The sequence below is a fragment of the Enterococcus sp. C53 genome (genome assembly GCF_040887425.1).
Lineage (GTDB): Bacteria > Bacillota > Bacilli > Lactobacillales > Enterococcaceae > Enterococcus_B > Enterococcus_B hirae.
On record NZ_JBFOFT010000010.1, the window covers coordinates 57,672 to 115,342 of the forward strand.

Sequence of the window (57,671 nt, forward strand, 5' to 3'; positions counted from 1 at the left end):
TTGTGTAAAAGTTAGTCGGTAATTTTTGATAAAATGCCACGTTTTCAGCATTAGCATTTTCAAAACTCTTCTTTAGAGCTGCAATTCGCTCATCTATAGTTGGTTTGGGAACATTCTCATTTTCTTTTGCTTTATCCACTTTTTCTTTATACGCTTTATTGATCGAATCATTTGTTTTATTGATCAATTCAAAAAGCTGCTTGATGCGACTACTTTGTTCACTCGCCAAATCTTGTTGATACGTATATTCTGGCGTAACAGCTTCCGCTGCTAGTTTTCTTTTTTGTTCCGTTTCTTCTGTATTTTCGATCGTTTTATTCGCACGGATACTTTCTTCTGCCACTTGTCCTTCTTTGAAATCATTGGCTTTTTGCTTGACGCTACTGAACGTAACGCCACAAACGATCACAAAAAACAAAAGCAATAAGAAAGGCATTGCCGCCTTTCCTAATTTTGCTTGCAGTTGTTGGAGTATTTTATTCAACATTCGCTTATCCCCCTAAGCCTTACTCTTGATGAAGATCTGCCTTTTCATAAGCTTTGATGATTTCGGCTACAACAGGATGACGAACGACGTCACTTGCTTCAAAATTGACAAAAGCAATTTTTTTGATTTGTTTCAATGTACGTTCTGCATGGATCAAACCACTCATCGTCCCTTTAGGTAAGTCAATCTGACTTGTATCGCCGTTTACGATCATTTTTGATTGATACCCCAAACGAGTCAAGAACATTTTCATCTGTGCCACTGTTGTATTTTGAGCTTCATCTAGTATTACAAAAGCATCGTCAAGTGTTCGCCCACGCATATAAGCTAATGGCGCAATTTCGATGATCCCACGCTCCATCAAACGATTGGTATGATCTAAACCAAATATTTGATACAGTGCATCATACACTGGACGTAAATAAGGATCAACCTTTTCTTTCAGATCACCCGGTAAGAAACCAAGATTTTCTCCTGCTTCCACCGCTGGACGAGTCAAAATGATTTTTTGGACTTCGCCTTTTTTCAACGCAGCAATTGCTAAAACGACAGCTAGAAATGTTTTACCTGTTCCAGCAGGACCGACACCAAATACGATGTCATGTTTAGCAACGGCCTCGACATATTGTTTTTGTCCACTATTTTTCACTCGAATCGGTTTACCATTGCGGTCTTTGACGATTTCTTCTTCATACATTTCAATGAAGTAATCCAATGTCCCTTTTTGCCCCATTTTTAAGGCAGTAACAACATCAGGTGTACTGACATGTATCCCCCGCTTGATCAATTCTTGTAAGGTACGTATCACCGATTGTGCTAACGAAAGCCCCGGCTCTTCTCCAATAATCTGGATCATTTCGCCTCTCGTATGAATCGTTGTTTCAGTCATTTCTTCAATTAATTTTACATGTTTGTCATGCGAGCCTAACAACATACTGATATCGTCAGCAGCTGTTAATCTAATTTCTAAAGAACTGGATGCTTCTGTCAAAAATAGACATCTCCTTTACTTCAATTCATTCCTTCCTATTTTACCATATTCGTAAAAAACTATATAGCAAATAAAAAAGGTTGTCTCACTCCTTATTCGTTTCATTCATTTTAACCTAAAATTACTTTGCTGAACTTCCATGATTTACTTTATGTTATTCCATGATTGAGAGATTCCTGCCTATCAATAAACAGCTTTTACTTAATAGATAAGGCAAAGAACCAATCTAACCAAGCCTAGATCTATCGAGTGAGGAAGAGAGATAAAAGAAGGATATGTATGATTGCATGGGGAACAAGGCGTACCGATTGATGTTGCCTTGGCGCTCACCTTGAGGAAATTGGGACATGCATGAAAAAAAATCTAAAAAAAATAAGTCTGATTTTGACGTTGTGGATCAAAATCAGGCTTATTTTCTTTTTAAGAGAGGGCGGTTGTCCCAAACTCTTTAAATGATAAGTTTAAGATTGTAATAGCTCTTTCACAATCGCATTCACTTGGTTCCCATCTGCTTTTCCTTTGACTTTCGGCATGATCGCACCCATGACTTTGCCAAATTCTTTGACAGAAGAAGCTCCAGTTTGTGTAATCGCTTCTTGAACAAGTTGACGAATATCATCCTCAGAAAGTTGTTCTGGCATGTATTTTTCAACAATTACTATTTCACTTTTCACTTTTTCAGCTAAATCGTCACGTCCAGCTTCTTCGAACTCATGTAAAGAATCACGCCGTTGTTTCATTTCACGAGACAACACTGTTAATTCTTCATCTTCAGTCAAGTCGTGACCTTCTTTGATTTGCTCGTTTTGAATGGATGACTTAATCATACGTATGACTTGTAAAGATTCTTTATCTTTTGCTTTCATCGCTGTTTTCATGTCATCGTTCAATCTACTTAGTAGTGACACACTACCAACTCCAATTCATAAAGGAACTAGTTTTTTTGCGTTTTTTTGCGTTTTTTCGCTGCTTTTCTAGCTGCTTCAGATTTTTTCTTACGTTTTACGCTTGGTTTTTCGTAGAATTCACGTTTACGAGATTCTTGTAAAGTACCCGCTTTTGACACGGAACGTTTGAAGCGACGAAGAGCATCGTCAATTGATTCGTTTTTACGAATGACTGTTTTTGACATGTTAATTCCCTCCCTCCGAGCTTAAAAAGTAACCGTAATTGTTATTGAAATTATAATCCAAAAAACAAGACTGTTCTATAAAACATTATATCTAATGCTGATTTGACCGTCAAGGGAATCTTTGGATTTTTTAAAATAATGATATGTTATTTTATTATAAAACAACTACTGACAGTTTTCACATCGACCGAAAATTTCAAACCGATGCCCTTCGATCGTACAACCTGATAATTGATTTTCAAAATAGTCCATTGGACACATATGGATTTCTTTTGTCATCCCACAAACGGTACAAATAAAATGATGATGGTGACCGATCTCTCCCTGGCAACAATGAAAGCGAAACTTCATTTCGCCATTCAAATCGGTTTCTTCTAATAAGTCTAACTCAGAGAAATCATGGAGATTACGATAAATGGTATCATAACTCACTCCTTTAAATTCCTCATTCATAAAATCAAATACTTCTTTTGCTGACACATAACGATTTCTTTTGACCAAATAAGTCAATAATGCTTCTCGCTTTTTCGTGTATTTAAATCCGTTATTTTTCAAAATTTCTAACGATTGTTCGATTAATGTTTGGTTTTTCAAGTCTTTCCCTCCAAATCAAAATGATTACGAAGTACATATTCCACAGTATGGTATACTAAAGATAAAAAAAATGCAAGTGAGGTTTTTTATTTATGGCTTTTGATTCTACTGAGATCGTTACTTTTTTTGTCATTTCTGATTCAGCTGGTGAAACAGCAACAAAACTCGCACAGGCAACCATGGCACAATATCCTACAGTTGAATTTAATTTATTTCGTCGAACGTTTGTCACTGACCAAGACACCCTCGAACAAGCCTTACAAGATGCGTTAGCAGAAAAAGCGTTAGTACTTCATACCTTGATCAACCAAGAGCTGATTGATTATACCCGAAGTTTTTGCGAAGAAAACAACTTATTTAGTTTTGACGTGATGACTCCACCGATCGAAGAAATCCAACGATTAACAGGAATTCAACCCACTCGTCAACCTGGAGCCCTACATTTATTGAATGAAAATTATTTTAAACGAATCAAGGCAATGGAATTTGCTGTAAAATACGATGATGGGAAAGATCCAAGAGGTTTCTTAGAAGCAGACGTGGTATTGCTAGGAGTTTCCAGAACGTCAAAGACACCGTTAAGTCTTTTTTTAGCGAATAAAAACTTAAAAGTGGCGAATCTCCCACTCATTCCTCAAGCCCATATCCCAAAACAACTTTGGGAGATCGATCCTAAAAAAATTGTTGGTTTAACCAATAATCCCGATATTTTAAATAATATTCGAAAAGAACGGATGCGTTCCTATGGATTAAATCCTGATACGGCTTATTCTGATATCGAAAAAATACGAGCAGAATTAGATTTTGCTAATGATTTGTATGAAAAATTAGGTTGCGTTGTGATCAATGTTGCTTCTCTCTCAATTGAAGAAACGGCTTCGTTGATCCTAAATGCCTTAGATTTAGAGGACCACAGTTATTATGGCACGGATACTTCAGGAGAAAAATAAAGAACAAATAATTGTATCCAGTAAGCAGCTATAACAAACAACCAGAACCAAACGCATAACTAGTTGAAAAAAAAGCCAGCTGAAACGTGTCTGCTGGCTTTTTTTCAGTATAATCTATTTACATTCCCTTAGAAATGCCTCATTCTTATTTTACTGATGTTCCACATGTTTCAAGGTTTGTTCCAAGATATCCAACACGTGAAAATCATCTAAACTATACAATATTGCTTTGCCTTCACGATGCGATTTTACCACATGGTTTTCCCTTAATAAACGTAGTTGGTGGGAAACAGCGGATTGTTCCATTTCCACCGCTTGGCTGATGGCCGTCACATTTTGTTCTCCATCTTTTAAATACATCAATATTTTCAATCGGGTAGGATCACTTAAGACTTTAAATAATTGACTCACTTTTTCTATTTCGCTTTTTGGTGTGTCTGTCAACCGATTCACCTCCATAAAAAAGACTGACTTCTAAAGTTTACCACTTTTTCCATCAGTCTCAATTATTTTATTCTTCTGTCATTGATTTGATGATTGCTTCATAGGTATCGATCTTTTCTTGTGCCTCTTGTGCGGAATTGCCTTTTACACCAATATAGAATTTGATTTTTGGCTCTGTTCCTGAAGGACGGATCGCTACCCAACCATGTTCTTCTAATACATATTTTAATACGTCAGATGGAGGTGTCGTTAATTTTTCCACTCGTCCAGCTGAATCTGTTTTCGTTAATTCTTTGAAATCTTCTGTTTGAAGAACTTTTGCTCCAGCAAATTCTGATGGGGCATGGTCACGGAATTTCTTCATCAAAGCAGCGATTTTGGCTGAACCTTCTTGACCACTCATCGTGACTGAGATTGTTTTTTCAGCAAAATAACCATATTTTTCAAAAATCATTTGTAAGCCGTCATAAAGTGTCTTCCCTTGTTTTTTATAAAAAGCAGCCACTTCGGCTAACAATAAGAGTGCTTGGATTGCATCTTTATCACGTACAAATGGTTTGACCAAGTAACCATAGCTTTCTTCAAAACCAAACATAAATGTATGAGAATGATCTTTTTCAAATTGATGGATTTTTTCTGCAATAAATTTAAAGCCTGTTAAGACATTGATCATCGTAGCGCCATAGCTTTCAGCGATGGCTGCAGGAAGTTCACTTGATACGATTGACTTAAGTACGGCTGCATTTTCAGGTAAAGTCCCTCGTGATTGATGTGCTTCTAAAATATATTGAATCATTAACGCACCGATTTGATTACCGGTCAAAACTTTATAAGAGCCATCAGGTTGGCGAACTGCTGCTCCTAAGCGATCCGCATCAGGATCAGTTGCAATCAATAAATCAGCGCCTTCTTTTTCACCTAAACGAATCGCATACTCAAATGCTGAATGTTCTTCAGGGTTTGGTGATTGAACCGTTGTAAAGTCAGGATCAGCTACAGCTTGTTCAGGTACAAGCATAAATTGTTCGAAACCAGCTTGTTGTAATGCTCTTTCTCCTAGCATTTTTCCTGTACCATGAAGGGGTGTAAACACCAATTTTAAGTCTTTCCCCATTGTTTGGACTAATTCTTGATCAATCGTGACTGCTTTGATTTCTTCCAAATATGCTTTATCGACTTCTTCACCAATGATCGTAATCAATCCACTAGTTTCTACTTCGTCATCAGCTAAAACAGCGACTTTTAAAGGATTACTTACTTCACGTACATATTTTGTCAATGCATCCGCATCAGCGGGTGGCATTTGTCCGCCATCTTCTCCATAAACTTTATAGCCATTGTAAGCTGCTGGGTTATGAGAAGCTGTCACCATGATTCCCGCAAACGTATTCAAATGACGAACAGCGAAAGAAAGTTCAGGTGTTGGACGTAGACTCTCAAAGACAAAAGAAGGAATATCGTGTTGTGCCAAAGTCTTCGCTGCTTCCATCGCAAATTCAGGCGATTGATGGCGTGAATCATAAGCAATCGCTACGCCGCGACGTTTTGTTTCTTCTCCTTGTGTATCCATAAAACGTGCCAGCCCTTCTGTTGCTTGTCTGACCGTATAAATATTCATTCGATTGATCCCAGGACCTAAAATTCCCCGCATTCCTGCTGTTCCAAATTCTAAAGGAGCATAAAAAGCATCTTCCAGCTTTTCAGGGTCCTGACTAAGATCAGTTAATTGTTTTTTTAAATTTTCTTCTAAATTTTCTTCATTGGCCCATTGTTGGTATACTTGTTCCCAAGACATGAAGCGAACACCTCTTTCTAAAATATCTACCTCTTTCAGTATAGCATTCTCTTTTTAGATAGAAAAGTCAGAAGAAAAAATAAGCGCAGATAGGATCTTCTTTTCTTTCACCAAGATCAAGATTATTCCTACTGTTCTTACAATATCAAACAAGATTTTTCTTGTTTTTGAAATTGCACTGAACCGTTACGATTATCTGGTTGAGTTTTTTTATTTTTTAGAATATCAAATAATTTTCTTTTTTTATTTGTTTGCTCTTCTTTCTTTTGCAAAGTTCCAAGATTATTCCAACTCTTCGGCTGGTATGTTTGCCAAACTTCTGGTTCCTGTTCCCAAGGTGCTTTTACTTTTTTTCCTTGAGAGATAAAAGTAACTTTTCCACGTAATTTTTCCCAATTGCGGTAAATATAACGTAGTTCGCTAGAGGTCGTAGACTTTCTTCCCTTAATATCATCTAGATTTTTTTCGTCTAGGACAAGTTCAATATCTATTTCATCTAAGCAATAGTAAAGTTCCATATCTTGCTTTTCCATCGCTATATCCAAACCAATTTTACAGCCTCTATTCACGTGCAAAGAATGGTCATGATAAGCTTTATTCTTAAGTACATCTTGATAGATTGTTTTTAATTCATTTTTCTGATTCATTTGAGTACCACGAAAATAATTTCCCCATAATGGCCAGTGTTTCTTGCCTTCATCCACATAATTAAACCATTCTTTGGAAAATTTTGAAAAAGATTCTTCAGAACACCAGATACTATCCTCTTTCACATTTAATTTATCCTCTTCTCTATTTAATATACTCCTAATTTCGTTATTGTACTCATCAATAAAAATGGGAACATGATTTTTTTTTGCTTCCTTTTCTGCTTGTTCTAAATTGCCTGGTTTTTCTTCCGCTAGATCTATCGCCTGACTTAGATTAAATATAGAGTACCCCAGACTTTTCGCATATGCCTTCCGCGCTGTAGCTAAGCCATAAATAAAAATAGTTTCTTTTGTCACATTTTCCTCTCCTTTTCATTTATTTCTGATAACGATAGTCATTTTCTGGAAAGTCATTTACGTGTACAACGATCCATTTCTATCGTTTGAATATGTGTCTCTCTTCTTTGATTGGAAGTGGCTAGCTTTTTATGTAGTTTACGAGTAGCCTCTATTCCCATAGTCCTTGCATCACCGAGTACTCTTTTTTCATTGTCCTTCTTCTTTCCCTATTTCCATCAAAATGCCTGTTCATTGTATCACGTGTTAATTTCACTCGGATGGCAAAAAATCCTGTTTTCAAAAAAAAATAGTTCTCTCTTAATGATTGAAGTGCCAGTAACAAGCGATCGTGTCTAAAAATAACTCCTATTTTCCATGAATAAATTCTGTCCACAAAAAAGCTGAGGACAATGTTTGTCCTCAGCTCTTTAGTAGTATAAAAATGAATAATATTCAAACAGCCCTTCTAACGACCTCTTTTGATCACTTTACGCTTGTGTTGTTTCTTCTAATGCTTCTAAATATTTATAAACTTGTTGACCAGCAATGCCTCCATCGCCGACTGCTGTCGTGATTTGTCGTAAATCTTTTTCACGAACATCCCCAATAGCGAACACACCAGGCATAGTCGTACGCATGTCTTGATCTGTTGGAATCCAACCAGCTGCATTAGTTAAACCAGCTTTTTTAAATGGTTCAGTCAATGGATCTAAGCCCACATAAATAAACACGCCATCTGCTGCTAAATCAACGGTTTCATTCGTTTTCACATTATGCGCTTTAACCCCAGTGACCACCATGTCATTACCAACGATTTCATCTGTGACAGTGTCCCAGACAAATGAAATCTTTTCGTTAGCGAATGCGCGATCTTGGATGATTTTTTGCGCACGTAATTCGTCTCTTCGATGAACGATCACGACTTCAGAAGCAAATTGCGTTAGGTAGATGGCTTCTTCTACCGCAGAATCGCCACCGCCGATCACGACTAAGCGTTTGTTTCGGAAAAAAGCACCGTCACATACTGCACAATAGGAAACACCTCGTCCAGCGTATTCTTCTTCTCCAGGAACACCTAACTTACGATGGATACAACCCGTTGCGATAATCACTGTTTTGGCTTCATAAGATTGATCTTCACAGATCACTTCTTTGTAATTTCCATGGTCTTTGATGTCTTGCACAATTCCATAGACATTTTCTGTTCCAAATTTAGTGACACCTTCATACATTTTATATGCAAGGTCAGGTCCCATGATGGAATCAAATCCAGGGTAATTTTCAACTTCAGCGGTGTTATTCATTTGTCCACCCGGTGCGCCTTGTTCAATCATAGCAACTGAAAGATTTGAACGTGACGCATATAACGCAGCAGTCATTCCAGCAGGTCCAGCACCAATCACGATAACATCATACATATGTACATTCCTCCATTATAAAAATCAAGTAAGCTTACTTTACAGCCTATAGAAAAAAAAGTCTATTGTTCTGCTTACTCTTTCCTCGAATAGATTTATTATACTCGAAAAATTAGTTTAAAAACAATAGACTTTTATTTAATTCACTATTCGTTACTTAAATCTTCTCCATTTGTTGCAATGACTTTTTTATACCAGTTGAACGATTTTTTCTTCGAGCGTTCCAATGTCCCATTTCCTTCGTTGTCACGGTCAACGTAGATGAACCCATAGCGTTTCTTCATTTCGCCAGTCCCAGCAGAGACAAGATCGATACAGCCCCAAGTCGTGTAGCCTAGGAGATCCACACCATCGAGCTCAACCGCATCTTTCATTGCTTGGATATGTTGTTCTAAATAATCGATCCGATAGTCGTCTTCTACATAGCCATTTTCATCTGGTGTATCAATGGCACCTAACCCATTTTCGACGATGAACAATGGTTTTTGGTAACGATCATAAAGATCATTCATCGTGATACGTAACCCCAATGGATCAATTTGCCAGCCCCATTCACTGGCTGAAAGATAAGGATTTTTAGCCGATTCAAAAATATTACCGGCCGTTTGCTCTAATACTTTTGGATCAGTAGTAGCTACCCGGGAAGAGTAATAGGAGAATGAAATAAAATCAACGGTATGTTCTTTTAATATTTCTAAGTCAGTTGGTTCCATCTCGATTTTGATTCCATTACGTGCCATTTCTTTTAAGGCATAGGCTGGATAACTTCCCCTTGACTGGACATCAATAAAGAAATAGTTTTCCCGGTCCGCCTTTCTTGAAGCCCAGACATCTTCAGGTTTACAAGTGTAAGGATAAATTGCGCCGGCTGCTAACATACAGCCAACTTTATTTTCTGGATCCACTTCATGAGCGATCTTTGTAGCGATTGCACTAGCAACTAATTCATGATGGGCTGCCTGGTATTTGATTTGTTCCACATCGTCCCCTTCTTCAAAATACAATCCAGCGCCCATAAATGGAGCATGTAAAATCATATTCATTTCGTTGAAGGTCAACCAGTATTTCACTAATCCTTTGTAACGATTAAAAATGACATGGCAAAGTCTTTCATAAAACTCTATCAACTTTCGAGAACGCCAAGCACCATATTCTTTGACTAAATGCATCGGACAATCAAAATGAGTGATTGTCACTAACGGTTCGATTCCATATTTTTGACATTCTTTAAAGACATCTTCATAGAACTTCAACCCTTCTTCATTTGGTTCCTTTTCATCATCTTTTGGAAAAATACGACTCCACCCAATGGATAAGCGATAGGTTTTAAATCCCATTTCCGCAAAAAGTGCAATATCCTCTTTGTAACGATGGTACATATCAATGGCTGTTTTTGCTGGATAAAAATGTTCCTCATCAAAGTCAAACATTTTTTGTTTACCAGTGATCACTGAAAAACGATCTTTACCAATCGGAACAACATCAACATTAGCTAAACCACGTCCACCTTCAGCGTAGCCTCCTTCACATTGATTGGCAGCCGTTGCGCCACCCCATAAAAAGTCTTTCCTAAATGCCATCCTACTTCCTCCATTATTGTTTTTGATAAGTTTTTGTCAGGTTGTTTGCTATTTCATCTTGTACTTCGATCCCCTCTTCTTTTAAGCGGTGGATCGTTTCCTTAAATTGTGGCAAATACGCTTCGTGAGCAACAAACAATTCATCCATGATCCGTTTCGCTGTTTCACCCGAACGTACTAAGGGATTGATCGTAAATGCTTGAAGCGCTGTGCCATAATCACCCGTCACTGCCGCTTCGATCGTCAATAATTCCATATTTTTCATGACTTGAAGCCAGCCACGTTCAGCTGGTGGCAAAGAACCGAAAGCAACGTTACGTGCCCCTTGTGCCCCGACATACGCTGTGACCTCCACGACACAATCAGCAGGCAGATCAGGAACAGCGCCGTCATTTTTTGTTGAAACAACGATTTGGGTTTCTTTATTGGCATAGATCGAAGCGATCGTTTCACAGGCAGCATCTGAATAATAAGCACCCCCACGTTGTTGTAACTGTTCTGGTTTATGGTCTAGTTCTGGGTCCTGATACAACTCAAATAATTCTGCTTCCGTTTTTTTAACTTGTTCTGCTCTTGTACCAATTGTTTGATATTCTTCTAAAGCATGGTTCAACATTTCTTCTTCACGATAATAATAGCGATGGTAGCCACAAGGAATCATTTGCATTTGTTGTAATTGTTCCTTGAAAAACGGCACATCGAATATATTTTTTGGTAAGCCATTATTTTCAGCATAAAGTCGGTCGATTAGCTCATTCGTTCGATCGTTTCCATGTGAATCTGCTACTTTATGCCAATGAAAGTGATTGAGTCCAGCAAATTTATAAATCAAGTCTTCTTTTGTTTCTCCCAGCATTTCTGGCTCTGTCATCATTGCCATAACTGGTACATTACAAAGCCCAATTACCTTTTCCCATTTTCCGTAGCGAACGACAGCTTCTGTAACCATTCCACTAGGATTGGCAAAATTGATCAGCCAAGCATCGGGACATAGTCTTTTCATATCTTCTACGATTGAAAGAATGACCGGAATGGTACGAAACGCTTTGAACATCCCGCCAGCTCCATTGGTTTCTTGTCCAAGCATGCCATAATATGCAGGGATTCGTTCATCTTTCACTCTGGCATCTAATTGACCTACCCGAAACTGAGTTGTTACAAAATCAGCATCCCGCAGTGCTTCTTCTCGATCCAACGTCGCATAGATCTTAACATCATAAGGCGAAGCATCCCACATTCGTTGAGACATTTCACTGACGATTCTTAGTTTTTCTTGACCCTCTGCTACATCCACTAACCAGATTTCTTTAATCGGTAATTCTTCATATCGTTTAATAAACCCTTCCATCAATTCAGGGGTATAGCTACTTCCGCCACCAATTGTTGCAATCTTCACTTTTCGTTCCATGAGCTTCCTCCTTTTTTGTTTTTACAACTATATTATGTTTTTTGTAAACGAAAACAACAAGTTAACTTTATTCTTTTGCATTTCCATTTACAAAAATTCATTATATAGCCGATTATTTTGTGAAAATCTTGTATAAGAACAACGAACGATTGACGAATCAACAAATAGCGCTTACAATATTTTTACACAAAAAATTAAAAACATGTAAAAGAGGATCGTCATGCTATTAAAAGAAAAACTAAAAAAAATTGCTTTTTCTCCCGCAGAAACAGAAGTGATCCATTTTATTCAAAGCCATGAACATCAACTCAAAGAAGCAACAATTCAACAAATTGCGAAGGCATGTTATGTCCATCCTTCTACGTTGATTCGGATTGCCAAAAAGGCTGGGTTCAACGGTTGGGTCCACTTTAAGGAAGCTTTTTTGGCGGAAAACGAGTATTTGGAAGGAAATTTTCAAGAAGTTGATGCCAACCTCCCCTTTCTAGAAAACGATAGAATCATGTCTATTGCGAACAAAGTCGCTGCACTGGAACGAATGACGATTGAAGACACACTCTCATTGCTTCACCACAATGACTTACAACGAGCAAAACAGCTTTTATTGAAAGCAAAAAAAATCGTCCTTTTTTCTAGTAATTCGAATACTTTGATCTCGCAGGCTTTTATGTTGAAAATGAAGCGAATCAAACGAGACGTAACGATCGTGACAACTTCAGGCGAATCCTACTATGAAGCCTACAACTGTACGCCTGATACTTGTGCCATCTTAATTTCTTATACCGGCGAAAATAAAATGATGTTACGAACAGCCAAGATTTTGCAAGAAATCAATGTGCCGATTTTAACATTGACGAGTATTGGTGATTCCACTCTTTCTACTTTCAGCTCAGCAATCCTTCGTATCACTACCAGAGAACGATTGTATTCCAAAATCAGTAATTTTACGATCAATACTTCAATTTGTTACTTACTAGACGTACTATACAGCTGTATCTTTGCAGAGGAATATCAAAAAAACCTCAACCATTTAATCAAAATCGGACAAAAAGTAGACGATCGCCCAATCAGCTCCTCTATTATGGAAGAGCCTCCTGCAATTAAGGAATAAATTATCTTATCTCACACTTTTTAGCTTCTTATTCATTTCCTCTTTTCACCATCTAGCTTGTATAAGTTAGTCGGAAAAGAAAAAACCTAAAAAAGTTATCCACGACGACATGGATATTTTTTAGGTTTTATTTGCTTAAATTTCATGTTGTGTTTCGTGGCTTTTAGCAGTTTTATTGGTGTTAACTGGTAATTGCTTATCAGCGCCTTCTAGCCCACTTGCTCTTTTCTGATCAAATCTTGCTAACTGTTTTGATTCAGTTAGTGAGAGGTGTTTCATTTTGGCAATCACTGTTTTTTTAATTTCTTCTACGGATACAGTTGGAGAACCAATTTTGTCAGCCATTAAGCCTACCAAAACGGCTTTTTGTTTTTCATTAAGTTCTGGAAACTGATGAAATTTATCCGCTAAGTAATTGATTGCGCTTGTTTTGTGTAAACGGTCAGGCTCTTTTAAGATATCGCTAATTATCTTTCCCTCATTAGGATAGTTCTCACTGATCTCCATAAATACCTCTAGCTGATCATTTATTTTATGTTGATTCTCTTCACTCAATGATTGCACTAATTGATCTTTTTCATGTAACAGAATTGCTTTTTTTTTACTATTTGGAAGTGATAATTCATGCCAAACGACACTGAAATAAGTCATTATATGAATCGTTGAAGGGCTGTCAGATTGTTTCAATAAAAATTTATCTTGGAGCACTTTGAGCACGTTAGAGGTATTTTTTTCTGGACTTTCATCAGTAGTACGGGAACGAGCAATTGTTGTCATAAAATACATTTTTTTGTCTATTTGATGGATAACTTCTGAGTGCTTCAGTTCATCTAACTCCGGAAATATAGTTGTCACTATTTGTTGTTTTTGTTCTTGCGTAAATGCTTTCGTATCATTAAATAAGTGCGTCAAAAAATCGATGCGTTGTTTTTCATTTAATGAGTGAGATTCTTTAAAAAAATTCGCAATGTTCGCCTTCTGCTGTGGCTTTTTCTCACTAACCATCAAAAAATGTCGATTTTCTGGTCAACTTGATAGGATTCTTCCTTCGATAAAGGTTGTTTTATTCTATTTTTTTCATCATTTACTAATACTTGTTTGTCTTTTTCAGACAACGAAAGTTGATTATATGTATCGATTAAATAACCCACAACATCATTTGCTGTTAGTCTTTCTGCTATCGGCAAATGATCTTTTGCTTGGAGTTTAATAAATTTTTTATACAAACGATTTTTTTCCTCATCCTTAAATTTGATCTGCTGGACTAATTCATGTAACGTTGTTAACACATGTATCGAACTAGCAATATCAAAGCTTTCAGGATTTTTTTGTAACTTTTCATATACTCCTTTGTTTTTCCCATGGTTTATCTCCAGTACATTAAGTAAATTGACTAAGTTTTCCTCTTTCATCGGTCACAACCCCTAGCTAAAATTATTTTAGAATAATAAAAATTCTAATTTCTATCATTCTATGCTAATTTACTTTTGCGAATCGTCCCAATTTTTCTAAAAAAAGAAATAATTGGTCTCTAAATAGTTATTTTATATCTGTTTTGTTTATTTCAAACGCTATTGTTCAAGGTACTCTACTTCTGATACTCAATAAAAATGTCTTTATTAAAAAAACAGAGAAAAAGAAGATGATTTCCTCTTTTTCTCTGTCTGATTACTTCTATTTGGAACAACTATTCACTTTGGAGTTTATACATATCAGCATACAGTCCTTCTTTTACTAGCAACTCCTGGTGGGTTCCTTGTTCAACGATTTTTCCTTTATCCAAGACAAGAATGAGTTCTGCATCTTTGATCGTTGACAAGCGGTGCGCAATCGCAATAGTGGTTCTTCCTTGACGCATCTTTGCTAATCCTTCTTGGATCAACCCTTCTGTCTCGGTATCAATATTGGCAGTTGCTTCATCTAAAACCAAGATTTTAGGATCAGTAACAATGGTTCGTGCGAATGTGATCAATTGTCGTTGTCCACTAGAATAACTTGCGCCTCGCTCAATCACTTTTGAATGATACCCATTTGGTAATTCATTAATAAAGCGATCGGCTTGGACAAATTCAGCCGCTGCACGTATCTGTTCATCTGTGATCGCTGGGTCCATCATACGTATATTTCCTGCAATATCCCCATAGAATAGAAAAGCATCTTGGAGAACTAACCCCATTTTTTTACGAAGTTCAGCAATCGGATACTCCCGAATATCACACCCGTCAATTAAAATCTGCCCTTCATAAAATTCATAAAAACGCATCAATACATTGATGATCGAACTTTTCCCACTGCCAGTATGACCGACTAATGCGACAGTTTCACCAGGATTGGCAACAAAAGAAATGTTGTTCAACACCTTATTTTTCCCATCATAGGAAAAGCTGACATTACGAAATTCGATTTTCCCTTCAGTGATGGTTTTGTTTGCTCCTTCATGTTGCTGTGGTGCGTATTCTTCTGTGTCCATGATTTTTAAGATTCTGCTACCAGCGACGATTCCGTCAGTGAATATACTTAAGAAATCCATCATTTGAGACATCGGGTTGAAGAATCCTTGGACATATGTGGTGAAAGCATAGATCAGTCCAACTTCCACTGGTGATTTTAAGGCATCTAAACCAAAAAGCGTCAGTGCCCAAGCAATGGCTAATGCATATAAAAAGCTGATAATCGGGCTCAATAACAGCGAATTGGTTTTGATCATAGCGTATCGTGTATTGAGATAATCCGTATTGACCGCTTCAAATTCGTTTGCTAACCGTTTTTCCTGCCGGAATTGCTGGATGATCCGCATCCCTGAAATGGATTCATTTAATTTAGTATTCAACTGACTTAACTTTTCTCGCATATTACGATAAATCCGAGAACTAAATTTTTGATAATACCAGATCACGACTCCTAGAACAGGTAAAAAAAGCAACAGCCATAAAGCAATGCGTCCGTTGATTTGAAACATTGCAATAAAGGAGGAAACTACTGCGAAAATGCCTGTCAATACCATCAGAAAAACATACCAAAATTCAAAAAGCGTTTCGGTGTCATTCGTGACTCTTGAGACAGTCGAGCCGGCTGGTGTCTGGTCAAAATATCTCATTCCCAATGTATGCAATTTTTCAAATAATTTTATACGGATATATTGATAGGTTTTAAGCGAAGCATTGGAATACAAATACCATTGGAAAAACCAGATGATACTTTTGACGATGACCCCAAATAAATACAAGCCTGCAAAAAATAAAATCACTTGTGTCGTAGCAGATTGTTTGGCTAAATATTCATCCATAAAGGTTTGAATGATTCGAGGTAATAGGACATTGATTACTGACAATCCCAAAGCAAACAGGATGGCAATGATGAAAGTCGCTTTAAAGGGTTTAGCAAAATGCAACAAGCGTTTAATGATTTGCTTTTGCTCTCGCAATGGAATGGATTTTGACCATTCGGATTGATAGTTATCTTCCATCATTTTCTCCCCTTTCAATTTTGGCTTCTAACTGTTGTTTTTCCCACATTTGTTTGTACCAACCACCTAAAGCCAATAGCTCGGCGTGACGGCCACGTTCAACGATCTGTCCTTTGTCAATGACGATGATTTCATCAGCATGCATCACACTGCTTAGTCGATGAGCGGCAATGATCGTGGTTTTACTTTGACGAATTTCTTTTAAATTCCGCAAAATTCTTTCTTCTGTTTTAGCATCCACTGCCGACAACGCATCGTCAAGGATCAATAACTCTGGATTTTGGATCAATGCTCTGGCAATCGAGATCCGCTGTTTTTGTCCACCAGATAAGGAAACACCCCGCTCACCAACTAATGTTTCATACCCCTTCGGTAATTCTTTGATCTCTTGGTTGATTGATGCTAACGACGCAGCAGCTTCCACTTCTTCGTTAGATAACTTAGGATCAGAAAAACGGATATTCTCACGAATCGTCATTGAAAACAAAAAATGATCTTGTGGTACATAGCCAATAGAATGTAAAAGAGCATCTAAGGAATATTCTTTGATCGAACGACCACCAAATTTGATTTGTCCTTGATAGTCATCATATTCACGCATCAGCAACTTCATGATCGTGGTTTTTCCAGCACCAGTTTTACCAACAATTCCTAATGTATCCCCTTCTTTAATTGCAAACTTGATTTGTTCCAAGGCGGGTAATTCTTCTTTGGGATAATGGAATTGCGCGATCTCTACATTTAATTTTCCTTTTGCGGGTGTCTTCACTGCACCAAGTTGTTCGACGATATGGGTCTTCTCATGTAAGAGTTCATTCACTCGGTCATAAGAAGCATTTCCTCTTTCCAGAACATTGAACAACCGACCAATAGCAAACATCGGCCAAACCAACATTCCAATGTAACTGATGAAGGAAACCATTTGTCCAATCGTAATCGTGCCATCTAGCACATATTTACCACCCAAGATGATCGTTAAGACATAAGATAACCCAATGATCAGCGTGATAAACGGATCAAACAAAGCATCTAAAAAGTTGACACGTTTATTCTTGGTGATTGCTTGTTCGATTTTTTCTTGAAAATCTGCCAGATCTTCCTGCTCTTGCCCAAAGGTTTTGATTACTTTAATCCCAGTAATAGTTTCTTGCGTTTTGTCGTTGATACTGGAAAAAGCTTCTTGTGATTCTCGAAAAGCATCATGTAGTTTTGATCCTAATATCCTTGAAGTAACAGCTAATAGCGGCAAAGGGATCAAAGCAAGTAAAGTCAAGCGCCAGTCAATGAAAAGGATCATGGCAATGATTGTGGTTCCCCCAGTAATGACCGAATCAGCAAATGTCAAGATGCCTGCTCCTGCCACATTTTGAATCGCATTTAAATCATTGGTCGCATGTGCCATTAAGTCACCTGTACGATATTTTTGGTAAAACATACTATCCATACGAGTGAAATGGATAAACAAACGCTGACGTAATTCCTTCTCTAACCTCGCTGCACTTCCCCAAATATTCACCCGCCAAATGAAACGAAAGAGATACTGTAAAATGGCAGATCCGATTAATACAGCGATCCAAAAGACGATAAATCGCATGGAGAGATTCTTATCTGCAATCTCATCGATAATGATCCCGATTACTTTAGGCGGAACTAACTGAACCAAGGCAACACATAATAAAGAAAAAACGCCGATCACATAGTGCTTCTTTTCTTGTTTAAAAAACCAACCCAACTTCCTAAAAATATACATATTTTCCTCCTTTTTAACTCCCATCAACCTCTTTTTCTCTTGAAAATTTAGTCAGTGTTACTTATTTTTCTCACTAACTACACAACCTTGTTTTTAATCGCTTCCATAAATCCATCTAATAAAAAAAGCGAGCTGAAATCAATCAGCCCGCTATGATTTGTCCAATGAAAACCTTATTTTTTCCCTTGGTTTTTCATTTGTTGCATCATCTGACGAATTTTCTTTTCAGATGGTTTTTGCCCCATTGACATCATCATTGATCGTAACATGTCCTCATTAACGGGAGGATTTTTTTCTAAATAATCTTTCATATATTTACGCGCAAAAAAGAATCCACCGATTGCGCCGATTAATAAAGCAATAACTGCGATAAGTACGACTATTCCTGTTTTTACCATATAAATCTCTCCTTTCTATTTCCGAATTGCTCTCAATGACTTATTTTACTAAAGTTTTCCCAAAAAAGAAAGGCGTTTTCTTTAGTTTTGGCTAAAAAGTTTATTTTACTGATTTCCTATAACTTCGCCAAAAAGAAGCTTAACCATATATTTTTTTTAGGCAAACCGAATAAATTGCTTTCAATTTTTTTGATGCAGGTGTAGAATGGTGTCGTGAAGAAAATGAGAGGTGATTTTTTTGAGTAATCAATTCCATAAACAAAAATTGATTGAACACACCAACGGCTTATCTTTAGCTGAAGTGAACGGAACAGTCAAAGTTCCTAAAGGGAAAAGTTTTTTTAAAACATTATTAGCTTATTCAGGTCCTGGCGCACTCGTTGCGGTAGGTTATATGGACCCAGGAAACTGGTCGACTTCTATTACAGGAGGTCAAAACTTTCAATATTTACTGATGTCAGTCATTCTTTTATCCAGCTTAGTCGCTATGCTTTTGCAATATATGGCAGCAAAACTAGGCATCGTTAGTCAAATGGATTTAGCCCAAGCCATCCGAGCCCGTACAAGTAAAACACTTGGTGTGATTTTGTGGGTGTTAACTGAATTGGCAATCATGGCAACCGATATTGCAGAAGTAATTGGGGCCGCCATTGCCCTTTATTTACTTTTTGATATTCCATTAGTAATTGCCGTATTTATTACTGTTTTTGATGTTTTTGTTTTATTGATGTTAACTAAGATTGGCTTTCGTAAAATTGAAGCCATCGTCGTTTGTTTGATCTTTGTCATTTTATTCGTTTTTGTCTACCAAGTGGCTTTGTCAAATCCCGACTGGAAACATTTATTTGCTGGCTTTGTTCCTAATAGCAAAACGTTTGCTGATTCACCGATGATTGGTGGTGAAACACCATTGACAGGTGCATTAGGAATCATTGGCGCAACTGTCATGCCTCATAATTTGTATCTCCATTCTGCAGTCTCACAAACGAGAGAAATCGATCGGAAAGACCCAATCGATATCGCTCGAGCTGTTCGTTTTACAACTTGGGATTCTAATATTCAATTAACTATGGCTTTTTTAGTCAATGCTTTACTTTTGATCATGGGCGTTGCAGTATTTAAAAATGGTTCTGTGCAAGACCCATCATTTTTTGGGCTTTACGAAGCATTGTCTAATCCTTCTGTTATGAGCAATGATGTATTGACCACTGTAGCAAAATCTGGCATTTTATCTACATTATTTGCTGTTGCACTTTTAGCTTCTGGACAAAATTCTACGATTACTGGAACACTGACAGGACAAGTGATCATGGAAGGCTTTATCCACATGCGTATGCCGATTTGGTTACGTCGTTTGGTCACACGTCTCTTGTCTGTCATCCCTGTTTTACTCTGTGTCCTCTTTACCAGCACGAAAGGAACGATCGAAGAACATACTGCTTTGAATCATTTGATGAACGAATCTCAAGTATTTCTTGCATTTGCGCTTCCTTTTTCAATGATTCCATTATTGATGATGACAAATAGTGAAGTAGAGATGGGGAAACAATTTAAAAATAATCTATTCGTTAAATCTTTAGGCTGGATCTCCGTAATCAGTCTGACATTCTTGAATTTACGAGGATTACCCGGACAAATCGAAAGTTTCTTTGGTGATCAAGCAACTACCAATGAATTGATGTGGGCAGACAATGTGGCCTACTTGATTATCTTTGCTGTCTTAGCCTTATTGTGTTGGACGATCGTCGACTTGTATAAAGGGAACAAAAGATACGCAGAACGTTTGCAACAACTAACCGTTCAAGAAAATAACTAATAAAAAGATTAGATGATAAAAAAGTTGTTCCTTAAGTGTCCAACTTTAAAAAATAAGCCAAAGAATCCCGAAATAGTTACTCAGGGAAATTCTTCGGCTTATTTTAATTCGTATAACTACATTCAACAACTTTTATGTCCATTTGTTGAAATGTCTTCGTGAAGCAAACGAATCACGTTTTTTACTACTAATATCATGTAGTTTTTGCACAGATCCTACAATCAAAACTTTAAGGTTTCATTTGTTTATTCATTCACTGCTGCTAATAATTCTGGGAAAGCTTCTGGATCAAAGTGTTTTTCTTTTAACATAGCAATTTCTTTTCCATATGGTGCATAGGCCGTTTTTTTCTCTTTCCCTACATAAGGGGTTTCTAAGATTTTGGCAATATCTGAAAACATCGGTTCATGTACGATTTCTTTCAGTGCATCAAAACCGATCGTCCCGAAACCAATATTAGCATGACGATCCTTATGTGACCCTTGAGGATTCTTCGAGTCATTGATGTGTAACACTTTCAATCGATCCAAGCCGATTACTTTATCAAATTCTGTCATGACACCTGAAAAATCATGACACACGTCATAGCCTGCATCGTTCGTATGACAAGTATCAAATGTCACAGACAATTTTTCATTCAAAGTCACGCCATCAATGATCTGCGCTAATTCTTCAAATGTCCGACCGACTTCCGTCCCTTTACCAGCCATTGTCTCTAAAGCAATTTGTGCAGTCTGTTCTTTCGTCAAAACTTCATTCAATCCTTCAATGATTTTGGCGATACCAGCTTCGGCACCTGCACCGACATGGGCACCTGGATGCAAAGTGATCTGTGTTGCTCCTAAAGCCTCCGCTCGGACGATCTCTTCTCTTAAAAATTGAACCGCAAAAGGAAACATCTCCGGTTTAATCGTATTTCCCAAATTAATAATATAAGGTGCATGAACCACTATATCAGATAATCCATGTTCCTTCATATACGCTTTCCCCGCTTCGATATTCATGTCTTCAATTGCTTTACGTCTAGTATTTTGCGGTGCTCCAGTATAAATCATAAAGGTTGAAGCACCGTAACTTGCAGCTTCTTCTGCTGCCCCTAATAGCATTTTTTTCCCACTCATGCTTACGTGTGACCCTAATAACATAAAATTCTTCCTCTCCATAAAAAGTGAGTCAATGATCGAAATCCTTATCAAGCCATATTCCATTCATTGATAATCACTCTAAATAAGCTAATCTTTTTCTATTTTAACTGAACATATAGGGAAAGGAAAGTTTACGACTCGAAAACCGGTCTAGTGCTTTAAGTTTCTCGTTCACTCTATCATTCAGAAAAAGAAAGTTGAAATAATCCTTATAAAAATCACCATATCTGTTTTTTTGTTCCATTATTTGCTATAATTAGCGAAATAAAACTATTAGTTGAGGTGAACCCTTTTGCCACGTAAAGATACTCGGAAAAAGCAACATCGAAGGAAAAAGCAAAAATGGTTGGGATTAAACATCGCTTTTGGTGTCTTCCAATCACTGACTACTTTTATCGTCGTCCTTCTTCTGCTACTGGCAGCCCTTGGTGTTGGTATCGGAGCTGGTTATTTTGCCTATCTTGTTGAAGATACCGAAATACCATCCAAAGCAATCCTGCAATCAGAGCTTGGCAACATTACAGAAACATCTAAACTTGTTTATGCTGACAATTCTGAAATATCAAAGATCCAAACTGATTTAATGCGGACAGCCGTTCCTTCAGATCAAATTTCGCCTTTATTGAAAACTGCAATCATTAGTACTGAAGATGAGTATTTTGAGCGACATAACGGCTATGTACCAAAAGCTGTTTTGCGTGCTTTATTTTCTGAAGCAACTGGTATCGGTTCTTCCGGTGGTTCCACGTTGACTCAACAGTTAGTCAAACAACAAATCTTAACTGATGAAACAACATTCAAGCGAAAAGCAAATGAAATTTTATTAGCAGCACAAGTCGAGAAACACTTTTCCAAAAATGAAATTATTTCTATGTATCTAAATGTTTCTCCATTTGGTCGAAACAATAAAGGACAAAATATCGCTGGTGTACAAGAAGCAGCGAAAGGAATCTTTGGTGTTAATGCCAAAGATGTCAACTTACCACAAGCTGCCTTTATCGCAGGTTTGCCACAAAGTCCGATCACTTATAGTCCTTATACAAATACTGGGAGTTTAAAAGAAGACCTTTCAGCAGGATTGAATCGAAAAGATGTGGTTCTATTCAGCATGTATCGTGAAAATAAAATCACAAAACAACAATATGAAGAAGCGAAAGCTTATGATCTCACGAAAGATTTCTTACCACAACAGATTGCTGAACAAAGTGATCGTGAGTTTCTATATTATACCGTTATGGGTGAAGCCACAGAGATCATCACTAAACAATTAGCTGAAAAAGATGATGCAGATTTATCTGATAGTTCAGTCTATGATGCCTACTATCAAAAAGCACAACAAACGATCCAAAACAAAGGTTATACGATCCATTCAACGATCGATAAAAATGTTTATGCGGCAATGCAAGAAGCAGCAAAAAGTTATGGTCATCTATTAGACGATGGCAAAGCCACACAAGTTGAGACAGGAAATGTCTTGATGGATAATAAAACTGGTCGTATCTATGGTTTTGTTGGTGGTAGAAATTATCTACAAAACCAAAATAATCATGCTTTTGACACCCAAAGACAAGCTGGGTCTTCGATTAAACCAGTACTCGTGTATGGTCCAGCCATCGATATGGGGCTCGTAGGATCAGAATCACGTGTTTCTGATTACGCAACTACCTGGCAAGAAGGAAGTAACGCAGGAGAAAAAATCGTCAATGCAACGAATGAAGGTTCTAATACCTTCCAAACGATTCGAGAGTCTTTGGAATGGTCTAACAATATCCCTGCCTATCATTTATATCAGGATGTTTTAGAAAATGGTGGTTCTAAACAATATGCTTATGAAAATTACTTGGCAAAAATGAATTATCCAACCAACGATAATTGGAGCGTTGAGTCTGCACCTTTGGGAACCGTTGATGTAACGACTTTGGAACAAACCAATGGCTTCCAAGCTTTAGCTAATGGCGGGGTCTATCAAGAAGGTTATTTGATTGATTCAATTACTGATAACTCAGGAAAAGTCATCTACAAACATGAGGAAAAACCTGTAAGAGTGTATTCTGAAGCTACAGCATCAATTATGAATGATATGATGCGTAGTGTAATCACTGCGAAAATCACGACACCTTTTAAAGATGATATTACTGCTTTAAATCATGAACTGGGACAAGCGGATTGGATCGGCAAAACAGGTTCAACAAATGACTACCGTGATTCTTGGCTGATTGTTTCAACGCCATCTATTACGATCAGTAGTTGGGCAGGTCACGATGACAACACTGGAATGGACTCAAGAGCCCGATTACGTTCTTCTAGCTATTTAGCCAATCTCATTAATCAAGTATACCAAGCAAATCCAGCGATGTTCGGGACAAAGGATAAATTTGAATTATCTTCTGATGTCTCCAAGAAAAAAGTAGCATCCTTTACAGGACAACTTCCTGGTAAAGTTACTGTTGATAAGAAAACCATCGAAACACCAAGTCAGACAGTTGAATCGCTTTGGGCAAAAAATGGTCCAAAAAAATCAACATTCAAGTTTGGTGTCGGTGGAACGGATGAAAACTATAAAAACTATTGGGGAACTGCTTCAGCCTTTGCTCGAGAGCATCCAGCAAAAAAAGAAAATGATAAAGAAAAAGAATAACTCAGACTTTGTCAAATAATATTGATGAAACGCACCAACATTATTTGACAAAGGACCTAAAAAACAGTCGTCAATTATGGCGACTGTTTTTATCTTGTTAATTTTTCAGTAGCGCCCATACGCTTTTTTTCTTGCTGTTTGACTAAGTTCATTGCTTTATTCCTTTTTTGATCCACTGTTTGCTGTTGATGAGTATTTTTATCTGTAGTCGGTGAATATTTAGACTGATTTAGATCATTGGTAGCAGGTTTGCTTTTTTCTTTTTCATGTATGACTGGTTCCCATACCCCAATTTCAAACCACAGCGGGTTCGTTTCACTTGATTTCTTTAAGTTATCTGACTGTTGGTCATTTCCATTGATATTCATTGAGGGCTCAGCTTTTTCTAAATATAGGCTGGTTCCTTCTTTGAATTTAGGAGTAGTCAAGCTTTTAAAAGTGCTAGGGTTAAAACTATTTAGATCATTGGTAGCAAGGTTGCTTTTTTCTTTTTCATATATGACTGGTTCCCATACCCCAATTTCAAACCACAGCGGGTTCGTTTCACTTGATTTCTTTAGGTTATCTGACTGTTGGTCATTTCCATCGATATTCATCGAGGGCTCAGTTTTTTCTAAAGGTAGGCTTGCATCATCTTTGTCTTTTCCTTTAAAGTCACCTGATTGCCGGTTATCCCCTTCTTTGACAGTCATCGCTTGCTTACTTTCGATTTCCCTACAATAATCGCTATTGTTTTCTCTATTTGGCTCTTCAGGACTTTACATTTTACTTTCATCTTTATTCCAATTGGTTCTTTCGCTACTGTTCGTTTATACTTCTATCCATACTTGTGGGTCATGCTGTTTTTGTTTCTCTTCTTCCAAACGTATGCTGTCAACCCTTTTTTGATTACGTTCATTTGAAGCTTCACGTCTTTTTCTCCATTTGTTGACAGGATCTAATAACTCAATAGATTGATTGTTTTGAAATTGGATGACTGTATCATTTTCCATGCTTTTTTTCAAAATATCGTTAAAATTGTCTCTAAACCGTCCATATATTTGACTTACTTTCCTACTAATGCTAACTAAAATAGCATCGATTTTACTGTCAGACAATTCACTTTTTTTCAAAGTAGAAAGATATTCAAAAGAATAACTCTCCGTATGTAAACCTATATGTTTTGCTAAGATATAACCAATCGCTTCTGATTTAAAATATTCTAATTGGTCTGGATAATCGGTACTAGTCCCTCTTGTCTTATGTATGGCTGAACGCATAAAGTTACTCAATGTTTGTTTATCATTCATCCCTGACTGAATCTCGATTGGCATATTTTTAAATTGGTTAATACTTTGGAACAAAATTTGGTAGAGAAATGAATCAACTGTTTGATTCCCTACATAGTATGCTGGTCTGGGTATTTCTTGCTTTTCCGCTAATTCACTAACATCGAAAACCTGTACTAGAAAAGAGGCTGTTAGTTTACTTTTTGTTTCTTTGTCGAAACGTACTTCTGTATGGTCTCTATAAAGTGCCTCTGGACCCAGTTTTAATTTTTTTTCTAGTTTCTTCCATTCCTGAGCCTCGAGAGCCAATTGGACATCTGGTTTTTGGGCGATCAGGTTTTGGGTTATTTTTGAGTGTTGCCAAGGAAGATGCGCTGTAACAGATAAAAACTTAATAAAATTATCCTCTTCTAGAAAAGTTGAAAGTTGTTTTTTTCGATACGTTTCAATCCCTTCCCTATCCCCCGTTTGTTCAAGCTTTGTATACTTTTATCGTCTATTCCCTCATTAAACCTAAGATTTAGTATATATTCAACTCCTTCTGGAAATAAGTCAATTGAGCTATCCCACTTAACACGTGCATTAATATGATGTGCCACACTTACAAAATAATAAAATTTTTCTATGATCTTTTCTTTATTTTCTTCTATAAACGGACGATATAATTCCATTCCCGGATCCTTAGTTACTATTACCAGTGAAGAATCAAGATATAAGGAATGATTAAAAACAAAACCTGGAGTACAGCGACGATTGTTCTTGTACTTCTCTTCCATTACTGGTAATGGAAATACAAAATCTGTAATAGCATTCTCTGTAAAAGATTTAATAGGAATATACCAATTTCTCCTATTTCTTTCCAATGCAAGATATGTCCTATTTAAATTTTCTAATATTATGTCTTTATACTTTGAAGTTTTTAACTCATCGTAAACATCAGGAAGCAGTTTCACAAAATAAAAATCTGACATTTATAACTTCTCCTTACAATTTAAATTTTCTCTTCTGATAGAGATTCCATTTCATTATACGGAATAAAAAGCTAAAATTTGTCCAAATTTTTACAAAAAAAATAAATAGTTGTTCTTGTTAACTAGCTAAAAGCTTCAACGAATGTTTACTTATTTCAATCACTGAATCTTTTTAGAGGTTAAAAACACTCCACTAGCATCATCTAGTGGAGTGTTAATCACTTATTATTTCGTCGATCCTTTTTCTTCAATTCCATAAGGTAAGATAATTGTTTTTTCTTCAACTTCTTCTTTATTCATCATTTTTGTTAATAGACGCATTGAAACGGCACCTAAATCATACAATGGTTGTGTGATACTTGTTAGGCGTGGACGTGCAACTTCTGTTAACAATGAGTTATTACTTGTAATGATCTCAAATTCTTCCGGTACTTTCACACCCTTATCTAAAAGACCATCTAAAATACCGATAGCTAATTCATCATCTGAAACATAAACAGCTGTTGCGCCACTATTATGAATGCGATCAACTAGGGTTAATCCGTCTTTAAAGTTATACTCTGCTTCAAAGATCAAACCTTCGCTGTAAGGTAAATTATTTTCTTTAAGTGCTTCTTTATATCCTTTCAAGCGATTTTGACCATTGATTGGATCAATCAATGCCCCACTGACAAAGGCAATTTTTTTATTGCCATTCTTAGCTAATTTATTGACAGCATCCTTAGTTGCTGAAGTGTAATCGATATTCACACTTCCAACTTGTTCATCAGGGTCAATTGAGCCAGCCAATACTACAGGAGTCTTAGATCGAGAAAACTCACCACGGATTTCATCAGTGATATGATGTCCCATGAAGATCACGCCATCTACTTGTTTTGCTAACAAGTTATTTAATACATTCACTTCTTTTTGATCATTGCCGTCTGAATTTGCTAAAATGATGTTGTATTTGTACATTGTAGCAACATCATCGATCCCACGTGCTAAAGAAGCAAAAAACATATTGCTGACATCTGGAATGATTACCCCTACTGTCGTTGTCTTCTTACTTGCTAGCCCACGTGCAACAGCATTCGGACGATAGTCCAATCGATCAATGACTTCTAACACTTTTTTTCTAGTCGCAGGTTTGACATTCGGATTCCCGTTAACGACACGTGAAACAGTAGCCATCGAAACATTTGCCTCTCTCGCTACATCATAAATAGTAATTGTTTGCTTTTCCATTCTTGCTCTCCTGTTCATTTTTATATGTTTTCTGAAAATACGCTTTACATTTCTAAAACAGGATAACAAATAATACTCAAAATTGCAACCGTTTTACTACCGCTTTCATGAAAATAATTCATTTTTTCACTTTTATACGTTGGTCTTTGAAACATTAAGTGGTACAATTATCTAATAATTCAATAAATTAGAAAGAAGGATGCCAAAATGAATAACGTAAAAATCAACGAATTACGTAAATGGATGGCTCAAAATCAAGTGGATCTTGCCTATGTTAGTGATCCAGGACACATCGCTTATTTTTCAGGATACGAAAGTGAACCCCATGAACGTGTCTTAGCACTATTTATCCCACTTGAACAGGATCCTTTTTTATTCACTCCGGCTTTAGAAGTTGAAGATGCACAAAACAGTGCATGGTCTTTTGATGTTCGTGGCTATTTAGACAGCGAAAATCCTTGGGAAATCATTGGGAAAGAAATTCGTCACCGTTATGGTCAGCCTGGAAATATCGGAATCGAAAAAAATGCGTTAACCGTTGATCGTTTCGATGCCATTTCAGATGTTCTAACTGGTTCTGACAACTTTACTGATTTAACAGCAATCATTCAACGTCTCCAATTAATCAAAACGTTGGAAGAAAAAGACCAATTACTTGCTGCTGGTAAATGGGCAGATGTTGCCTTTGAAATCGGCTTTAAGGCAGTAAAAGAAGGTGTTACTGAGCAAGCAATCATTGCAGAAATCGAATATCAACTAAAAAAACAAGGTGTTTCGCAAATGTCGTTTGACACGCTCGTTTTAGCTGGTAAAAACGCAGCAAGCCCCCACGGTGCTCCAGGCAGCACAAAAATTTCGCCTAATGAACTTGTTTTGTTTGATTTAGGTGTTGTTTGGGATGGTTATTGCAGCGATGCTACTCGAACTGTAGCCTATAAAAAACCAACTGAATTTCAGGAAAAAATTTATCAAATCACACTTGAGGCACAATTAGCTGCCCAAGCAGCTGTACGTCCCGGCGTAACGGCTGCCGAACTAGATCAAATTGCAAGAAATGTAATCAATAGCTATGGCTATGGCGAATACTTCAATCATCGTCTAGGTCACGGAATCGGAACCACTGTCCATGAATTTCCTTCCCTTGTAGCAGGAAATGATTTAGTCATCGAAGAAGGCATGTGCTTCTCACTTGAACCAGGAATCTATATCCCTGATCAAGTAGGTGTTCGAATCGAAGACTGTGTCTATGTGACAAAAGACGGCTGTATTCCATTTACAACTACGCCAAAAGAATTATTGGTTATTGAGTAAGGTCGTGAAAGAAGCGGTTAACTCCGAACGAATAAGCGATGATTTTTTAAAATAGCTTCTCTTATTTTAGAAAATTATCGTTTATTGTTGAGGAGTTGCTTCTTGAACGCCGTTTATCACTTCTACATCTATTAATGAGTCTAGGGTGACTGTTAGTCCTAGACTCATTTTTTTCTTATCTTCAACCTCACTAATCGTTGTTGGCTCATTCATACCAAAGAGCTCTGGTTACCAATAGATTATACGAATTCTTCTGATCATTCTGGTTCTTTTATAGTGTCTTCACTCTCATGGTAATAAGCATGCTATCAAGTGATTACGCAAATTAGACCTTTACATTATGTATTATTCTAGCAATTATCAAACAAAAAAATATCAAAGCTAGGAAACTTTGCTAGCTTTGATATTCATCACTTGTTCCGTTCGATTAACTGAAATCGAAAAAGTATCTATTAATTACCTACTAAAAATAGAAATTGGCTATTTTCCATTGTCAGTAAATGTATCTTTTAAATCTTCTTTTTTAGCTTTGACATCTTCTTTAGCCATATCTGCCATTGCTTGCGCATCTTTTACGACTGGTTTTGCTTCAGCAATGCCTTCTTTGACTGTTTGTCCAGCTTCACCTGCAGCATCTTTCGCATTGATCATCATATCTTCAGATGCATCTTTAACTGTTTCATTCATTTGTCCGACTGGCTTTTTAAGCTCATCTGCTGATTTCTTGAAGCGATGAGAAAGATTTTCTGATTGTTCTTTTAATGTTAATAAAATGTCTTCAGACTCATCTTCGACATCATTTGCAGAATGATTGACTTTATTTTTCACGCTACCAGCTAAGTCACCAGCTTGTTGGGATAGATCTTGCGCTTTTTCTTTTGCGATGTCTGTTAATGTCGCTGATTTTTCTTTTGCCATATCCGTGTAGTCTGAAGCCATATCAAGTAAATCATCTGCTTGTGCAGCAAGTTCATCGCGTAGTTCTTTTCCTGACTTTGGTGCTAATAATAATGCTGCGACTGCCGCTGCTGTCCCACCAATAACTGCTCCTAGTAAAAATCCACCTTTTTTTGCCATAATTAAATTCCTCCAGTCTTTTCTGTATGTTTTTTATTTTTGAAAAACTTTAAAGCTGTGCCACCAACTTTTCCAGCCACGGTAGCTTTAGCTGTTGTACGCCCAATCCCACCAACTTTGGTTACGATATTTTTACTTGATGTATTCAATTCTGACACGCTTTCACTTAAATCTGCGATAGCTGTAAATAATGGATCAATCGTTTCTACTTTCCCATTGATGTCTAAAAGCAATTCATTACTTTTGACTAGTAAACCTTCCACCTGCCTTGACAAAAGATCGACATCTTTGGTGACGACTTCAATCGTCGTATTTGCTTCTGCCACTGTTTGATCCACTTTTTCTAATGTTTTTGATAATTGTAACAATACTCTTATGATAAAAACAACGAGGACTGCAAATGCGATGGCCGCAATCAGCCCAGCAATTTCTCCGCCTGTCATACTCGAACTCCCTTCTGATACTCTTTCTATAAGCATAGCATTTTCGCATTTTTTAAACAAATAAAAAATAGCAAAGCTTCAACTACTTTTTTTGGATAAGAGCAGTTGAAGCTTTCATTGCTAAAAAATTTATTTTTTCAGCTCATCTTTTGATTCAATTTTTTTGTTGTCTTTTTTTGGTACCATCGTTTGATCAGCTTCTAATTGTTTCCCTAGCTCTTTGATATATTCTTTTAATGGTTCGCCGACTTCTGGATGAGTCAAGCCGTATTCGATACTGGTTTTCATGAAACCAAACTTGTCACCAACATCATAGCGTTTGCCTGTAAAGTTACGAGCAAATACTCGTTGTGTTTTATTCAATGTATCAATCGCATCTGTCAGTTGGATTTCATTCCCAGCACCTGGTTGTTGTTCTGCCAAAACATCAAAGATTTCAGGAGTTAATAAATAGCGTCCAATAATAGCTAAATTACTTGGTGCTTTACTTGGGTCTGGTTTTTCAACGAAGTTTTTAACATTGAACAATCCTTCTTCTAATTCTTCACCAGGATTAATAATTCCGTATTTAGACGTATCTTTTTGTGGCACTTCCATCACTGCGATTGTTGATGCATGTGTCCGCTCATAGTCATCAATCAATTGTTGTGTCAAAGGTACTTCATCTTCCATGATATCATCACCTAACATCACAACAAAAGGTTCATTACCGATAAAAGCACGGGCTTGTAATACAGCATGTCCTAACCCTTTTGGATGAGATTGACGAATGAAGTGTAGATTTACATCAGTTGTTTCTTCAACCAACTTCAATAATTCTGTTTTCCCTTTTTCACTCAAATTCGTTTCTAACTCGATATTTGAATCAAAATGGTCTTCGATTGGTCGTTTTGCTTTCCCAGTGACGATCAAAATGTCTTCGATCCCTGATTTAAGTGCTTCTTCTACGATAAATTGAATCGTTGGTTTGTCAACGATTGGAAGCATTTCTTTTGCCATCGCTTTTGTTGCAGGTAAAAATCTTGTTCCTAAACCTGCTGCTGGAATAACTGCCTTTTTTACTTTCATTTGTCATCTCTCCTCTAAAAAATTAATCGTGAAAATTCATTTTCTTTTTTTCCATCTCGCAACATGATTTCTCTTGCCGCAATTTGTACATTTTTATTTTCATAAAGTACTTCATAAATTGTTTGAGTGATTGGCATGTCTACACCTACTTGCTGAGCAAGTTCTTTTGCGGCTTTTGTCGTATGGACACCTTCCACAACCATCCCCATATTTTCCAATACTTCTGACAGTTCATGCCCTTTACCTAACAAATTGCCCGCTCGCCAATTTCGCGAATGGATACTAGTACAAGTAACGATCAAATCGCCCACACCACTAAGACCAATAAAAGTCAATGGGTTGGCACCCATGGCAACACCTAAACGACTGATTTCAGCTAAACCTCTAGTCATAATAGCAGCTTTTGCATTATCCCCGAAACCTAATCCGTGGATTGCTCCTGCACCAAGAGCAATAATATTTTTCAATGCAGCCCCCATTTCAACCCCAATCACATCAGGGTTGGTATAAATCCTAAAATAATGATTCATGAATAACTTTTGGACAAAGGAAGCTGTTTTTTGATCTGTGCTAGCAGCTGTGATCGTAGTAATGTCATGATTTGCTACTTCTTCTGCGTGACTCGGACCAGATAAAACAGCAATGGATTGACGTTTGTCACTCGGGATCTCTTCTAAAAGAATTTCTGAGATCCGTCTGTGTGTTTCCTGTTCTAGACCCTTGCTTGCATGGATGATTACAGGCTTGGTATTCAATTTAGTGACCACCTCTTGTGCTACAGAGCGAATGGCTCGTGTCGGAATCACGAATAACAAGGCATCAATATCTTGAACTGCCTGTTCCAACTCACTAAAACCACGGATTGACATTGACAAATGATAGTCGGGTAAATATTTTTGATTGGTGTGTTGTTGGTTGATCTCGTCTATTTGCGATTGACGATGTCCCCATAGGCGAACATCATGTCCATTTTCAGCAAGAACTTGCGCAAGAGCTGTCCCCCATGAGCCAGCTCCTAAGACTGCCACCCTATATTTCATTTTACCACTCCTGCTATTTTTTTCATTTTTTTAGCTCTGTAAATTAGATAATCATTTGATTTTTACCAAAAGTGCGATCGTAATCTGGTAGATTTCCTTTTTTTCTACGCCAGATAAACAGAATAATTGTTCCAACGAATAAAAAGGCTGACAACAATTGGGAGATACGAATAACACCTAAGAAGTATAAACTATCTGTCCGTAATCCTTCGATAAAAAAGCGCCCGAAGCTGTACCACATCACATAAACAAGTAAAACTTCTCCTTTTTTCAGTAAATGCTTTTTGTTTCTTAAAAATAGGAGTAGGATAAAGCCAATCAAACTCCAAACGGATTCATATAAAAAGGTAGGTTGACGATAAAAACCTTCAATGTACATATTATCAATTATGAATCTTGGGATATGAAGATTTTCTAAAAAGATTCTCGTCGTGACAGGGCCATAAGCTTCATGATTCATAAAATTTCCCCAACGCCCAATTGCTTGAGCGAGTAGGACACTTGGTGCGGCAATATCTAAAAATGTCCACATGGAAATAAAGTGGTATTTGGTAAAGAAATATAAAGTAATGGCACCTGCGATCAATCCACCATAAATAGCTAACCCGCCAGAACGGATATTGAATATTTGAATAGGATCAGCTATATATTGTGGTAAATCAAATAAAATATAGTACAACCGTGCCCCAATAATTGAAAGTGGCAATCCCCACAACATAAAATCAGTGATATCCTCAGATTTTAAGCCAACACGTACGGCTTCACGGCTACTTAGCCACATGGCAATAATTATTCCCGATACAATGATCAAAGCATACCAATAGATTGGTATTCCTAAAAGATTGAACGCTACCCGATCGATTTGCGCTATCATGTTTCCACTCCTTGCTATTGTGCCCCTGAATTTTCTTCGATCAGACGACTTAATCTTTCTTCAAACGTTTTTGTTGCATCAAATCCCATCGTTTTTGCTCGGAAATTCATTGCTGCGACTTCGATGATGATGGCCACGTTTCGTCCAGTTTTGACAGGTATTTTTATTTGTGGAATCCCCACTTCTGCAATTTCCACAGAAGTATCTTCAGAACCTAGTCGATCATATTTTTTGTCCTTCGCCCAGGCTTCTAAATAAACGGCTAACTGCACTTGCATTGAACCACGGACAGCACTTGCTCCAAACAAGTTCATGACATCAATGATTCCGATCCCTCTGATCTCTATCAAGTGTTCTAAGATTTTTGGTGGTTCACCAATGACTGTCAGTTCATCTTGTTGATAAACATCTACTCGGTCATCAGCAATCAGGCGATGACCACGTTTGATTAATTCTAATGCGGTTTCACTCTTACCAATTCCGCTATCCCCTTGAATGAGTACACCTAACCCATAAACATCGACTAGCACACCATGAACGCTCGTTCTAGGAGCTAAACGACCATCTAAATAACTAGATAATTCTCCAAGCAAACGTGATGTGGAGATTGGTGAACGTAAGACAGCCATACCGTATTCGTTGGCTGCTTGAATCATTTCTTCAGAAGCTGGAAGCCCCCGAGAAATAATGAATGCTGGCATATCCTCACTGCACAATCTTCTCATGATCATCAGTCTTTCTTCCGGCATCATCCGTTCAGCAAAGCTAATCTCTTTGCTCCCAAATAATTGTAAACGATCATGTGAATAATAATTAAAATAACCGGTCAATTCTAAACCAGGTCTTGAGATGTCACCAGTTACGATAACACGCTCCAAACTCTTTTCATCACCAGTCACTATTTCTAATGATAATTTTTCTACTAATTGGCTTACTTTTACAACTTCTGCCATTCGTGCTACCTCATTTCTATTAGAGTGTTCCTTCCCATTTTATCATTGTCTGACAAAAAGTACTACCAAATAAAAAAAACGTTTTTATTTTAAATTCACTTTTTTTATAAAACAAAGCAAAAAGGTACAACCAAGGAATTTAAGACATTTCCCATGGATGTACCCTTTTAGTCATTATCGATTGTTCACGTTTACCTTCTACTATTGTGTTCACTGACAATCATATTCACCACTGACATGATCACAGCAATCAAAAAAGCTGAACCAAAGGAAGCAAAATTAAAATTAGATGCTCCAACAAAAAAGGAAGTCATCTTCAAGATTGCCGCATTGATGACAAATGTGAACAAGCCCAGTGTCACTAAAGTGAATGGTAGTGATAAAATTGTTAGAATAGGTTTAATGAACATATTCAAGATGGACAATACGAAACTTGCTAAAATAGCTGTCCAAATACTATCTACATAAATCATCGTCGGAAAAATCACTGCCAGAGAGATGAACGTCAACGTATTCACGATGAGGCGCTGAAGATAAGACATTAGAAGTCACTCCATTCGTCATCATTGACCTTTTCCGCCTCTTTACGTTTTTTTGTTTGTTCATGATGATAATTATTATTTTGATAATATTGGTTTTCATGCCCATAACGAGTCTGTTTGTTTCGTCCAGAAGGGATGAGCAAAGCCAATAAAATATATAAGATAACTGGACTTCCAAATGCCACTAAGCTTAGGAATACATAGATCACACGAACTACCGTTGGATCAATTCCAAGATATTCTGCAATCCCAGCTAATGTACCAGTCAAAACAATATTTTTATTTGATTTTGTCAATTTTCTTTTCATTTTACTTTCACCTCTGTTCTATTCATTTTAATGGAAGAAAAAGAGTGTGACAATAGATAAACTGTTCATTCTCACTACACTTTTTCTCCAAAGATTTTTGCTTTTCCTCGTTAAAGGAACGAATGACCAAGTATCATCGTTTAATAGTGAACGTACATCCCACTTATCAATCCTGCTTTCGATTGTTAGAATAAGCTAACTCACCGGTTGATTACTTTATTGATCCGTATCTTTTAAATAAATACTACCAGTCGTAGTCGATAATTGGATTCTAGCTACTTCATTTTCAGAGAGACGACGGAACTGTAGTAATTGATTGGTCCGTTCTTTTTTTTCACGGATTACTTCATAATCAGTCAGGCGGCTGTTGATGCTGCCTAAACTTGTTTTCGCATTACCTTCCATGCCAATTCCTGTTGGTAAAGCTACTTTGACATTGCCATTGACTGAACTTGCTTCAATTTTTTTCAAATGTTCTTCTTTCATTGTCAACCGTACATCCCCATTAACGAGAGAAACGGAAAGATTTTCAGGGGTTGTTCCTACAGTGACCGTACCATTCACTGTTTCGATGATCGAATCTAAGATTGCACCTGATTGAACATCGATATTCCCATTAACGCCTTCAATTTCAAGCATGGTTGCTTGTAATTTTTGAATGACGATATTTCCATTTGTCGATTTGGTGTACACATCTTTACCTTCTAAGTCGTTAATCGTAATATTCCCATTTAACAATTTGATTGCTGTATGGTCATATACTCGTTTTGGTAAATAAAAGACTAGATCCGCACGTACACGTTTATTTGGAATTTGGAATGAGACATGCTCATCATTGACTTCAATTTGACTACGTTCTAAGAATGCCTCGAATGGTTCTGCATTCATTTTACCGTATAATTTGATTTTAGCTTCAACTTTCACATCTTCACTTTCCCAAGTTTTCAATGTGACATTTCCGTTTGCAGCTTTGATATCAAGAATACTTGCTGCAGGTGCTTCATAATAAAATTCGTGTTCAAATTTTGTCGTTGCGATACCTGGTACACGGAGATTGACATCTTTCCATTCCATGTTTTCATTAACTGTTTCCGATACCGTTTGGAATGTCTTCCGCAAAAACTTGCCTAGCTGAGAACCAGCTTCAGACATTTTTTCTCCAACTTGGTTCAATGTATCGTTGGCTTGTTCTTTCCAGTCATCTGGTAACTCAAATTTATCAGCAATTGTTTCTTTCTTTTCTGTCCATTGGTTTTTGCGAATATCTTTTAATTCTGCTTCTAGTTTCAATTGTTCTTCTGTTAATTGTTCACTCGCAGCTTCTAATTCCTTGATCTCAGATTCAAGAGTCTTTCTTTGGAGAAGCTCATCTTCTGTTAGTTCATCCAATTCTTCTTTGGTATTCAGCTGCATCAATGTTTCCTGTTTGTCATTGCGTGCCGCTTTATTTTGTGCTAACTTTTCATTCACTTCGTCTAAATGAGCCGACGTTTGATTTGCTTGTGTTGCTAACTCATCTAAGATACGTTCCAAATTTTCTTGATCTTCTTTTTCATTTTGTTTTGGATCGGCATTAAAATGGATTTCTTCTGATGTGCCATTTTCCAATTCATCGATCAATTGAGTTGCTTGATCTTTTTCTTTATGACTAGCAGTTACTTTATCTGCTTCTTTTGCGATTTGCTTTTCATCTTTCTCAGTTGCCATGCTTTCTAATAAATCTAAGCCCTCTTCAGTGGAAAGGATCCCTTTTTTAACTAAGTCTAAAATACGTTCTCTTTCTTTCATGGAAATTGCCTCCTTAAGCAAATATAGTTTGCAAGCTTTTCCTTACATTCATATTATGCACGGAATGGAAGAAAAAGTCATAGGACTTAAGTTGTAACTTTTTCTCCAACTTGAGTTACTGAACGATTTACTTCCCATTGAACCAGCCAATAATGCTTTAAAAACAATATTTCTTTCCCTTTTTATGGCAAGAAATATTGTTTTCTATTTTTTTATGAATTATGTATGAATATTATGGATATTAAAAAAGCAATTGGATAAATGACCATAAATAGCGTATAACACGAAACAGGATAACTAGTAAAAATATATTTCCGACAATAAAACGTCCCATATTACCAATACTTTCTTTTAAATTACTAAATGTAAACCGACGCAAAAAACGTGGCATTGAATGATAGCCGTTTCGCTTCAAACGAAACTTTTCTTCATAGGTTAGTTCAAGCATATCATAATAAACAATTTGAAGTGGTTCACGCGGAAAAAAGGACTTGGAGAATCCAACCATCAATGTATACTGTTTATTCCTTGACGGCAAATTACGCATACCAGTTTTGTTAATCCTGACACTCTTGTCTTCAAGATCATTATAGCTATACTCTGCTTCTTGGATCTTAACGATTTTTGCTTCTGGTTGATTTATCTCTAGATATTTTTGATAGACCTCTGGAAATTTTTGTTTTTGCAGATAAAGATAAATACCTCCCCCAGCAATGATTATCATCAGTAAAACATTATAAAGCAAATGTTCCTGAAAGATGCCTGTATAAGCCAGAACAATCACGAGTACGAATGCTAAGATTAGAATTCGCTTTCAATAATAACTTTGATACATTCTTTTGATTGTCCGCTCATAATAAGCAAAATCTTGCTCAACAAATTTCATCTTCTTTCACTCCTTTTCATCTCTATGCTCTTATTATAATTGAACGAGTTGAAAAAACAAAGACTAGTCGCTGAATTTCGATTATACAAATGACAATTAGTCTTGACCTTTTTCTCTCAGAGAAGTCAGCAATATTCACTCTAAGTCTTCAAGTTACAAAAAAACCGAAGAATTCCTAGGATATTTCCTATTTTGGAATTTTTCGGCTTATTTCTTATAACTCACACGTTGATCGTTACTTTCCAATCTTCAAGAGTTAGAAAATTTCGTTATGATTTGAGTTTAATTCGGTGATTTTTCCTGTAGCTAGATACACGATCCATTCACAAATATTCGTTACATAATCGCCAATCCGTTCTAAGTAGCTGGCAACATTTAGATAATCTGTCCCACTGATGACTGTTTCTGGATCAGACTGCATATTTTTGATCGTTGCATTGTAGATGCGATTGAAATAATCATTGACCCGTTGATCCATATTTGCGATCGTTCGAGCATCTTTTTCATCCGTTTTGACGTAAGCAACCAACACATTGTCCACCATTTTTTTGACATAATCAGACATATCAGAGATTTCTTTTTCGATCTCTGGGATTCTGGTTTGACCTTTCACACGGATCGTTGATTTGGCAACTGAAACCGCATGATCTGCCATTCGTTCCAAATCAGAACTAGCTTTCATCACGGTAATAATCATCCGTAAGTCTGTAGTCACTGGTTGTTGCAAAGCAATCATTTCAAAACTTTTTTTCTCTAAACGTGTTTCCATGTCGTTGATTTTAATATCATTTTCGATCACTTCTTGAGCAAGTGCTTTATCATGTTTGATATAAGAACGAACTGATTTATGCACTGCACTACTTACCATCATCCCCATCTCATAAAATTGATTATGAAGGTTAAGTAGTTCTTCTTCAAACTGTGTACGTAACATTTCGTTTCCTCCTTATCCAAATCGCCCTGAGATATAGTCTTCCGTTTCTTGTTTTTCTGGAGTCATAAAGATTTTTTTCGTATCATTGAACTCAATTAAATTCCCATCTAAGAAAAAGGCTGTTTTATCAGAAATCCGTGAAGCTTGTGACATATTATGCGTAACTATAATCATAGTATATCTTTCCTTTAATTCCAAGAGCATGCTTTCGATTTTCCCAGTAGAAACAGGATCAAGCGCACTAGTTGGCTCATCTAACAAAATAATTTCTGGATTGACGGCTAACACTCTTGCAATGCATACCCGTTGTTGTTGACCACCTGATAAGGATAAGGCACTTTTATGCAGTTTGTCTTTGACATCATCCCACACAGATGCAGCCTTTAAACTTTCTTCGACTACTTGATCAAGGACTTTTTTATCTTTTTCGCCTTTTAGTTTTAACCCATAGATCACATTTTCGTAAATCGAAAAGGGAAAAGGATTTGGTTGTTGGAAGACCATTCCAATTTCTTTACGCAATTCAACAATGTCCGTTTTAGGGCCATAGATATCTTTTCCTTTATACAGGACACTTCCAGTGATCGTCACACTCGGTATCAAATCATTCATTCGATTCAATGAGCGTAGATAAGTTGATTTACCACAGCCAGAAGGACCAATCATCGCTGTGATTTCGCCTTGATTGAAGCTTAGATCGATTCCTTTTAACGCTTCTTTTTTTCCATAATATAAGTGAAGATCTTTTGATGAGATAATTTCTTTTGTCATAACGAATCCTCCGTCTTACCCAAAATGACCCGATACATAATCTTCGGTCGCTTTAATTTTTGGTCTAGTAAATATCTTATTCGTTTTATCGTATTCGATCGCTTTTCCTAAGTAGAAAAAGGCAGTATAGTCACTGATACGAGCTGCTTGTTGCATGTTATGGGTCACAATGATGATCGTGTAATCATCTTTTAGATTCACTAATGTTTCTTCCACTGTCCCAGTAGAAATCGGATCAAGTGCGCTGGCTGGTTCATCTAATAACAAGATATCCGGTTTCATCGCAATCGCACGTGCAATACATAAACGTTGTTGTTGACCACCTGACAAGGCTAAAGCACTTTTATCCAGGCTATCTTTTACTTGATCCCATAATGCGGCTTGTTTCAAGCTGGTCTCAACGATCTCATCTAATTTCTTCTTGTTCTTTTCGCCATGTTGCTTCAATGCAAACGTGATATTTTCATAGATTGATTTACTAAATGGATTTGGTCGTTGGAAAACCATTCCGATTCGCTTACGCATCTCATAGACATCAATTTGTGGTGCATTGATATCGACATCTTTGTACATGATTTTACCAGTCACCTTAGTATTTGCGATCCCATCATTCATCCGATTCAACGAACGTAAATAAGTTGACTTCCCACAGCCAGAAGGACCGATTAAAGCTGTGATCTTATTCTTTTCAAATTCCAGATCAACACCTTTGATCGCTTCGTTGTCACCGTACCAAACATGAAGATCATCTGTATAAAGGGCAATTTCTTTTTCTTGACCCATTGTGATAATATTTCTTTCATTCCAATTATATTCTTTCATCTTACTTCTTCTCCTTAAGCTGAAGTCATTTTCCGGTATAAACGTTTACCAATCGCACGAGCACCAAAATTGAATAGTAATACTGCGATAATTAAGACCGCTGATGCTCCAGCAGATACTGATACACCATCTGGCATCGTTCCTTCCGTATTGATTTTCCAAATATGAACAGCTAGTGTTTCAGCTTGACGGAAAATACTGATTGGACTAGAGACACTCAATGGATTCCAGTTTGAGAAATCAAGTGCAGGCGCGCTTTGCCCAGCTGTATAGATCAAAGCTGCTGCTTCCCCAAAAATTCTCCCTGAGCTTAAAATGACTCCTGTTAAAATCCCTGGAGTTGCCTCAGGTACAACTACACGAATTACTGTTTCCCAACGTGACAAACCTAATGCAAGCCCTGCCTCACGCTGTGTGTAATGCACCGCTTGTAAAGATTCTTCTACCGTTCTTGTCAATAGAGGTAAGTTAAAAACTGTTAAAGCTAGTGCCCCAGAGATAATGGAGAAGCCATACTGGAATTGGATAACAAAAACTAAAAAGCCAAACAAACCAACAACTACAGATGGTAATGAGCTTAATATTTCAATTGAAGTACGGATAACATCAGTCAACCAGTTTTTACCAGCATATTCAGAAAGGTAAATACCGGCTCCTAAAGAAAGCGGAAAACTAATGATCATCGTGATCAATAATAAATAAATCGAGTTAAATAATTGGATACCGATTCCGCCACCTACTTGATAGGCTTTTGATGGTTCAGTTAAAAATGACCAAGAGATATGAGGAATTCCTCGAACTAAAATATATAAAAGTAACGCAGCTAAGATCAATACAATAATTCCCGATATTGCATAAAGGACTCCTGTTGCGATTTTATCAGAGCGTTTTGCGTTCATTATTTCAATGCCCCTTTCTTACCAATCATTCGGATCACGATATTAAAGATTAATGACATCAATAGCAAGATCAAAGCTAATGACCATAACACGTTGTTTTCAATTGTTCCCATGATCGTATTTCCGATCCCCATTGTTAAAATCGACGTCAATGTTGAAGCAGGAGTTGTTAATCCTGTTGGCATCAAGGCAGCATTCCCGATGACCATTTGGATCGCTAATGCTTCACCAAATGCACGTGCCATACCAAATACAACGGCTGTCAAGATTCCCGGTACAGCAGCTCGTAAAACGACTTTATAGATCGTTTGCCAACGTGTAGCTCCTAAAGCTAATGATGCTTCACGATAATGACGCGGCACAGCTTTTAAGGCATCGACTGTCATAGTCGTCACAGTTGGTAAGATCATGACAAACAAAACAAATGTCCCAGCTAAAATACCAAAACCAGTTCCGCCAAAAATGTTTCGGATAAATGGTACGATGACTGATAATCCAATAAAACCATAAACAACAGATGGAATGCCAACTAATAGTTCAATGACTGGTTGCAAGATTTTTGTGCCATTTTTTGGAGATATCTCTGTCATGAAGACCGCTGCACCGATGGCAAAAGGTGTCGCGATGATCGCAGATAAAAAAGTAACGATAAACGAACCAGCGATCATTGGTAATGCCCCGACCATCGGTTTACCATCTGCACCAATTTGTCCAGGATTCCAATTCGTTCCAAACAAGAAATCAAATACGTTGATCTTATCAACGAAAAAGGTCGCTAATCCTTTACTTGCAACAAAATAAAAAATGGCTACTACTACTAGAACGATCAAGGCGATACATAAGAAGCTGATGAATTTACCACGCTGCTCCATTTTTGAACGTTTTGATTTTGTTAATAATACTTTTTTCACATCTTCCACAGATGATTCCCCCCCAGTAAGGTTTAACATACTTATACAGTGTACAAAGCGAACATCAATTTGAGTTTAATAACATGTAAAATTTATGCGAAGTTTGTAAAGATTGTGTAAAGATGATTATTTTACAATATTTCCTTCCCAATCACGTTCTACTTGCATACGTGAAACCGGAATATAACCTAATTCACCTACGATATTATTTTGAACTTCTTCTGATAGCATGTAGTTTAAAAACTCTTTCGTTAACTGTTTTGGTTGATTTTTTGTATACATATGTTCATAAGCCCAAATGATCCATTTATTGGTCGTAACGTTGTCATCGGTTGGCTCTACACCATCAATACTCAAAGTAGCCACATCGTTGGTTACATATGAGAAAGCGACATAACTAATTGCTCCTGGAGTATCTGCAACGATTTGTCGCACCATTCCGCTTGAATCTTGTTCTTGCGCACGAATCGCCGTTTCTCCATCAAGGACCCATTTTTCAAAAGTACTACGTGTCCCACTTCCTGATGCACGATTTAAAATAACCACTGGTTGGTCTTTCCCGCCAAGTTCTTTCCAGTTGGTGATTTCACCCGTAAATAACTTCCGTAAGTTTTCCATTGAGATGTCTTTAACGCCCACTTCCTTGTTAACGATCGGTGTGATCCCAACTACAGCCACTCGATGATCAACTAAAGCAGATGCATCGATTCCAGATTTTTCCTCCGCAAATAAATCAGAATTCCCGATATCTACTGCTCCAGATTGGACTTGAGATAATCCAGTTCCACTTCCTCCACCTTGGACATTGATGAATTTCCCAGGGTTTGCAGCCTGAAAAGATTCAGCGACTGTTTCAACTAATGGTTGCAATGCGGAAGACCCGACAGCTGTAATGGATTCTCCTCGATCGATCCATTTTGAACAACCTGATAAAAGAATAGTTAATCCTATTATTGGTAAAAGTAATTTTAATTTTTTCATTTAGAAATCTCCTTCAGTCCTAAAGTAAGTTCATTTTAACATTTAACAAAATACTTGAAAACGAATTAAAATTATAAAATAACAAAAATAATGATTATTAATAAAAAAACACTATCTCATTAGGTTATTCTATGCTATACTGGCTTTGAAATGTGTCTCTTTATCAAACATTATCTAACTTATTTCTTGCTTTCCCCAAAAACAAGAAGTACCCCAAAGTTAGTTTTGTTCCTGTGAGACGCTTTCTCCATTTCTGACAGTTTACAGAAATGGCCCCGACAGAAAAAGGACATGAGCTGACGTCTTAGACGCCTCCCTCATGTCCTTTTTGATTAGCTGGAAGTAGCAATTATAATAATGGCGAGATCAATCGTGCCAAACCTTCTTTTAATTTGATGATAAATCCTCGATTTTCATAGCGTTCTTTGGTTAACAGTTGTGACTTTCTTGAATCAGCAAAGAAAGCTTTTCTTACGTGAGTCGCCATTCCTTCATCATAGATCAACGCATTCACTTCAAAGTCTAATTTGAATGAACGGACATCAATATTTGCTGAACCAATTGAAACTATTCCACTGTCAATGATCATGGTCTTAGCATGGATAAACCCATTTTCATAGGTTTCGATCACTGCACCATATTCGATTAGTTCTGCTGCAAAAGAATAAGTTGCCCAATAGACTAACGGATGATCAGGTTTATTGGGAATCTGAATCTGAACTTTGACACCAGAAAGCAAGGCTAATTTCAATGCTTCATGAATGGATTCATCTGGGATATAGTAAGGCGTTTGAATCAATATTTCTTTTTTTGCTAATGAAATCATTTTTAAATAAGTCAATTTGATTTGTTCATGCTCAGAATCTGGGCCACTTGTGACGATTTGAAGTGCTAAAGTGCCTACAGAATCAATTTTTGGGAAAAATTTTGGTGCATAGCTGACTTCTTTCACGTGCTGCGAGTTCCAATCCATCAAGAAACGATTTTGTAGCGTATAAACTGCTTCCCCATAGATTCGCAAATGATTGTCTCGCCAATAACCAAACTTTGAAACTTCTCCTAAATATTCGTTTCCTACATTGAATCCACCAGTATAACCAATTTTCCCATCGATAACAACGATTTTGCGATGGTTTCGATAATTGATTCGTGGATTGATATAAGGGACAAATAGTGGAAAGAAAAAAGCGACTTCACCACCAGCTACCTGTAATTCGTGGAAAAATTTTGCATTTACTTGGGTAGACCCCCAAGCATCTAATAATACACGGACTTTAACCCCTCTTTGAGCTGCTTCAGTCAGCGCGTCACGCACTTCCTTACCCAGAGCATCGCCCCGATAAATATAATATTGTAGATGGATATGATCTTTTGCCTGCTTGATGTCTTCAATCAATGCATCAAATTTTTCTCGTCCATCCGTAAATAAAGTCACTTCATTTCCAGTTGTGTACAATGTACTTTCAAACACTGTCAGCATATAGATTAGTTGCTTGACATCAACTTGTCCTGTTGGTGGATGCGGATAAAGTCCTCGCATCAAGGCTTGTTTGTCTTCTTCAATTTCCAAGTTCTTCCCGATTTTCCCTTGGATCTTCAAATCAAAGATCTTGTCTTGTGAAATACCTCTGCCAAAAAAGATATATAAAAGAAAACCGACAATCGGAATAAACATTAATACTAACAACCATGCCCATGTCTGAGCGGTTTCTTTTCGTTCACGAAAAACAATGACAATTGATAATAAGATATTCGCAATTAGGATGATCGTAAAAAAATTATCAACAACTACTCTCATGGCTCACCTCTTCACTTTTACACCTACTTAAGAATAGCCGAGATGTTTTTTAAAGTAAAGTGAAAGTATCAGACAGATAATGATCTCAATGAATTAAAATACCTACTGCTGTACCAATATGACCTCCTATTGATCATTACTTGATATTATTTTTTTATTTTATATTATGAGACAAAAAATGATAGCGTTTTACAAAGAGATTGAGACAAAAGTGTTTAGCATCAAGAAATAAGAAGGAATTTCCGAAAATTGACAAGAAACACAAAAACTAGTTTTTGATGTTGATTGTTATCTACTTGGTGCTTCTCAAATTTTTGGTAAATTTCGGCAAATTTTCCGAAGATGCTGCTTTTGTCTCACCGTGAACAAGAGGTCGTGAAAGAAGCGTTTAGCTCCGAGCGAATAAGAGAGGATTTTTTAAAATAGCTCCTCATATTTTAGAAAATCATCGCTTATTGTTGAGGAGTTGCTTCTTGAACGCCGTTTATTCGTTTTTAGAGATACTAGAAGAGACTGAGACGAGTTTTGTCCCAATCTCAACTAAAAAAGCAGACAGAAAAATGAATTTCTGTCTGCTGATTCATTGAATCATCCATTTAAACTTTAAAGTTGTTGGATCTTCTTGAAACAACTCGTTCCATCCTTTCATATGGTGAAACGATGGAAATGAATTAAAACTTCAAGAATCTTCTCATCGAAATAATTGATCCTAATGAACCGATAATGATTCCGATCCCAGCCATCAAAGCGTTGATTTTCCACACGATATCCTGTGGTTGGATCAAGGAATAGTGGGAGCGCAATAATGAAGGGTTAAGCATTCGGAATACTTCTTGGTACCCAAATGTAATCAGCAATACCGGAATAATTGCACCGATCAAACCAATCCAGCCACCTTCTAAAAAGAATGGCCAACGAATGTAGCCGTTTTTGGCACCAACTAATCGCATGATTTGAATTTCTTTTTGGCGAGATAAGATCGTGATTCTGATTGTATTTGAAATCAAAAACATTGCAATAAACAATAATAATGCTGCTGCAGCTAAGCCCCATGTTCGAACGGTTCCTGCAAGCTTAAGAATTTTATCTGAAGACGTTCCACCGTAATCCGCGCGAGAAACATTCGCTAATTTTCCGGCTTCTTGAGATACTTGTTTCGTATAAGAAGGTTCTGACGTTTGAACGACATAAACATCATATAACGGGTTGTTATCTCCTTCAAATAAACTCCATGAATTCCCCATAGCATCCTGGATCTTTTTCAACTCTTGGTCTTTACTTGAGAATTTGACACTTTTGACGTGATCAATCTCTTTTAATTGTTTTTCAAGATTCTTCATATCTTTTTCATTCGTGCCAATATCAACGAAAACAGAAACATCTACGTTGCCTTCGATATCTTCGGCTAGTTTCGTTGCATTCATGATCACAGCCATGAATACCCCAACTAATGTTAATGTGATCGTCACGGCACTCACTGAAGCGACAGTCATCCAGCCGTTACGCTTTAAACTCTTGATACTCTCTAATAAATGTCGGAAAAAGGTTCTAATCATCGTATCCATATTCCCCTTCCGCTTGGTCACGTATGATTCGTCCATTTTCGATGGCGATCACTCGATGACGAATTGTATTCACGATCGTACTGTTATGGGTTGCCATAACGACCGTTGTCCCTTGAGCATTGATTCGGTCCAATAACTTCATGATCTCCCAAGAATTCTCCGGATCTAGATTTCCTGTAGGTTCGTCAGCAATCAATACTTTCGGCGTATTTACGATTGCACGGGCAATCGATACCCGTTGCTGTTCCCCACCAGATAACTCACTTGGAAAAACACGCACTTTATGTTTCAATCCAACAAGATCTAACACTTCCATCACACGTTTTTTGATATCTCGTGGTTTTCTACCGATTACTTGCATCGCATAAGCGACATTTTCGTAAACTGTTTTTCTCGGCAACAGTTTGTAGTCTTGGAAAACTACCCCGATTTCTCTGCGTAAGTAAGGAACATCTTTGTTTTTGATTGCCATTAAATCATGACCAGCAACATTTAAGGTTCCTTTTGACGCTTTTTCTTCTCGATACATCAATTTGATGAATGTAGATTTCCCAGCCCCTGATGGACCAACTACATAAACGAACTCTCCTTGATCGATAACAACCGATAAATTTCGGATTGCAGTCGTACCATTTGAGTACTTTTTCATGACATCCTTCATTTCAATCATGGCGTTCTCTCCATATCTTTTCTCAGTCTCTCACCATTATAGCATGGTAATGTTTCATCTTGCTTTCAAAATCTTACAATTTTATTTCAATTAAAGTCAACTATTTAGAGGTGCATTTTTAAATATCCGTCAATAAATAAGTCTAAATCGCCATCCATTACAGCTTGAACATTACCAGTTTCTACGTTTGTCCGGTGATCTTTTACCATTGAATATGGATGGAAGACATAGGAACGAATTTGTGAACCCCAACCAATTTCTTTTTGCTCCCCACGCAATGCTGCAGCTTCTTGTTCTTTCTTTTCAACCTCAAGTTGATACAACTTCGCTTTCAACATGCTCATTGCTTGTTCTCGGTTTTTTAATTGTGAACGCTGCGCTTGACTAGCTACGACCGTTCCTGTTGGAAGATGAGTGATCCGAACGGCAGACTCTGTTTTATTGATATGTTGTCCTCCGGCACCGCTTGCTCGGTACGTATCGATCTTCAAGTCATCTGGGTTGATGGCAACATCAATCGTTTCATCTAGTTCTGGCATCACATCGACCGAACAAAACGAAGTGTGGCGCCGTTTGGCTGAATCAAATGGGGAGATCCGAACAAGACGGTGGACACCTTTTTCCGATTTTAAATAGCCATATGCATTATGCCCTTTGATCAGTAAAGTCACACTTTTTATTCCTGCTTCATCCCCTGCTTGGTAATCCAATGTTTCCACTTGGTAGCCATGTTGTTCTGCCCAACGTGTATACATGCGTAACAACATACTTCCCCAGTCTTGGGATTCTGTACCCCCTGCTCCAGGATGAAGTTCGACGATTGCATGGTTGCGATCATATGGACCATCTAAAAGCATGGCTAATTCATACGTCTTCATTTTTTCGTCTAATAGTTGGATTCTATCTTCTGCTTCTTGTTGCATTTGAGCATCTGGTTCTTCTTGCAACATTTCTACCATTAGGGCTAACTCTTCTAATTCTTCAGCTAACGCATTGAATTGATCATACGTTTCTTTATTTGTGTTGTTTTCATTGATCACTTTTTGTGCTGCTTCGCTATCATCCCAAAAACCAGGCTCTGCCATTTTGGCTTCAGCTTCAGCGATGTCTTCTTCCAACCGATCTAAGTCAAAGAGACCTCCTGAAACTTGTGACCTTTTCTTCCATCTCAGCTAATAAGTTACGGATTTCTGAAATCTCCATAAACTTCCCTCTTTCTATCTACATTATTTTATGTTTTATTCAACCACTTTAGTTTAACAGAAACGCTTCATAACAGAAAGAAGGTGAGTCGATTCTTAATCAAAAAGAACCGATCTCACCAATCTTATCTGCTAGCTGTCAAAAATTAGTTCTCATCTTTTCCATGACAGTTTTTATATTTTTTCCCGCTACCACATGGACAAGGATCATTTCTGCCTACTTTGTTCACGTGAACCGGTTGTTTTTTGGCACTTGTGTTGCTATTTTCTTTTGCATCACCGGTAGTTGGTTGAACTGCTTCGCCGGTTGACACTTGCTCCCGTTGAACATTTTGACGAATCTCAGCTTTCATAAAGAGACGAGTCACTTCATATTCGATCGCTCCAACCATCTCTTCAAACATCTTGTATCCTTCTGTTTGATACTCAACCAATGGATTGTTTTGTCCATATGCTCTAAGACCGATTGATTGGCGTAATTGATCCATAGCATCGATATGATCGGTCCATTTCGAATCCACTACTCGTAGAATGACTACTTTTTCAAATTCTAGTAATTGTTCAGGTCCGTTGAGCTGGTTAGCTTTCGTATTAAATACTTCTTGTGCTAACTCATTTAAATATTCTTTGATCTGTTGCGGTTCTTTCCCTTTAAGGTCATCGATTGAGATGCTATCTTCATGGACTAATGTACTACCTGCAAAATCAACGATTCCTTCAAGGTTCCAGTTGTCTTTTTCTAGTTGTGTGTGTGCATCTACTACCCGACTGATCGTACGTTTGATCATATTCATCATTGGTTTAGACAAACTTGTTTCTTCCATGATGACTTCTTGACGTTGTTTGTAGATAACTTCGCGTTGTTCTCGCATTACATCATCGTATTGTAAGACATTTTTACGAGTATCGTAGTTATTTCCTTCGACACGTTTTTGTGCTGATTCCACTTGTTTTGTCAGCATCTTACTTTGGATCACTGCATCCTCTTCACCGATTTTCATGCGATCTAAGAATGCTTTGATCCGTTCAGAACCAAATCGTTTCATCAGATCATCTTCCAATGAAAGATAGAATTGAGACATCCCTGGGTCTCCTTGACGTCCAGCCCTACCACGTAATTGATTATCGATACGACGTGATTCATGACGTTCTGTCCCGATAACAGCTAGTCCGCCTAGTTCTCTGACACCAAGTCCCAACTTGATATCTGTACCACGTCCAGCCATATTCGTTGCAATCGTCACCGCACCTTTTTGACCAGCATTCATGATGATCTCCGCTTCTTTGAAGTGGTTTTTTGCATTCAATACTTCATGTGGGATACGTTCACGATTCAACATATCAGACAATAATTCTGAAGTTTCCACTGCTACCGTTCCGACAAGAACAGGTTGTCCTTTGCGGTAACGTTCTTTGATGTCTTGCACCACCGCTTGGAACTTGCTAGTCAATGTTGGATATAACAAATCAGGTCGGTCGTCACGAATGACTGGACGATTTGTTGGGATTTGACAAACTTGAATATTATAGATTTCCCGAAACTCTTCTTCTTCTGTTTTTGCTGTACCAGTCATACCTGACAGTTTCTTATACATTCGGAAATAGTTCTGGAACGTGATTGTCGCCATCGTCTTCGTTTCGTCTTCGATCTCTACGCCTTCTTTTGCTTCAATCGCCTGATGTAATCCATCAGAGTAGCGGCGTCCATCCATGATACGACCAGTAAATTGGTCAACGATCAAGACTTTTCCATCTTGGACCACATAGTCAATATCCAAGATCATGATATAGTTGGCACGCAATGCTTGATCCAGATGGTGGGTTAAGGCAGTATTTTCAATATCATATAGATTTTCTAAGCCAAATGTTTCTTCGGCTTTCTCGATCCCTGCTTCAGTCAAGCTGATTGTTTTCGATTGCACATCGATTTTATAATCTTCTTCTTCTTTCAAACGTTTCACAAAATTATCTGTTCTTGTATATAAAGCTGTTGATTTTTCAGCTTGACCTGAAATAATCAACGGTGTTCTTGCTTCATCGATCAAGATCGAATCGACTTCATCGACAATCGCATAATTCAATGGTCTTTGAACCATTTGATGACGATAAACGACCATGTTGTCTCTTAGATAGTCGAAACCTAATTCATTATTGGTACTATAGGTAATATCACAATTGTAAGCATCTCGTTTTTCGTCCGCTGATTTTGAATTGATATTCAAGCCAACTGTTAAACCTAAAAAGTTATATAATTCGCCCATTTCAGAGGAGTCACGAGTAGCCAGGTATTCATTGACAGTAACGACGTGAACGCCTTCTCCCGTCAATGCATTCAAATAAACCGGCATTGTCGCTGTTAAAGTTTTCCCTTCACCAGTACGCATCTCTGGGATATTTCCATCGTGAAGAACGATCCCCCCCATCAATTGTACATGGTAAGGATAAAGTCCCAACACTCGTTTGGCAGCTTCACGAACTACCGCAAAGGCTTCCGGTAATAATTGATCTAAAGTTTCCCCTTTTTGATAGCGAGCTTTAAACTCAGCTGTTTTTGCTTGTAATTGTTCATCTGTTAATGCTGCCATTTCGTCAGCATGATCTTCTACTTTTTTAGCAATACGATCTAAACGTTTTAGTTCTTTTTTATCATTTTCGATAATCGAACGAATAAAATTGGCCATGCGTTGTATAATCTCCTTTTTACATATATTATCCAGATTATGTAGATTCTAGTTTCTATTTTATCATTAGTTCTAGATAATTGAAATATCTTAACACAATTAATGTAATATATTCACAATTAATTCACAATTTCTGACGTAGACAAAAAAGAAGCTGTGGCAAACCGTGAAGGGTTTGCCACAAGCTTTTTACTGCTTTTTCTAATTGTTATTTATCAGTCGGTTTCAATCAAACCGTATTTGCCATCTTTACGACGGTAAACGATACTTGTACCATTGGTTTCTGCATCTTCAAAAATAAAGAAATTATGACCAAGCATGTTCATTTGTAGAACAGCCTCTTCACTGTCCATTGGTTTCAGTGATAAACGTTTCGTGCGGACAATGTCTAATTCAGAATCATTTTCATGATCGGCATCGTCAGCTTCGTTATTGAATAATACCGCTGCATCGGCTGTGTTCATACCGGTTTCGCGAGATTTACGGTTAATTTTTGTTTTGAATTTGCGGATTTGTCGTTCCAATTTGTCAACTACCAAATCAATACTTGCATAAAGATCAGGTGATGTTTCTTCGGCACGCAATACAAGATAAGGTAATGGAATAGTTACTTCCACTTTCGCTGTTTTTTCAGTATAAACTTTTAAATTTACATGTGCTGTAGCATCGGGTGCATCACTGAAATAGCGTTCAAGTTTTCCTACTTTTTTCTCAACGTAGTCACGAATCACTTCAGTTACTTCGATATTTTCACCGCGTACATTGTATCTAAACATAAAAATTACCCCTTTCGTCTACCACAATCAAGAAGGAGAAGGACCACTCTTTCCCTCTTCTTACTACCATTATATCGAACTCTAATCCATTTGCAAACTAAATCGCTATCAAGGACATTCGTTTTTCATTTATTTATCGAGCTAGCGAAAAGGTGCGGATTTTTTCAGGAGCATGTGGCAATAAACAAGAAGCAGCATGAAAAAGGGTTTGCCCCGTCGTATAGACATCGTCTACCAACAATACTTTTTTCCCTTTGATGATCGTTGGAACAACAGCTAATTTGAAAGGTTGGGTAGTTTTTAAACGTTCCTGACGTGTTTTTTGGGATTGTGGAAGTGAATGATCAGAGCGAGTCAGCAGTTGACTATAAGGTATTTTAGCTACTCTCAACATTTCAATGACCTAATTAAACCCACGTTCTTTTAAACGAGCAGTTGCTAGTGGGATTGGACAGATTTGATAATCGCTAAATTCTTGTTGTATTATTTGCAACTGTTTAGCAAATGTACCTGCCAGTCGGACATCTCCCATAAATTTATAGCGCTTTAACCATTCTTTGAAGGCTGAATCATAGTAAAAACAAGCATGATGACTGAAATCATAATTGGGATAGGCGTTTTTCCAGGCGATACAATCTTCACAATACGTAATATCACCAGGCAGTTCTTTCTGGCAAGTTCGACAGCTTTGCTGTTTATTTATCGGACGAAACAAATTTGAACAGTCCTCACAAATCTGAGGAAGAATCTTTCCCAATCCAAGAATCTCGCTGATCTTCAAATTTCGGATGACTTGTTTTTGACAATAACTACAACGATTCATGTGTTTTTTCTCCTCTAGGCTCACTATTTTTCATAGCAAGCTGCTTTTTTCCCTGACGATTCATTTCTTTGATCTCACGACAGGCTAATTTGATAGCTTTTGTCAGTTCTTCATAGAAAAAATAGACTTGGCTATTGGTAAAATCTCCCTTTCGATCGGCTCGACCAGCGATTTGTACAAGGGAAGATTTAGTAAAAACACGGTGATCAGCGCCTAACACGATCACTGACACATTTGCAAATGTTACCCCACGTTCCAAAATCATTGTAGTAAGTAACACATCATATTGTTGCTTTCTCATTTGCTGAACTTTTTCTGAACGGTTTGGATCTTTTGCGGATGCATCGGTAATACGGTACATGGGTAAACAACGCTTTAACAGTGAGGCTAATCGATTCATCAAGGCAATCGACGGACAAAATAATAAGACATGATTTTGTTGGAGCAGCATGTTTAGACACTTCAAAAGTGGTCGAAGTTTTTTTTCTTTCAAACATTTATTCGGCCAGTCATTCCAAAAAAACAAATGTGGTTCAGGCAATAACCGTTGATGAAAGCGAAGTGGCAATTGATGGATCAAAAAGGTTGAACGGATTTTTTTCAGTAGCTGCTCATTAGGTGTCGCACTTAAATAGATAAATGTTCCTTTTGGTTTAATTGCAGTTTCAACAGCATAAGCTAACCCAGGATCTCCTGCAAAAGGGAACGCATCCACCTCATCGACGACTAACAGATCAAACGTCTGATAAAAACGATACAGCTGATGCGTAGTCGCAATCACGAATGGACTAAAGCGATAGGCTTCTTTCTTTTTTCCATGAAGCAGGACAATGTCTTCTTCTGGAAAAACGCCACAAAAACGTAGGTAAAGTTCGTTGCACACATCAACCCTAGGTGAAACTAATGCGACTCGTCCACCTTTTTCTAACGTTTTTATGACCTTTTCATAAAGCATCTCAGTCTTTCCCGCTCCTGTCACAGCCCAAATCATGTGCTGTTTTCCCGAGACATCAGTGACCAAGTTCGTAGAAATCGCTTGTTGAGTTGGCGTTAACTTTCCTGTCCAAGTAAAACAGACATTTCTTTTCGGCAACTCAGGTTGTTCAAATAAAAATAATTCTTGTGTGTTGTCACAACGACCTAAAAAAAGACAAACAGGACAAAAGATGATTGGTTGCTTTTGCTCTGATTTACCTATTTTTGTTCGCATGCTGCATCGATTACATGTTAACCAATTTCCTTGTAGATGAATGGCAGCTAGTTTCTGATAGCGAATCTGTTCAAAACTCTCTGTCCATTCTCTCAAGTCTCTCGTAAGTAATCGTCTGCCATATAAACTGCATAAACTACTTTTTTTCATCTAATCCCCTAAAAGAAGATACGCTACATCAGTCCATTCTTCAAAAAAATTTGAGAATGAATGGTTATTTGAAGCGGTTAGTATAAAAAATAAGCCGAAAAATCCTTGAATAGGCGACCTATTCGCTGGATTTTTCAGCTTGTTTCCGATATGAACATCTTAGTATGCTCTGTCCTTTATTTGTTTTCAATTAAATGGATGGCTTGTTGTAATACTTTTTCGCCATTCATCAAACCATAATCTGCCATATTGATAATATCTAATGGGATTCCTTTTGGTTCTAGACGTTTTTCAAAATCAGCCTTCATGAAGCGGACTTGTGGTCCCAACAGCAAAACATCAACTTCTTTAGAAGCTAGCTGATTATCGGCATCAGAAGCTGATACGGCAAAAATATCCGTATCAATTCCTTGTTCTTCAGCAGCTTTTTGCATTTTTGTTACAAGTAAACTGGTACTCATCCCAGCAGAACATACGAGCATGATTGTTTTTTTAGTCATTTTACTCTCTCCATTCTTTCAACTTTTGCAAACGATTTCTTTTTTTTACTTGTGTGATTATTATACAAAAAAGCAAGATAATGTCAACGTTTTCTTATCAGTCGAATAGCCAACTCGATTTAACTAATTGATTGAACACAACATATTCTTTTTTTAAATTGATCACCACAACCTCGTAGCCAGCATTGATCCAGCCATATGCTCCTTTTTCTGGGTGCTTATAATCATTTGCCCACCAATCAGTGCTTTGTCTAGCTGATTTAGGGAGCCCATAACTTGGAAAAAGAAGTTCGTCGATCTGTGTAAATGTTAAAGTAACCTGTGATCCCCCGTTATTTTTTAAATATTGGGTGATGGCGTCATATTTTTTTATGCGTTCTTTCATCCCCATCTCACCTTTCTTTCTTCTATTATCCCATAGACTCTCTTCATTACTCAAGTATTATAAGTGTTGAAACTAAAGGAATAATTCATTATACTTTGACTATTATCAACTACTTGTAAGGAGGAAGCATCACGCTGAATAGTTATAGAACCATCCAAGCAGACGGTCAAGCAGAAATCGAAGTCAAAAAATCTCGTTTTATTTGCTCTATGAAACGAATTGAAACGGAAGCAGAAGCTAAAGCGTTTATTCAGGCAATGAAAAAAGAACATTGGAAAGCAAACCATAACTGTAGTGCTTTCGTTCTCGGTGAAAAAAATGAAATTCAACGCAGTAGTGATGACGGTGAGCCTAGTGGTACGGCAGGTGTCCCAATGCTGGAAGTACTTAAAAAAAATGAATTGATCAATGTGGTCGCTGTCGTCACACGCTATTTTGGTGGGACAAAATTGGGTACCGGTGGTTTGATTCGTGCCTATACACAGGCTGTTTCTCACGCACTAATTGAAATCGGGATCGTGGAAGGAACACAACAGCAAGAAATAGCTGTCCATATCACCTATCCGCAATTAGGTAAATTAGAAAATATGCTTGAGTTGAAACATATTCCTATAAAAGAAACGATCTACACAGACAAAGTCACGGTTCACTGTTTGATTGTAGAAACAGAAGTTACTGCATTTAAAACAGCAGTCGTTGAATTATTGAATGGACAGGTGGAATTTACAGATGGTCCAATTTCCTATCATGAACAACTGGTAGAAGCTGACCAGTAATCACTCTATCCGCTGATCTCGAAATCAAAAAAGAAGAGCCTAGGACAAAACTTGTCTCAGGCTCTTCTTTATTTGGACTGTTTCGCATCCCTCTTTTATTTCTCTAAATAAAATTCAAAACGATTCCCTACATATTGCGTACGAACATATTCAAATGGGGTACCGTCATCAAAATAAGAAGTTTGGCGTAAACGTAACACAGCATCTCCTTTTTTTACTTCTAAATATTCTGCAATTTTTTCTGAAGCAAGAATGGCTGTTATTGTTTGATTAGCTGCCCCGATCTTATGCCCACTTTTCTCTTCGAGTACCCGATAAAGAGAATTGGTAATTTCAGATTTACTATAGTCTGCAATAATCTTTTGCGGGATACTGGCTACTTCAAAACAGATTGGTATATCATCAGCATAACGAATTCGTTCCATACGAAGAATCGTTTCGTCTTTTTCCAGTTTCAGCTTCTCCATTTCACTAGAACTTGGGGAAGTTAAAAAATAAGAGATTGTCCGACTGGAGGGTACTCTATTCTGTGATTCCATAATTTCAGTAAAACTGGTCGCACCCGACATCTTTTCTTGGACTTTTTCTCTTGCAACATATGTACCTGAGCCAATTTTTCTTTCCAAAATCCCTTCATCAGCCAGGTTTTGAATGGCTTGACGTAAAGTCATTCGACTAACATTGAATTTCACTGCCAATTCTCTTTCAGAAGGAAGGCGATCACCGATTTTCCAAATACCTTGTTCGATTTCACTTTTGATCTGATCATGGATTTGTATATAGACTGGTAGTTGATTCGACATAATGTATATCCGCCCTTTCATTTCCTTTATTATAACTGGTATATACCTGGTTCACAACTGAAAAGGAAAAAGTTTCTTTTGCTCGACTAATTGTCGATCAATCATTTGCCAACCCGTTTATTTTATCCGAAAGTTTATGTAAGTAATTGTGTTTCCTTCCTCTTTAATCCAAGTGGAAGGATTGAAAATCATTTTGTAAAATAACAAAACCTCCAAAAGACAGCAAAATCACTGTTTTTTAGAGATTGTGTTATTCTTAACGGTTTTTTGAAAGCCATTTTTTTGTGTGATTGGTTGGACGCTTTGATTTCACTTGTATCGCTTTTTCTGATTTTTTCGGTAACCGGACTTCTACCTGATACTTTTCCGACTTAATCAAATCATAGATTTTCTCTGCAGTCTCATCTACTTTTTCTTTCCACTTCATTTTACTGCCCCCTTTTTTTGATCTACCTACTATTCACTCTAGCCTATTTCTTGATAATCTTCAAGAAACAAGCTGTTTTCACACAAAAAAAGAGTGATCTTAATAGATCACTCCGTACTACTGGGGTAGCTGGATTCGAACCAACGCATGAGGGAGTCAAAGTCCCTTGCCTTACCGCTTGGCTATACCCCAATGAAATGGAGGAGAGTGGATTCGAACCACTGAACCCTAAGGAACGGATTTACAGTCCGTCGCGTTTAGCCACTTCGCTACTCCTCCGAAAGGTTTGTATCAACCTGACTTAGTTATAATACCTAATTTTCCAGATTTTTGCAACCCCTTATTGAAAATTTTTTTGATATTTTTTTATTCGTGTAGATTCCAGTGACGAATAACTGTTTCTATCGCGTTTTCAAGACTCTTTTCTTTCCCAAAATCTTCTTCACCAAAAAAAATTTCAAATTCTTTTGGTCCATAAGCCAAAATTTCCCCAATCATTTTTTTACCAATAAATAACTGAGTCACATCATAAGTTGTTCCTTTGATTTGTTTTTTGACTTCTTCGATACGTACTTCAATATCTTTATTTTTTTTTGACATCTTTTTCCACCTCCATGATAGTTTATCATATTCAATCATGGAATGCCTACCATATGTCTAAAAGTTTTGTTCAACGCTATGCATCATTGAACTAAACCTTCACGTTGAGCGGTGAAATT

At 37.3% G+C, this 57,671-nt stretch carries 57 protein-coding genes, 2 tRNA genes and 1 pseudogene (2 of these 60 cut by a window edge); 6 read left to right on the forward strand and 54 right to left on the reverse strand.

Features of this window, described 5'->3' with window-relative positions:
* The 5 genes from AB3I42_RS11925 to AB3I42_RS11945 all read right to left on the reverse strand — a co-directional run.
* A protein-coding gene (locus tag AB3I42_RS11925) for an HD family phosphohydrolase (protein ID WP_010737951.1) crosses the window boundary here: on the reverse strand, positions 1 to 487 show its start. It extends 1,709 nt beyond the left edge of the window; the window shows 487 of its 2,196 coding nt (coding positions 1-487); the start codon lies at positions 485 to 487; its stop codon lies beyond the left edge, outside the window.
* Positions 488 to 506: 19 nt separating this feature from the next.
* A complete protein-coding gene (locus tag AB3I42_RS11930; protein WP_010718528.1) occupies positions 507 to 1,478 on the reverse strand; it encodes a PhoH family protein in 972 nt (323 codons plus the stop codon).
* A 461-nt stretch (positions 1,479 to 1,939) separates the two neighbouring features.
* Complete coding sequence (locus AB3I42_RS11935) at positions 1,940 to 2,386, reverse strand: GatB/YqeY domain-containing protein (protein ID WP_010718529.1); 447 nt, start codon at positions 2,384 to 2,386, stop codon at positions 1,940 to 1,942.
* A gap of 26 nt (positions 2,387 to 2,412) precedes the next feature.
* Positions 2,413 to 2,610, reverse strand: coding sequence for a 30S ribosomal protein S21 (rpsU, locus tag AB3I42_RS11940; RefSeq protein WP_010718530.1), 198 nt, complete (start codon positions 2,608 to 2,610; stop codon positions 2,413 to 2,415).
* Between the two features lie 165 nt (positions 2,611 to 2,775).
* Positions 2,776 to 3,204 carry a Fur family transcriptional regulator gene (locus tag AB3I42_RS11945; protein ID WP_010718531.1) on the reverse strand — a complete coding sequence of 143 codons (429 nt, stop codon included), beginning with the start codon at positions 3,202 to 3,204 and terminating at the stop codon, positions 2,776 to 2,778.
* A 92-nt stretch (positions 3,205 to 3,296) separates the two neighbouring features.
* Here AB3I42_RS11945 and AB3I42_RS11950 point away from each other — a divergent pair, with 92 nt between their 5' ends.
* Positions 3,297 to 4,154, forward strand: coding sequence for a pyruvate, water dikinase regulatory protein (locus AB3I42_RS11950; RefSeq protein WP_010718532.1), 858 nt, complete (start codon positions 3,297 to 3,299; stop codon positions 4,152 to 4,154).
* 150 nt (positions 4,155 to 4,304) lie between these two features.
* Here the strand turns inward: AB3I42_RS11950 and AB3I42_RS11955 are convergent, their stop codons facing one another.
* The 6 genes from AB3I42_RS11955 to AB3I42_RS11980 all read right to left on the reverse strand — a co-directional run bounded on the left by AB3I42_RS11955 (position 4,305) and on the right by AB3I42_RS11980 (position 11,788).
* Positions 4,305 to 4,598: a helix-turn-helix transcriptional regulator gene (locus AB3I42_RS11955; protein ID WP_010718533.1), complete on the reverse strand. Its 294-nt coding sequence runs from the start codon at positions 4,596 to 4,598 to the stop codon at positions 4,305 to 4,307.
* Between the two features lie 67 nt (positions 4,599 to 4,665).
* Entirely contained in the window at positions 4,666 to 6,393 is a 1,728-nt protein-coding gene (locus AB3I42_RS11960) for a phospho-sugar mutase (protein ID WP_010737954.1), read from the reverse strand.
* Positions 6,394 to 6,530: 137 nt separating this feature from the next.
* A complete protein-coding gene (locus AB3I42_RS11965; RefSeq protein WP_010737955.1) occupies positions 6,531 to 7,400 on the reverse strand; it encodes a hypothetical protein in 870 nt (289 codons plus the stop codon).
* Positions 7,401 to 7,870: 470 nt separating this feature from the next.
* A complete protein-coding gene (trxB, locus tag AB3I42_RS11970; RefSeq protein WP_010737956.1) occupies positions 7,871 to 8,800 on the reverse strand; it encodes a thioredoxin-disulfide reductase in 930 nt (309 codons plus the stop codon).
* Between the two features lie 146 nt (positions 8,801 to 8,946).
* Positions 8,947 to 10,380 carry a 6-phospho-beta-glucosidase gene (locus AB3I42_RS11975; RefSeq protein WP_368022520.1) on the reverse strand — a complete coding sequence of 478 codons (1,434 nt, stop codon included), beginning with the start codon at positions 10,378 to 10,380 and terminating at the stop codon, positions 8,947 to 8,949.
* 13 nt (positions 10,381 to 10,393) lie between these two features.
* On the reverse strand, positions 10,394 to 11,788 hold the full coding sequence (locus tag AB3I42_RS11980; protein WP_010737958.1) for a 6-phospho-beta-glucosidase: 1,395 nt from the start codon (positions 11,786 to 11,788) through the stop codon (positions 10,394 to 10,396).
* A gap of 220 nt (positions 11,789 to 12,008) precedes the next feature.
* Between AB3I42_RS11980 and AB3I42_RS11985 the strand changes: the two genes are divergently transcribed.
* Positions 12,009 to 12,899, forward strand: a complete 891-nt coding sequence (locus tag AB3I42_RS11985) for a MurR/RpiR family transcriptional regulator (RefSeq protein ID WP_181914370.1) — start codon at positions 12,009 to 12,011, stop codon at positions 12,897 to 12,899.
* 135 nt (positions 12,900 to 13,034) lie between these two features.
* Here the strand turns inward: AB3I42_RS11985 and AB3I42_RS11990 are convergent, their stop codons facing one another.
* From AB3I42_RS11990 to AB3I42_RS12010, 5 genes are all read right to left on the reverse strand, one after another.
* A complete protein-coding gene (locus tag AB3I42_RS11990; protein ID WP_181933845.1) occupies positions 13,035 to 13,904 on the reverse strand; it encodes a hypothetical protein in 870 nt (289 codons plus the stop codon).
* Complete coding sequence (locus tag AB3I42_RS11995; protein WP_181914368.1) at positions 13,904 to 14,311, reverse strand: hypothetical protein; 408 nt, start codon at positions 14,309 to 14,311, stop codon at positions 13,904 to 13,906. Before AB3I42_RS11995 ends, AB3I42_RS11990 begins: the two co-directional genes overlap by 1 nt.
* 275 nt (positions 14,312 to 14,586) lie before the next feature.
* Positions 14,587 to 16,365, reverse strand: a complete 1,779-nt coding sequence (locus tag AB3I42_RS12000; protein ID WP_010718540.1) for an ABC transporter ATP-binding protein — start codon at positions 16,363 to 16,365, stop codon at positions 14,587 to 14,589.
* Positions 16,355 to 18,115, reverse strand: a complete 1,761-nt coding sequence (locus AB3I42_RS12005) for an ABC transporter ATP-binding protein (RefSeq protein ID WP_181914367.1) — start codon at positions 18,113 to 18,115, stop codon at positions 16,355 to 16,357. Before AB3I42_RS12005 ends, AB3I42_RS12000 begins: the two co-directional genes overlap by 11 nt.
* Before the next feature lie 173 nt (positions 18,116 to 18,288).
* On the reverse strand, positions 18,289 to 18,513 hold the full coding sequence (locus AB3I42_RS12010) for a YneF family protein (protein ID WP_010718542.1): 225 nt from the start codon (positions 18,511 to 18,513) through the stop codon (positions 18,289 to 18,291).
* A 238-nt stretch (positions 18,514 to 18,751) separates the two neighbouring features.
* Between AB3I42_RS12010 and AB3I42_RS12015 the strand changes: the two genes are divergently transcribed.
* A complete protein-coding gene (locus AB3I42_RS12015) occupies positions 18,752 to 20,329 on the forward strand; it encodes an Nramp family divalent metal transporter (RefSeq protein ID WP_131773407.1) in 1,578 nt (525 codons plus the stop codon).
* A gap of 245 nt (positions 20,330 to 20,574) precedes the next feature.
* Here the strand turns inward: AB3I42_RS12015 and AB3I42_RS12020 are convergent, their stop codons facing one another.
* Positions 20,575 to 21,474 carry a deoxyribonuclease IV gene (locus tag AB3I42_RS12020; RefSeq protein ID WP_010737962.1) on the reverse strand — a complete coding sequence of 300 codons (900 nt, stop codon included), beginning with the start codon at positions 21,472 to 21,474 and terminating at the stop codon, positions 20,575 to 20,577.
* Between the two features lie 292 nt (positions 21,475 to 21,766).
* Between AB3I42_RS12020 and AB3I42_RS12025 the strand changes: the two genes are divergently transcribed.
* Complete coding sequence (locus tag AB3I42_RS12025) at positions 21,767 to 24,112, forward strand: transglycosylase domain-containing protein (RefSeq protein ID WP_081123219.1); 2,346 nt, start codon at positions 21,767 to 21,769, stop codon at positions 24,110 to 24,112.
* Positions 24,113 to 24,201: 89 nt separating this feature from the next.
* Here AB3I42_RS12025 and AB3I42_RS12030 read toward each other — a convergent pair whose 3' ends face one another.
* The 4 genes from AB3I42_RS12030 to ccpA form a co-directional block, all read right to left on the reverse strand.
* The gene (locus AB3I42_RS12030; protein WP_181914366.1) at positions 24,202 to 24,804 is read right to left on the reverse strand and encodes a hypothetical protein; all 603 of its coding nucleotides are present in this window, start codon (positions 24,802 to 24,804) and stop codon (positions 24,202 to 24,204) included.
* A gap of 117 nt (positions 24,805 to 24,921) precedes the next feature.
* Entirely contained in the window at positions 24,922 to 25,689 is a 768-nt protein-coding gene (locus tag AB3I42_RS12035; RefSeq protein ID WP_181914365.1) for a hypothetical protein, read from the reverse strand.
* A gap of 101 nt (positions 25,690 to 25,790) precedes the next feature.
* A complete protein-coding gene (locus tag AB3I42_RS12040) occupies positions 25,791 to 26,351 on the reverse strand; it encodes a hypothetical protein (protein ID WP_181914364.1) in 561 nt (186 codons plus the stop codon).
* 225 nt (positions 26,352 to 26,576) lie between these two features.
* Positions 26,577 to 27,578: a catabolite control protein A gene (ccpA, locus tag AB3I42_RS12045; RefSeq protein ID WP_010718548.1), complete on the reverse strand. Its 1,002-nt coding sequence runs from the start codon at positions 27,576 to 27,578 to the stop codon at positions 26,577 to 26,579.
* A 207-nt stretch (positions 27,579 to 27,785) separates the two neighbouring features.
* Between ccpA and AB3I42_RS12050 the strand changes: the two genes are divergently transcribed.
* Positions 27,786 to 28,889, forward strand: a complete 1,104-nt coding sequence (locus AB3I42_RS12050; RefSeq protein ID WP_181914363.1) for a Xaa-Pro peptidase family protein — start codon at positions 27,786 to 27,788, stop codon at positions 28,887 to 28,889.
* Between the two features lie 81 nt (positions 28,890 to 28,970).
* Here the strand turns inward: AB3I42_RS12050 and AB3I42_RS12055 are convergent, their stop codons facing one another.
* The 27 genes and pseudogenes from AB3I42_RS12055 to AB3I42_RS12185 form a co-directional block, all read right to left on the reverse strand.
* Positions 28,971 to 29,102: a hypothetical protein gene (locus AB3I42_RS12055; protein ID WP_010718550.1), complete on the reverse strand. Its 132-nt coding sequence runs from the start codon at positions 29,100 to 29,102 to the stop codon at positions 28,971 to 28,973.
* A gap of 267 nt (positions 29,103 to 29,369) precedes the next feature.
* Positions 29,370 to 29,966: a YtxH domain-containing protein gene (locus tag AB3I42_RS12060; protein ID WP_181914362.1), complete on the reverse strand. Its 597-nt coding sequence runs from the start codon at positions 29,964 to 29,966 to the stop codon at positions 29,370 to 29,372.
* Between the two features lie 2 nt (positions 29,967 to 29,968).
* Positions 29,969 to 30,409: a DUF948 domain-containing protein gene (locus AB3I42_RS12065; protein WP_010718552.1), complete on the reverse strand. Its 441-nt coding sequence runs from the start codon at positions 30,407 to 30,409 to the stop codon at positions 29,969 to 29,971.
* 129 nt (positions 30,410 to 30,538) lie between these two features.
* Entirely contained in the window at positions 30,539 to 31,477 is a 939-nt protein-coding gene (galU, locus tag AB3I42_RS12070; protein WP_010718553.1) for a UTP--glucose-1-phosphate uridylyltransferase GalU, read from the reverse strand.
* Positions 31,478 to 31,491: 14 nt separating this feature from the next.
* On the reverse strand, positions 31,492 to 32,517 hold the full coding sequence (locus tag AB3I42_RS12075) for an NAD(P)H-dependent glycerol-3-phosphate dehydrogenase (RefSeq protein WP_368022522.1): 1,026 nt from the start codon (positions 32,515 to 32,517) through the stop codon (positions 31,492 to 31,494).
* Positions 32,518 to 32,560: 43 nt separating this feature from the next.
* Positions 32,561 to 33,391 (reverse strand): prolipoprotein diacylglyceryl transferase, encoded by an 831-nt coding sequence (lgt, locus tag AB3I42_RS12080; protein ID WP_010737968.1) that lies wholly within the window; start codon positions 33,389 to 33,391, stop codon positions 32,561 to 32,563.
* 14 nt (positions 33,392 to 33,405) lie between these two features.
* Complete coding sequence (hprK, locus tag AB3I42_RS12085) at positions 33,406 to 34,344, reverse strand: HPr(Ser) kinase/phosphatase (protein ID WP_010718556.1); 939 nt, start codon at positions 34,342 to 34,344, stop codon at positions 33,406 to 33,408.
* A gap of 191 nt (positions 34,345 to 34,535) precedes the next feature.
* On the reverse strand, positions 34,536 to 34,886 hold the full coding sequence (locus AB3I42_RS12090; protein ID WP_010737969.1) for a phage holin family protein: 351 nt from the start codon (positions 34,884 to 34,886) through the stop codon (positions 34,536 to 34,538).
* Positions 34,886 to 35,194 (reverse strand): PspC domain-containing protein, encoded by a 309-nt coding sequence (locus AB3I42_RS12095; protein WP_010718558.1) that lies wholly within the window; start codon positions 35,192 to 35,194, stop codon positions 34,886 to 34,888. Before AB3I42_RS12095 ends, AB3I42_RS12090 begins: the two co-directional genes overlap by 1 nt.
* Before the next feature lie 216 nt (positions 35,195 to 35,410).
* Positions 35,411 to 36,982, reverse strand: a complete 1,572-nt coding sequence (liaX, locus tag AB3I42_RS12100) for a daptomycin-sensing surface protein LiaX (RefSeq protein ID WP_010737970.1) — start codon at positions 36,980 to 36,982, stop codon at positions 35,411 to 35,413.
* Positions 36,983 to 37,223: 241 nt separating this feature from the next.
* A complete protein-coding gene (locus tag AB3I42_RS12105) occupies positions 37,224 to 37,766 on the reverse strand; it encodes a hypothetical protein (RefSeq protein WP_014834518.1) in 543 nt (180 codons plus the stop codon).
* Between the two features lie 358 nt (positions 37,767 to 38,124).
* Positions 38,125 to 38,802: a phosphate signaling complex protein PhoU gene (phoU, locus tag AB3I42_RS12110; RefSeq protein ID WP_010718561.1), complete on the reverse strand. Its 678-nt coding sequence runs from the start codon at positions 38,800 to 38,802 to the stop codon at positions 38,125 to 38,127.
* Between the two features lie 12 nt (positions 38,803 to 38,814).
* Positions 38,815 to 39,573 (reverse strand): phosphate ABC transporter ATP-binding protein PstB, encoded by a 759-nt coding sequence (gene pstB, locus AB3I42_RS12115; RefSeq protein WP_010718562.1) that lies wholly within the window; start codon positions 39,571 to 39,573, stop codon positions 38,815 to 38,817.
* Positions 39,574 to 39,588: 15 nt separating this feature from the next.
* Positions 39,589 to 40,395 (reverse strand): phosphate ABC transporter ATP-binding protein PstB, encoded by an 807-nt coding sequence (gene pstB, locus AB3I42_RS12120; protein ID WP_010718563.1) that lies wholly within the window; start codon positions 40,393 to 40,395, stop codon positions 39,589 to 39,591.
* 14 nt (positions 40,396 to 40,409) lie between these two features.
* Positions 40,410 to 41,294 (reverse strand): phosphate ABC transporter permease PstA, encoded by an 885-nt coding sequence (pstA, locus tag AB3I42_RS12125; RefSeq protein ID WP_010718564.1) that lies wholly within the window; start codon positions 41,292 to 41,294, stop codon positions 40,410 to 40,412.
* On the reverse strand, positions 41,294 to 42,214 hold the full coding sequence (gene pstC / locus AB3I42_RS12130) for a phosphate ABC transporter permease subunit PstC (protein WP_010718565.1): 921 nt from the start codon (positions 42,212 to 42,214) through the stop codon (positions 41,294 to 41,296). Before pstC ends, pstA begins: the two co-directional genes overlap by 1 nt.
* A gap of 117 nt (positions 42,215 to 42,331) precedes the next feature.
* Positions 42,332 to 43,186, reverse strand: a complete 855-nt coding sequence (locus AB3I42_RS12135; protein WP_010718566.1) for a phosphate ABC transporter substrate-binding protein PstS — start codon at positions 43,184 to 43,186, stop codon at positions 42,332 to 42,334.
* Between the two features lie 349 nt (positions 43,187 to 43,535).
* Positions 43,536 to 44,984, reverse strand: a complete 1,449-nt coding sequence (gene cls / locus AB3I42_RS12140; protein ID WP_010718567.1) for a cardiolipin synthase — start codon at positions 44,982 to 44,984, stop codon at positions 43,536 to 43,538.
* A gap of 671 nt (positions 44,985 to 45,655) precedes the next feature.
* Positions 45,656 to 46,540: a permease-like cell division protein FtsX gene (gene ftsX, locus AB3I42_RS12145; protein ID WP_277985448.1), complete on the reverse strand. Its 885-nt coding sequence runs from the start codon at positions 46,538 to 46,540 to the stop codon at positions 45,656 to 45,658.
* Positions 46,533 to 47,219 (reverse strand): cell division ATP-binding protein FtsE, encoded by a 687-nt coding sequence (gene ftsE, locus AB3I42_RS12150; RefSeq protein ID WP_010718569.1) that lies wholly within the window; start codon positions 47,217 to 47,219, stop codon positions 46,533 to 46,535. The genes ftsX and ftsE overlap by 8 nt, the downstream gene beginning before the upstream one ends.
* Positions 47,220 to 47,323: 104 nt before the next feature.
* Positions 47,324 to 48,422, reverse strand: a protein-coding gene (prfB, locus tag AB3I42_RS12155; protein WP_178243920.1) for a peptide chain release factor 2 whose coding sequence is annotated in 2 segments (ribosomal slippage) — positions 47,324 to 48,349 and positions 48,351 to 48,422 — 1,098 coding nt in all. Because the reading frame shifts where the segments join, the coding sequence is not laid out codon by codon here.
* 145 nt (positions 48,423 to 48,567) lie between these two features.
* Positions 48,568 to 51,102 carry a preprotein translocase subunit SecA gene (gene secA / locus AB3I42_RS12160; protein WP_010718571.1) on the reverse strand — a complete coding sequence of 845 codons (2,535 nt, stop codon included), beginning with the start codon at positions 51,100 to 51,102 and terminating at the stop codon, positions 48,568 to 48,570.
* 215 nt (positions 51,103 to 51,317) lie between these two features.
* Positions 51,318 to 51,878 carry a ribosome-associated translation inhibitor RaiA gene (gene raiA / locus AB3I42_RS12165; RefSeq protein WP_368022523.1) on the reverse strand — a complete coding sequence of 187 codons (561 nt, stop codon included), beginning with the start codon at positions 51,876 to 51,878 and terminating at the stop codon, positions 51,318 to 51,320.
* 133 nt (positions 51,879 to 52,011) lie between these two features.
* Positions 52,012 to 52,701, reverse strand: a pseudogene (locus AB3I42_RS12170) (ComF family protein).
* On the reverse strand, positions 52,688 to 54,061 hold the full coding sequence (locus tag AB3I42_RS12175) for a DEAD/DEAH box helicase (protein ID WP_010737974.1): 1,374 nt from the start codon (positions 54,059 to 54,061) through the stop codon (positions 52,688 to 52,690). The pseudogene AB3I42_RS12170 and the gene AB3I42_RS12175 overlap by 14 nt, the downstream one beginning before the upstream one ends.
* Before the next feature lie 176 nt (positions 54,062 to 54,237).
* Positions 54,238 to 54,561 (reverse strand): PTS sugar transporter subunit IIB, encoded by a 324-nt coding sequence (locus AB3I42_RS12180; protein WP_010718577.1) that lies wholly within the window; start codon positions 54,559 to 54,561, stop codon positions 54,238 to 54,240.
* A 97-nt stretch (positions 54,562 to 54,658) separates the two neighbouring features.
* The gene (locus tag AB3I42_RS12185; protein WP_010718578.1) at positions 54,659 to 54,946 is read right to left on the reverse strand and encodes a hypothetical protein; all 288 of its coding nucleotides are present in this window, start codon (positions 54,944 to 54,946) and stop codon (positions 54,659 to 54,661) included.
* Between the two features lie 134 nt (positions 54,947 to 55,080).
* Here AB3I42_RS12185 and AB3I42_RS12190 point away from each other — a divergent pair, with 134 nt between their 5' ends.
* Positions 55,081 to 55,722 carry a YigZ family protein gene (locus AB3I42_RS12190; RefSeq protein ID WP_025480523.1) on the forward strand — a complete coding sequence of 214 codons (642 nt, stop codon included), beginning with the start codon at positions 55,081 to 55,083 and terminating at the stop codon, positions 55,720 to 55,722.
* A 95-nt stretch (positions 55,723 to 55,817) separates the two neighbouring features.
* On the opposite strand, the gene AB3I42_RS12195 is transcribed toward AB3I42_RS12190, so the two are convergent.
* The 6 genes from AB3I42_RS12195 to AB3I42_RS12220 all read right to left on the reverse strand — a co-directional run.
* Positions 55,818 to 56,525, reverse strand: a complete 708-nt coding sequence (locus tag AB3I42_RS12195) for a GntR family transcriptional regulator (RefSeq protein ID WP_010737976.1) — start codon at positions 56,523 to 56,525, stop codon at positions 55,818 to 55,820.
* Positions 56,526 to 56,781: 256 nt separating this feature from the next.
* Positions 56,782 to 56,952 carry a hypothetical protein gene (locus AB3I42_RS12200; RefSeq protein WP_010718581.1) on the reverse strand — a complete coding sequence of 57 codons (171 nt, stop codon included), beginning with the start codon at positions 56,950 to 56,952 and terminating at the stop codon, positions 56,782 to 56,784.
* 120 nt (positions 56,953 to 57,072) lie between these two features.
* Positions 57,073 to 57,144, reverse strand: a tRNA-Gln gene (locus tag AB3I42_RS12205).
* A 6-nt stretch (positions 57,145 to 57,150) separates the two neighbouring features.
* A tRNA-Tyr gene (locus tag AB3I42_RS12210) sits at positions 57,151 to 57,231 on the reverse strand.
* Between the two features lie 87 nt (positions 57,232 to 57,318).
* Positions 57,319 to 57,552 (reverse strand): DUF2969 domain-containing protein, encoded by a 234-nt coding sequence (locus AB3I42_RS12215; protein ID WP_010718582.1) that lies wholly within the window; start codon positions 57,550 to 57,552, stop codon positions 57,319 to 57,321.
* An 83-nt stretch (positions 57,553 to 57,635) separates the two neighbouring features.
* Positions 57,636 to 57,671, reverse strand: the end of a protein-coding gene (locus AB3I42_RS12220) for an ROK family protein (RefSeq protein ID WP_025480524.1). The gene runs 852 nt beyond the window's last position; only the last 36 of its 888 coding nucleotides appear in the window; the start codon falls outside the window, past its right edge; its stop codon occupies positions 57,636 to 57,638.

Bases quoted from the DNA above. Each gene is read 5' to 3' on its own strand.
- AB3I42_RS12215 (WP_010718582.1), bottom strand. From the start codon at position 57,552: ATGTCAAAAAAAAATAAAGATATTGAAGTACGTATCGAAGAAGTCAAA.
- AB3I42_RS11975 (WP_368022520.1), bottom strand. From the start codon at position 10,380: ATGGCATTTAGGAAAGACTTTTTATGGGGTGGCGCAACGGCTGCCAAT.
- AB3I42_RS12060 (WP_181914362.1), bottom strand. From the start codon at position 29,966: ATGGCAAAAAAAGGTGGATTTTTACTAGGAGCAGTTATTGGTGGGACA.
- hprK (WP_010718556.1), bottom strand. From the start codon at position 34,344: ATGGCAGAAGTTGTAAAAGTAAGCCAATTAGTAGAAAAATTATCATTA.
- ccpA (WP_010718548.1), bottom strand. From the start codon at position 27,578: ATGGAAAAGCAAACAATTACTATTTATGATGTAGCGAGAGAGGCAAAT.
- AB3I42_RS12005 (WP_181914367.1), bottom strand. From the start codon at position 18,115: ATGTATATTTTTAGGAAGTTGGGTTGGTTTTTTAAACAAGAAAAGAAG.
- pstA (WP_010718564.1), bottom strand. From the start codon at position 41,294: ATGAACGCAAAACGCTCTGATAAAATCGCAACAGGAGTCCTTTATGCA.
- AB3I42_RS12010 (WP_010718542.1), bottom strand. From the start codon at position 18,513: ATGGTAAAAACAGGAATAGTCGTACTTATCGCAGTTATTGCTTTATTA.
- AB3I42_RS11995 (WP_181914368.1), bottom strand. From the start codon at position 14,311: ATGAAAGAGGAAAACTTAGTCAATTTACTTAATGTACTGGAGATAAAC.
- pstB (WP_010718562.1), bottom strand. From the start codon at position 39,573: ATGACAAAAGAAATTATCTCATCAAAAGATCTTCACTTATATTATGGA.
- AB3I42_RS12090 (WP_010737969.1), bottom strand. From the start codon at position 34,886: ATGTCTTATCTTCAGCGCCTCATCGTGAATACGTTGACGTTCATCTCT.
- cls (WP_010718567.1), bottom strand. From the start codon at position 44,984: ATGAGAGTAGTTGTTGATAATTTTTTTACGATCATCCTAATTGCGAAT.
- AB3I42_RS12000 (WP_010718540.1), bottom strand. From the start codon at position 16,365: ATGGAAGATAACTATCAATCCGAATGGTCAAAATCCATTCCATTGCGA.
- AB3I42_RS12030 (WP_181914366.1), bottom strand. From the start codon at position 24,804: ATGACTGTCAAAGAAGGGGATAACCGGCAATCAGGTGACTTTAAAGGA.
- AB3I42_RS12185 (WP_010718578.1), bottom strand. From the start codon at position 54,946: ATGAAAGAACGCATAAAAAAATATGACGCCATCACCCAATATTTAAAA.
- pstB (WP_010718563.1), bottom strand. From the start codon at position 40,395: ATGAAAGAATATAATTGGAATGAAAGAAATATTATCACAATGGGTCAA.
- AB3I42_RS12055 (WP_010718550.1), bottom strand. From the start codon at position 29,102: ATGAATGAGCCAACAACGATTAGTGAGGTTGAAGATAAGAAAAAAATG.
- AB3I42_RS12200 (WP_010718581.1), bottom strand. From the start codon at position 56,952: ATGAAGTGGAAAGAAAAAGTAGATGAGACTGCAGAGAAAATCTATGAT.
- AB3I42_RS11950 (WP_010718532.1), top strand. From the start codon at position 3,297: ATGGCTTTTGATTCTACTGAGATCGTTACTTTTTTTGTCATTTCTGAT.
- AB3I42_RS12135 (WP_010718566.1), bottom strand. From the start codon at position 43,186: ATGAAAAAATTAAAATTACTTTTACCAATAATAGGATTAACTATTCTT.
- rpsU (WP_010718530.1), bottom strand. From the start codon at position 2,610: ATGTCAAAAACAGTCATTCGTAAAAACGAATCAATTGACGATGCTCTT.
- AB3I42_RS12050 (WP_181914363.1), top strand. From the start codon at position 27,786: ATGAATAACGTAAAAATCAACGAATTACGTAAATGGATGGCTCAAAAT.
- AB3I42_RS11985 (WP_181914370.1), top strand. From the start codon at position 12,009: ATGCTATTAAAAGAAAAACTAAAAAAAATTGCTTTTTCTCCCGCAGAA.
- AB3I42_RS12195 (WP_010737976.1), bottom strand. From the start codon at position 56,525: ATGTCGAATCAACTACCAGTCTATATACAAATCCATGATCAGATCAAA.
- AB3I42_RS11960 (WP_010737954.1), bottom strand. From the start codon at position 6,393: ATGTCTTGGGAACAAGTATACCAACAATGGGCCAATGAAGAAAATTTA.
- AB3I42_RS12040 (WP_181914364.1), bottom strand. From the start codon at position 26,351: ATGTCAGATTTTTATTTTGTGAAACTGCTTCCTGATGTTTACGATGAG.
- lgt (WP_010737968.1), bottom strand. From the start codon at position 33,391: ATGATAGCGCAAATCGATCGGGTAGCGTTCAATCTTTTAGGAATACCA.
- AB3I42_RS12075 (WP_368022522.1), bottom strand. From the start codon at position 32,517: ATGAAATATAGGGTGGCAGTCTTAGGAGCTGGCTCATGGGGGACAGCT.
- AB3I42_RS12020 (WP_010737962.1), bottom strand. From the start codon at position 21,474: ATGTTATTAGGGTCACACGTAAGCATGAGTGGGAAAAAAATGCTATTA.
- trxB (WP_010737956.1), bottom strand. From the start codon at position 8,800: ATGTATGATGTTATCGTGATTGGTGCTGGACCTGCTGGAATGACTGCT.
- liaX (WP_010737970.1), bottom strand. From the start codon at position 36,982: ATGAAAGAAAGAGAACGTATTTTAGACTTAGTTAAAAAAGGGATCCTT.
- AB3I42_RS12180 (WP_010718577.1), bottom strand. From the start codon at position 54,561: ATGACTAAAAAAACAATCATGCTCGTATGTTCTGCTGGGATGAGTACC.
- phoU (WP_010718561.1), bottom strand. From the start codon at position 38,802: ATGTTACGTACACAGTTTGAAGAAGAACTACTTAACCTTCATAATCAA.
- galU (WP_010718553.1), bottom strand. From the start codon at position 31,477: ATGAAAGTAAAAAAGGCAGTTATTCCAGCAGCAGGTTTAGGAACAAGA.
- ftsX (WP_277985448.1), bottom strand. From the start codon at position 46,540: ATGATTAGAACCTTTTTCCGACATTTATTAGAGAGTATCAAGAGTTTA.
- AB3I42_RS12095 (WP_010718558.1), bottom strand. From the start codon at position 35,194: ATGAAAAGAAAATTGACAAAATCAAATAAAAATATTGTTTTGACTGGT.
- AB3I42_RS12175 (WP_010737974.1), bottom strand. From the start codon at position 54,061: ATGAAAAAAAGTAGTTTATGCAGTTTATATGGCAGACGATTACTTACG.
- ftsE (WP_010718569.1), bottom strand. From the start codon at position 47,219: ATGATTGAAATGAAGGATGTCATGAAAAAGTACTCAAATGGTACGACT.
- AB3I42_RS12065 (WP_010718552.1), bottom strand. From the start codon at position 30,409: ATGACAGGCGGAGAAATTGCTGGGCTGATTGCGGCCATCGCATTTGCA.
- AB3I42_RS11980 (WP_010737958.1), bottom strand. From the start codon at position 11,788: ATGGAACGAAAAGTGAAGATTGCAACAATTGGTGGCGGAAGTAGCTAT.
- secA (WP_010718571.1), bottom strand. From the start codon at position 51,102: ATGGCCAATTTTATTCGTTCGATTATCGAAAATGATAAAAAAGAACTA.
- raiA (WP_368022523.1), bottom strand. From the start codon at position 51,878: ATGTTTAGATACAATGTACGCGGTGAAAATATCGAAGTAACTGAAGTG.
- AB3I42_RS11990 (WP_181933845.1), bottom strand. From the start codon at position 13,904: ATGGTTAGTGAGAAAAAGCCACAGCAGAAGGCGAACATTGCGAATTTT.